The organism is Pseudomonas acericola (SeqCode) (assembly GCF_053456465.1).
Genome location: NZ_JBRFJB010000003.1, coordinates 1 through 57,671, shown reverse-complemented (window position 1 = coordinate 57,671; position 57,671 = coordinate 1). Strand labels below are relative to the sequence as shown.

At 61.2% G+C, this 57,671-nt stretch carries 48 protein-coding genes (1 of these 48 running past the window's edge); 27 read left to right on the top strand and 21 right to left on the bottom strand.

Features of this window, described 5'->3' with window-relative positions:
• Both ACU688_RS12260 and ACU688_RS12255 read right to left on the bottom strand, forming a co-directional pair.
• A protein-coding gene (locus ACU688_RS12260) for an ATP-binding protein (protein ID WP_448184908.1) crosses the window boundary here: on the bottom strand, nt 1-1,195 show its 5' portion. It extends 107 nt beyond the left edge of the window; 1,195 of the gene's 1,302 nt are visible here — the first part of the coding sequence; it begins with the start codon at nt 1,193-1,195; its stop codon lies off the left edge, out of view.
• A gap of 3 nt (nt 1,196-1,198) precedes the next feature.
• Nucleotides 1,199-1,900, bottom strand: coding sequence for a response regulator (locus ACU688_RS12255; protein ID WP_448184907.1), 702 nt, complete (start codon nt 1,898-1,900; stop codon nt 1,199-1,201).
• Nucleotides 1,901-2,193: 293 nt separating this feature from the next.
• On the opposite strand from ACU688_RS12255, the gene ACU688_RS12250 reads away from it, so the two are divergent.
• The 8 genes from ACU688_RS12250 to ACU688_RS12215 all read left to right on the top strand — a co-directional run bounded on the left by ACU688_RS12250 (nt 2,194) and on the right by ACU688_RS12215 (nt 12,536).
• Nucleotides 2,194-3,348: an efflux RND transporter periplasmic adaptor subunit gene (locus ACU688_RS12250; protein ID WP_448184906.1), complete on the top strand. Its 1,155-nt coding sequence runs from the start codon at nt 2,194-2,196 to the stop codon at nt 3,346-3,348.
• A 6-nt stretch (nt 3,349-3,354) separates the two neighbouring features.
• Nucleotides 3,355-6,447 (top strand): multidrug efflux RND transporter permease subunit, encoded by a 3,093-nt coding sequence (locus ACU688_RS12245; RefSeq protein ID WP_448184905.1) that lies wholly within the window; start codon nt 3,355-3,357, stop codon nt 6,445-6,447.
• A gap of 151 nt (nt 6,448-6,598) precedes the next feature.
• Nucleotides 6,599-7,240 carry a DUF1345 domain-containing protein gene (locus ACU688_RS12240; protein ID WP_448184904.1) on the top strand — a complete coding sequence of 214 codons (642 nt, stop codon included), beginning with the start codon at nt 6,599-6,601 and terminating at the stop codon, nt 7,238-7,240.
• A gap of 120 nt (nt 7,241-7,360) precedes the next feature.
• A complete protein-coding gene (locus tag ACU688_RS12235; RefSeq protein WP_448184903.1) occupies nt 7,361-8,419 on the top strand; it encodes a LacI family DNA-binding transcriptional regulator in 1,059 nt (352 codons plus the stop codon).
• A gap of 88 nt (nt 8,420-8,507) precedes the next feature.
• Nucleotides 8,508-9,290: a sugar phosphate isomerase/epimerase family protein gene (locus ACU688_RS12230; protein WP_448184902.1), complete on the top strand. Its 783-nt coding sequence runs from the start codon at nt 8,508-8,510 to the stop codon at nt 9,288-9,290.
• The gene (locus ACU688_RS12225) at nt 9,283-10,224 is read left to right on the top strand and encodes a sugar kinase (RefSeq protein ID WP_448184901.1); all 942 of its coding nucleotides are present in this window, start codon (nt 9,283-9,285) and stop codon (nt 10,222-10,224) included. Before ACU688_RS12230 ends, ACU688_RS12225 begins: the two co-directional genes overlap by 8 nt.
• Before the next feature lie 45 nt (nt 10,225-10,269).
• Nucleotides 10,270-11,562, top strand: a complete 1,293-nt coding sequence (locus tag ACU688_RS12220; RefSeq protein ID WP_448184900.1) for an MFS transporter — start codon at nt 10,270-10,272, stop codon at nt 11,560-11,562.
• A complete protein-coding gene (locus tag ACU688_RS12215; protein ID WP_448184899.1) occupies nt 11,559-12,536 on the top strand; it encodes a 2-hydroxyacid dehydrogenase in 978 nt (325 codons plus the stop codon). Before ACU688_RS12220 ends, ACU688_RS12215 begins: the two co-directional genes overlap by 4 nt.
• A 69-nt stretch (nt 12,537-12,605) precedes the next feature.
• Here the strand turns inward: ACU688_RS12215 and ACU688_RS12210 are convergent, their stop codons facing one another.
• Nucleotides 12,606-14,231 (bottom strand): methyl-accepting chemotaxis protein, encoded by a 1,626-nt coding sequence (locus ACU688_RS12210; RefSeq protein WP_448184898.1) that lies wholly within the window; start codon nt 14,229-14,231, stop codon nt 12,606-12,608.
• Between the two features lie 235 nt (nt 14,232-14,466).
• Between ACU688_RS12210 and ACU688_RS12205 the strand changes: the two genes are divergently transcribed.
• From ACU688_RS12205 to ACU688_RS12195, 3 genes are read left to right on the top strand one after another with little or no spacing between them, the layout of a single operon-like run.
• The gene (locus ACU688_RS12205; protein WP_448184897.1) at nt 14,467-15,894 is read left to right on the top strand and encodes a nucleobase:cation symporter-2 family protein; all 1,428 of its coding nucleotides are present in this window, start codon (nt 14,467-14,469) and stop codon (nt 15,892-15,894) included.
• 12 nt (nt 15,895-15,906) lie between these two features.
• Nucleotides 15,907-16,368, top strand: a complete 462-nt coding sequence (locus ACU688_RS12200) for an LEA/WHy family protein (protein ID WP_448184896.1) — start codon at nt 15,907-15,909, stop codon at nt 16,366-16,368.
• Nucleotides 16,369-16,373: 5 nt separating this feature from the next.
• A complete protein-coding gene (locus ACU688_RS12195) occupies nt 16,374-16,925 on the top strand; it encodes a GNAT family N-acetyltransferase (RefSeq protein WP_448184895.1) in 552 nt (183 codons plus the stop codon).
• 112 nt (nt 16,926-17,037) lie between these two features.
• Here the strand turns inward: ACU688_RS12195 and ACU688_RS12190 are convergent, their stop codons facing one another.
• On the bottom strand, nt 17,038-17,964 hold the full coding sequence (locus ACU688_RS12190; RefSeq protein ID WP_448184894.1) for a carbon-nitrogen hydrolase family protein: 927 nt from the start codon (nt 17,962-17,964) through the stop codon (nt 17,038-17,040).
• Nucleotides 17,965-18,046: 82 nt separating this feature from the next.
• On the opposite strand from ACU688_RS12190, the gene ACU688_RS12185 reads away from it, so the two are divergent.
• Entirely contained in the window at nt 18,047-18,961 is a 915-nt protein-coding gene (locus ACU688_RS12185; RefSeq protein WP_448184893.1) for a LysR family transcriptional regulator, read from the top strand.
• Here the strand turns inward: ACU688_RS12185 and ACU688_RS12180 are convergent.
• The gene (locus ACU688_RS12180) at nt 18,933-19,187 is read right to left on the bottom strand and encodes a hypothetical protein (RefSeq protein ID WP_003190904.1); all 255 of its coding nucleotides are present in this window, start codon (nt 19,185-19,187) and stop codon (nt 18,933-18,935) included. The two genes, ACU688_RS12185 and ACU688_RS12180, sit on opposite strands and share 29 nt — an antisense overlap.
• A 163-nt stretch (nt 19,188-19,350) precedes the next feature.
• Between ACU688_RS12180 and ACU688_RS12175 the strand changes: the two genes are divergently transcribed.
• Entirely contained in the window at nt 19,351-19,671 is a 321-nt protein-coding gene (locus ACU688_RS12175) for an ElaB/YgaM/YqjD family protein (RefSeq protein WP_017738628.1), read from the top strand.
• A gap of 32 nt (nt 19,672-19,703) precedes the next feature.
• Here ACU688_RS12175 and ACU688_RS12170 read toward each other — a convergent pair whose 3' ends face one another.
• A complete protein-coding gene (locus ACU688_RS12170) occupies nt 19,704-20,744 on the bottom strand; it encodes an Ldh family oxidoreductase (RefSeq protein WP_448184892.1) in 1,041 nt (346 codons plus the stop codon).
• 190 nt (nt 20,745-20,934) lie between these two features.
• Here ACU688_RS12170 and ACU688_RS12165 point away from each other — a divergent pair, with 190 nt between their 5' ends.
• Complete coding sequence (locus tag ACU688_RS12165; RefSeq protein ID WP_448184891.1) at nt 20,935-26,088, top strand: dermonecrotic toxin domain-containing protein; 5,154 nt, start codon at nt 20,935-20,937, stop codon at nt 26,086-26,088.
• Nucleotides 26,089-26,107: 19 nt separating this feature from the next.
• On the opposite strand, the gene ACU688_RS12160 is transcribed toward ACU688_RS12165, so the two are convergent.
• On the bottom strand, nt 26,108-26,377 hold the full coding sequence (locus ACU688_RS12160; RefSeq protein ID WP_448184890.1) for a PepSY domain-containing protein: 270 nt from the start codon (nt 26,375-26,377) through the stop codon (nt 26,108-26,110).
• Nucleotides 26,378-26,518: 141 nt separating this feature from the next.
• On the opposite strand from ACU688_RS12160, the gene ACU688_RS12155 reads away from it, so the two are divergent.
• From ACU688_RS12155 to fapF, 7 genes are all read left to right on the top strand, one after another.
• Nucleotides 26,519-27,514 carry a FecR family protein gene (locus ACU688_RS12155; RefSeq protein ID WP_448184889.1) on the top strand — a complete coding sequence of 332 codons (996 nt, stop codon included), beginning with the start codon at nt 26,519-26,521 and terminating at the stop codon, nt 27,512-27,514.
• 329 nt (nt 27,515-27,843) lie between these two features.
• Nucleotides 27,844-28,305, top strand: coding sequence for a fibril amyloid chaperone protein FapA (gene fapA, locus ACU688_RS12150; RefSeq protein WP_448184888.1), 462 nt, complete (start codon nt 27,844-27,846; stop codon nt 28,303-28,305).
• Nucleotides 28,302-28,853 (top strand): fibril amyloid subunit FapB, encoded by a 552-nt coding sequence (fapB, locus tag ACU688_RS12145; protein ID WP_448184887.1) that lies wholly within the window; start codon nt 28,302-28,304, stop codon nt 28,851-28,853. Before fapA ends, fapB begins: the two co-directional genes overlap by 4 nt.
• Before the next feature lie 67 nt (nt 28,854-28,920).
• The gene (gene fapC, locus ACU688_RS12140) at nt 28,921-29,661 is read left to right on the top strand and encodes an amyloid-like fimbrin subunit FapC (RefSeq protein WP_448184886.1); all 741 of its coding nucleotides are present in this window, start codon (nt 28,921-28,923) and stop codon (nt 29,659-29,661) included.
• Nucleotides 29,662-29,723: 62 nt separating this feature from the next.
• The gene (fapD, locus tag ACU688_RS12135) at nt 29,724-30,404 is read left to right on the top strand and encodes a fibril amyloid maturation endopeptidase FapD (RefSeq protein ID WP_448184885.1); all 681 of its coding nucleotides are present in this window, start codon (nt 29,724-29,726) and stop codon (nt 30,402-30,404) included.
• Between the two features lie 38 nt (nt 30,405-30,442).
• Nucleotides 30,443-31,189 (top strand): fibril amyloid subunit FapE, encoded by a 747-nt coding sequence (fapE, locus tag ACU688_RS12130; RefSeq protein ID WP_448184884.1) that lies wholly within the window; start codon nt 30,443-30,445, stop codon nt 31,187-31,189.
• A gap of 49 nt (nt 31,190-31,238) precedes the next feature.
• Entirely contained in the window at nt 31,239-32,546 is a 1,308-nt protein-coding gene (gene fapF / locus ACU688_RS12125; protein WP_448184883.1) for a fibril amyloid transporter FapF, read from the top strand.
• A 64-nt stretch (nt 32,547-32,610) separates the two neighbouring features.
• Here the strand turns inward: fapF and ACU688_RS12120 are convergent, their stop codons facing one another.
• Nucleotides 32,611-33,936 carry a sigma-54 dependent transcriptional regulator gene (locus ACU688_RS12120; RefSeq protein WP_448184882.1) on the bottom strand — a complete coding sequence of 442 codons (1,326 nt, stop codon included), beginning with the start codon at nt 33,934-33,936 and terminating at the stop codon, nt 32,611-32,613.
• 344 nt (nt 33,937-34,280) lie between these two features.
• Between ACU688_RS12120 and ACU688_RS12115 the strand changes: the two genes are divergently transcribed.
• Entirely contained in the window at nt 34,281-34,541 is a 261-nt protein-coding gene (locus tag ACU688_RS12115) for a hypothetical protein (protein WP_448184881.1), read from the top strand.
• Between the two features lies 1 nt (nt 34,542).
• Here the strand turns inward: ACU688_RS12115 and ACU688_RS12110 are convergent, their stop codons facing one another.
• The 4 genes from ACU688_RS12110 to gnd form a co-directional block, all read right to left on the bottom strand.
• The gene (locus ACU688_RS12110; protein ID WP_448184880.1) at nt 34,543-39,252 is read right to left on the bottom strand and encodes a dermonecrotic toxin domain-containing protein; all 4,710 of its coding nucleotides are present in this window, start codon (nt 39,250-39,252) and stop codon (nt 34,543-34,545) included.
• A gap of 96 nt (nt 39,253-39,348) precedes the next feature.
• Nucleotides 39,349-40,179, bottom strand: a complete 831-nt coding sequence (locus tag ACU688_RS12105) for an HAD family hydrolase (protein WP_448184879.1) — start codon at nt 40,177-40,179, stop codon at nt 39,349-39,351.
• Complete coding sequence (gene zwf / locus ACU688_RS12100) at nt 40,176-41,699, bottom strand: glucose-6-phosphate dehydrogenase (RefSeq protein ID WP_448184878.1); 1,524 nt, start codon at nt 41,697-41,699, stop codon at nt 40,176-40,178. Before zwf ends, ACU688_RS12105 begins: the two co-directional genes overlap by 4 nt.
• Complete coding sequence (gene gnd / locus ACU688_RS12095; protein WP_448184877.1) at nt 41,696-42,679, bottom strand: phosphogluconate dehydrogenase (NAD(+)-dependent, decarboxylating); 984 nt, start codon at nt 42,677-42,679, stop codon at nt 41,696-41,698. Before gnd ends, zwf begins: the two co-directional genes overlap by 4 nt.
• A 269-nt stretch (nt 42,680-42,948) precedes the next feature.
• Between gnd and ACU688_RS12090 the strand changes: the two genes are divergently transcribed.
• The 4 genes from ACU688_RS12090 (at nt 42,949) to ACU688_RS12075 (ending at nt 47,748) form a co-directional block, all read left to right on the top strand.
• A complete protein-coding gene (locus tag ACU688_RS12090) occupies nt 42,949-43,125 on the top strand; it encodes a DUF6026 family protein (protein WP_448184876.1) in 177 nt (58 codons plus the stop codon).
• Nucleotides 43,126-43,264: 139 nt separating this feature from the next.
• A complete protein-coding gene (locus tag ACU688_RS12085) occupies nt 43,265-45,007 on the top strand; it encodes a phosphoethanolamine transferase CptA (protein WP_448185579.1) in 1,743 nt (580 codons plus the stop codon).
• A 128-nt stretch (nt 45,008-45,135) separates the two neighbouring features.
• Complete coding sequence (locus ACU688_RS12080; protein ID WP_448184875.1) at nt 45,136-47,373, top strand: TonB-dependent siderophore receptor; 2,238 nt, start codon at nt 45,136-45,138, stop codon at nt 47,371-47,373.
• Nucleotides 47,374-47,526: 153 nt separating this feature from the next.
• Nucleotides 47,527-47,748 (top strand): hypothetical protein, encoded by a 222-nt coding sequence (locus tag ACU688_RS12075; protein ID WP_448184874.1) that lies wholly within the window; start codon nt 47,527-47,529, stop codon nt 47,746-47,748.
• A 95-nt stretch (nt 47,749-47,843) separates the two neighbouring features.
• Here the strand turns inward: ACU688_RS12075 and ACU688_RS12070 are convergent, their stop codons facing one another.
• The 8 genes from ACU688_RS12070 to ACU688_RS12035 form a co-directional block, all read right to left on the bottom strand.
• Entirely contained in the window at nt 47,844-48,335 is a 492-nt protein-coding gene (locus ACU688_RS12070; protein ID WP_448184873.1) for a GNAT family N-acetyltransferase, read from the bottom strand.
• A 165-nt stretch (nt 48,336-48,500) separates the two neighbouring features.
• On the bottom strand, nt 48,501-49,607 hold the full coding sequence (gene zapE / locus ACU688_RS12065; RefSeq protein ID WP_448184872.1) for a cell division protein ZapE: 1,107 nt from the start codon (nt 49,605-49,607) through the stop codon (nt 48,501-48,503).
• A 5-nt stretch (nt 49,608-49,612) separates the two neighbouring features.
• Nucleotides 49,613-52,270, bottom strand: coding sequence for an aminopeptidase N (gene pepN, locus ACU688_RS12060; RefSeq protein WP_448184871.1), 2,658 nt, complete (start codon nt 52,268-52,270; stop codon nt 49,613-49,615).
• 13 nt (nt 52,271-52,283) lie between these two features.
• The gene (locus ACU688_RS12055) at nt 52,284-53,114 is read right to left on the bottom strand and encodes a DUF2797 domain-containing protein (RefSeq protein ID WP_124529685.1); all 831 of its coding nucleotides are present in this window, start codon (nt 53,112-53,114) and stop codon (nt 52,284-52,286) included.
• Nucleotides 53,111-53,371, bottom strand: a complete 261-nt coding sequence (locus ACU688_RS12050) for a YeaC family protein (protein ID WP_124529683.1) — start codon at nt 53,369-53,371, stop codon at nt 53,111-53,113. The genes ACU688_RS12055 and ACU688_RS12050 overlap by 4 nt, the downstream gene beginning before the upstream one ends.
• Nucleotides 53,372-53,384: 13 nt before the next feature.
• A complete protein-coding gene (locus tag ACU688_RS12045) occupies nt 53,385-54,260 on the bottom strand; it encodes a rhomboid family intramembrane serine protease (protein ID WP_448184870.1) in 876 nt (291 codons plus the stop codon).
• Nucleotides 54,257-55,228, bottom strand: coding sequence for a metallophosphoesterase (locus ACU688_RS12040; RefSeq protein ID WP_448184869.1), 972 nt, complete (start codon nt 55,226-55,228; stop codon nt 54,257-54,259). Before ACU688_RS12040 ends, ACU688_RS12045 begins: the two co-directional genes overlap by 4 nt.
• Nucleotides 55,228-56,118 (bottom strand): NAD(+) kinase, encoded by an 891-nt coding sequence (locus ACU688_RS12035; protein ID WP_003217892.1) that lies wholly within the window; start codon nt 56,116-56,118, stop codon nt 55,228-55,230. The genes ACU688_RS12040 and ACU688_RS12035 overlap by 1 nt, the downstream gene beginning before the upstream one ends.
• Before the next feature lie 145 nt (nt 56,119-56,263).
• Here ACU688_RS12035 and ACU688_RS12030 point away from each other — a divergent pair, with 145 nt between their 5' ends.
• Nucleotides 56,264-57,211, top strand: coding sequence for a DUF1853 family protein (locus ACU688_RS12030; protein WP_448184868.1), 948 nt, complete (start codon nt 56,264-56,266; stop codon nt 57,209-57,211).
• Between the two features lie 8 nt (nt 57,212-57,219).
• Here the strand turns inward: ACU688_RS12030 and ACU688_RS12025 are convergent.
• The coding region (locus tag ACU688_RS12025) for a T6SS phospholipase effector Tle1-like catalytic domain-containing protein (protein WP_448184867.1) at nt 57,220-57,671 on the bottom strand (452 nt) is incomplete at its 5' end.

Genomic DNA, 57,671 nt, shown 5'->3' with positions numbered 1-57,671 from the left:
ACCCCAGGCCGAAACCGCCGGTGGCGCGGTCGCGGCTGCGGTCGAGGCGGTAGAACGGTTCGAAGATGCGCTCGCGCTGGTCCAGCGGGATGCCGATGCCATCGTCGTCCACCCAGATTTCGCAGCCGTCCGGACCAACCCTGACGCCGACCTGAATGCGTTTATCGCAGTAGCGCGTGGCGTTGCGCAGCAGGTTTTGCAACACGCGGGCGGTGAGACGCGGGTCGAGGTTGAAGCGCTCGACGGCGCAGTCCAGCGCCACATCGATGACGATCTCGGGGTTTTCCAGCTCGTCATCGACGCTGCCCAGCACGCTGTCGATAAACTCATCAAGCACCACTTCGACCCGCTCCGGCGACTGCGCCGGGTTTTGCAGGCGGCTGTAGGACAGCAGTTCCAGCACCAGCTCGTCCAGCTCGCGGATATGCGCCACCAGGCCTTGCAGGCGTTCGCGGCTGGCCTGGGGCAAGTCGTCGGACAGCGCCAGCGCCAGGCCGAAATCCAGGCGTGTGAGGGGCGTGCGCAGTTCATGGGACACGGCGTTGAGCAGGTCACGCTGCTGGTTGAGCAACTGTTCGACGTCATCGGCCATGGTGTCGAACACCGCCGCCAGGCTACCGATGTTGGAGCTGGGGGGAATGCGTGTGCGTTCCGCCAGATTGCCCCGGCCCAATTGCGCGGCGGTGCTTTTCAGGCGTTCGAGGTCGCGCCAATGGGGGCGCAACCACACCAGAAGGCACGCCAGCAACGCGGCGCCGATCAGCACGTTCATCGACCAGTACAGCAGGTTCATGTCCAGCGGGTCCGGGGGAATGGTCAGCTTGACCACGAACTGCTCGTTGATCGGCGAACTGATGTCTTCCATCCAGCCCCACTCGCCCAGGCGGATCACCGGCTTGCCCTGGGCCAGCAACTGTTCTTCGGCCGGTGTGTAGCTGGCGTCCTGGCGCAGCAACAGCTGCACCTTGAGCGGTGCGAAGTCGGCGCTCAGCTGTTCGGTCAATTGCGACCAACGCTCCACCGGTGCGCGCAGGTACTGCTTGACGATCAGCTTCTGCATGCCCCGCGACTGCTCGACGTTGTAGTCCATGTAACGGTGTTCGAAGAGTTGGATCACCAGCTTGGGAATCAGGAAGATCGCCGCGCTGTAGGTGACGATGGTGATCAGGTACAGCCGCAGGAGTACGCGAAACATCGGTCAGCATTCCCACTCGGAACGGCTGAACAGGTAGCCCTTGCCCCACACGGTCTTGATCTTGCGCGCTTCGCCGGCGTGGTCGTCGAACTTGCGCCGCAGCTTGGAGATGGCCACGTCCACCGAGCGGTCGGTGCCGTTGAACTCGATGCCGCGCAGGCGTTGCAGGATCTGGTCGCGGCTGAGCACTTCGCCCGCGTGCCGGGCCAGCACCACCAGCAGGTTGTATTCGCCGCTGGACAGCTCCACCACCTGCTGGCGCCAGGTCACAGTGCGTTCCGACAGGTCGATGCACAGGTTGCCCATGAGGATCTGATCGTTGGCCACCTGCGGTTCGGACAGGCTGCTGCGGCGCAACAGTGTGCGGACACGAGCGAGTAGCACGCGAGGCTCGCAGGGTTTGGTCACGTAGTCGTCGGCGCCCATTTCCAGGCCCAGCACCTGGTCGTGGCTGTCATCGCGGGCGGTGAGCATGAGGATCGGCAGGCCGGCCGAGTCGGCGCGCAGCAGGCGGCACACTTGCAGGCCGTCGAGGCCGGGCAGCATCAGGTCGAGGATCACCAGGTCCGGCGGGTTGAGGCGCGCGCGTTCACGTACGTGGTCGCCACGGCTGAGCACGCTGACGTGGTAGCCATTGCGTTCCAGGTAGCTGGCAATCAGCTCGGAGAGTGCGGCGTCGTCTTCCACCAGGAGGATGTTGGGCATGGTGTTTCCAAAAAGATACAAAAGAGAGTCGTACACGATTTCAATGCATGAGCAGGCTTGTGTGGGAGCTGGCTTGCCTGCGATAGCCTCGACTCGGTGTGCCTGATGTACCCGGTTGCCCGCATCGCAGGCAAGCCAGCTCCCACATCAGCCCGCGTTTGTATCGGCTAGGATATACGCCCGCAGCCCAGCGTGGGCCTTGCCTTACATTTCTTCACACACGACCTACACAGCTTCACAGCGCCCAGGCCCCGTGGGCCTTAGGATGCACCGGTCATTATTGGGATAAGAGCATGTCGAAGAATCTGTTTGCGCCGTTTTGCCTGCTGGCCCTGACCCTTGCCCTGAGCGCGTGTGACAAATCCGCCGCCGAGGCGCCGCAGATGCCCCTGGCCAAAGTGCGTATCGAAACCCTTCAAGCCAAGCCCCTGTCCATCAGCAGCGAGCTGAGCGGGCGTATCGCCGCGCCGCGCATTGCCGAAGTGCGCGCACGGGTGGCGGGCGTGGTGATGCAACGGGTATTCAAGGAAGGCCATGACGTCAAACAGGGCGACGTGCTCTTTCGCATCGACCCGGCCCCGTTCAAGGCCGACCTCGACAGCGCCCAGGCCAACCTGAGCAAGGCCGAGGCCAACGCGTTCCAGGCGCGCTTGCAAGAGCAGCGCTACAGCCAACTGGTGGCCGACAAGGCTATCAGCGGCCAGGACTACGACAACGCCCGCGCGGCGCTGCGCCAGACCAACGCCGAAGTCGCCGCCAACAAGGCCGCCGTGGAGCGCGCCAAGCTGAACCTGGGCTACGCCACCGTGACCGCGCCGATCTCCGGGCGTATCGGCCGGGCCTTGGTGACCGAAGGGGCGCTGGTGGGCCAGAACGAGGCCACGCCGCTGGCGATCATCCAGCAACTGGACCCGATCCACGCCGACCTGACCCAGTCCACCCGCGAGCTGAACGACCTGCGCCGCGCCTTTCGCGCCGGCAGCTTGAAGCAGGTTGGCCAGGACCAGGCCAAGGCCACGCTGATCCAGGACGACGGCAGCCTCTACCCGTTGCCGGGCAAGTTGCTGTTCGCCGAGATCAGCGTCGACCCGGGCACCGGGCAGATCATCTTGCGCAGCGAATTCCCCAACCCGGAGCTCGACCTGCTGCCCGGCAGCTTTGTACGGGTGCGCCTGGAACAGGCCGTCGACAAGCAAGGCATCAGCGTGCCGCAACGCGCCATTACCCGCGACAGCGCCGGCATCCCGATGGTGCTGTTGTTGGACGCCGAGCAAGTCGTCAGCCAGCAACCGGTGGAGTTGGGTGCGGTGATCGACGACCGCTGGGTGGTCAGCCATGGCCTCAAGCCCGGCGATCGCATCGTCGTCGAAGGCCTGCAACACGCCCGCCCCGGTGAAAAAGTTGAGGTGGACAACAGCCCCACCTCCGGCCAGCTCGTTAAGGAATAATCCGCCATGCCGCAGTTCTTTATTGACCGCCCGATCTTCGCCTGGGTGGTCGCCCTGTTTATCCTGCTGGCGGGCTTGCTGGCCATCCCGCAGTTGCCGGTGGCGCAGTACCCCAACGTCGCGCCGCCGAAAGTCGAAATCTATGCGGTGTACCCTGGCGCGTCGGCGCAGACCCTGGATGAGAGCGTGGTCAGCCTGATCGAGCAGGAGCTCAATGGCGCCGATCACCTGCTGTATTTCGAGTCCCAGAGCAGCCTCGGCTCGGCCACCATCACCGCGACCTTCCAGCCGGGCACCGACCCGGAGATGGCCCAGGTGGACGTGCAAAACCGGCTCAAGGCCGTGGAGCCGCGCCTGCCGCAGGCGGTGACTCAGCAAGGCTTGCAGGTGGAGAAAGTCTCCGCCGGCTTCCTGTTGCTGGTCACCCTCACCTCCAGCGACGGCAAGCTCGATGACGTGGCGCTCAGCGATTACCTGGCGCGCAACGTGATGAACGAGCTCAAGCGCCTGGACGGCGTGGGCAAGGCGCAGTTGTACGGCGCCGAGCGTGCGATGCGCATCTGGATCGACCCGCAGAAGCTGATCGGCTTCAACCTCACGCCCGCCGATGTGAACGCAGCGATCAGCGCGCAGAACGCCCAGGTCTCGGCCGGCAGCATCGGTGATTTGCCGGGCACGAAAACCCAGGAAATCACTGCGGCGATCCTGGTCAAAGGCCAGCTGTCGACACCGGCGGAATTCGCCGACATCGTGCTCAAGGCCAACCCCGACGGCTCCACCGTGCGCGTCGGCGACGTGGCGCGGGTGGAAATCGGCAGCCAGGAATACCAGTTCTCCACACGCCTGAACGGCAAGCCATCCACCGCCGTCAGCGTGCAATTGGCGCCCGGCGCCAACGCGCTGAACACCGCGACCCTGGTGCGGGCGAAGATGGACGAGCTGTCGCGCTACTTCCCGGCGAACGTGGAGTACAAGATTCCGTACGACACCTCGCCGTTCGTCAAAGTCTCGATCACCAAGGTGGTCTACACCTTGCTGGAGGCCATGGCGCTGGTGTTTGCGGTGATGTTCCTGTTCCTGCAGAACGTGCGCTACACGCTGATCCCGACGCTGGTGGTGCCGATTGCGCTGATGGGCACCTTTGCCACCATGCTGTTGCTGGGTTTCTCGATCAACGTGCTAACCATGTTTGGCATGGTGCTGGCCATCGGCATCCTGGTGGACGATGCGATTGTGGTGGTGGAGAACGTCGAGCGGATCATGGTCACCGAGGGTTTGTCGCCCAAGGAAGCCACGCGCAAGGCCATGGGCCAGATCACTGGCGCCATTGTCGGCATCACCCTGGTGCTGGTGGCGGTGTTCCTGCCGATGGCGTTCATGGCCGGTTCGGTGGGGGTGATCTATCAGCAGTTCTCGCTGTCGATGGCCACCTCAATCCTGTTCTCGGCGTTCCTCGCCCTGACCTTGACCCCGGCCCTGTGCGCCACCTTGCTCAAGCCGATTGCCAAGGGCGAGCACCATGCCAAGGGCGGTTTCTTCGGCTGGTTCAACCGGCGCTTCGAACAGCTCACCGACCGTTATGAAGGCTGGGTGGCCTACGCCCTCAAGCGCAGCGGGCGTTACCTGCTGATTTACCTGGTGCTGCTGGTGGGCCTGGGCTGGATGTTCACACGCCTGCCCTCCTCGTTCCTGCCGGTGGAAGACCAGGGTTACACCATCACCGACATCCAGCTGCCGCCCGGCGCGAGCAAGAACCGCACGGTGCAGGTGGCCGAGCAGATCGAAGCGCATAACGCCGGCGAGCCGGGGGTGGGCGATACCACCATGATCATGGGCTTCAGCTTCTCCGGTTCGGGGCAGAACGCCGCGTTGGCGTTTACCACGCTCAAGGATTGGTCGGCGCGCGGCAGCGCGGATTCGGCGATGGCGATTGCCGACCGCGCCAACGCCGCGTTCAGCGAACTCAAGGATGCGATTGCCTACGCCATCCTGCCGCCGCCGGTAGACGGCCTGGGCACTTCCAGCGGCTTTGAGTTCCGCTTGCAGGACCGCGGTGGTGTCGGCCATGCCGCACTGATGGCGGCACGTACCGAGTTGCTCGCGGCCGCCGAGAAGAGCCCGATCCTCGCCAACGTGCGCGAAAGCGCCCTGGCCGAAGCGCCGCAAGTGCAGCTGGAAGTGGACCGCAAGCAGGCCAACGCACTGGGCGTGTCGTTTGCCGATGTGGGCAATGTGCTGTCCTCGGCGATTGGTTCGGCCTATATCAACGACTTCCCCAACCAGGGCCGCATGCAGCGCGTGGTGGTGCAGGCCGAAGGCGACCAGCGCAGCCAGGTGGCGGACTTGATGAGGATCAACGTGCGCAACAAGGAAGGGAAGATGGTGCCGCTGTCGGCGTTTGTCGAAGCCAAATGGACCCAGGGCCCGGCACAGTTGACGCGCTATAACGGCTACCCGGCCATCGCCATCAGCGGCGAAGCGGCACCGGGGCACAGTACCGGCGAGGCGATGGATGAAATCCAGCGGCTGGTCAACCAACTGCCAGCGGGTTTGGGCCAGGAATGGACCGGGCTGTCGTTGCAGGAACGCTTGTCCGGTGCCCAGGCGCCGCTGTTGTTGGGCTTGTCGCTGCTGATCGTGTTCCTGTGCCTGGCAGCGTTGTATGAAAGCTGGTCGATTCCGACCTCGGTGCTGCTGGTGGTGCCGCTGGGCGTGCTCGGCGCGGTGTTGGCGGTGAGCTTGCGCGGCATGCCCAACGATGTGTTCTTCAAGGTGGGCTTGATCACCATCATTGGCCTGTCGGCGAAGAACGCGATCCTGATCATCGAGTTTGCCAAGGACCTGTATGACCAGGGCGAAGACCTGATCAGCGCGACGCTGAAAGCGGCACGCCTGCGCTTGCGGCCGATCATCATGACGTCGCTGGCGTTCATTCTTGGCGTAGTGCCGTTGGCGATTGCCACCGGGGCCAGCTCGGCGAGCCAGCAGGCGATTGGTACGGGGGTGATTGGCGGGATGATCACGGCGACATTGGCGGTGGTGTTTGTGCCAGTGTTCTTTGTGGTGGTCATGAAACTGGTGAAGAAAAAACCTCGATAGCACAGCCACCCCTTTCCTCTGTGGGAGCTGGCTTGCCTGCGATGGCATCGACTCGGTATTTCGGGCATACCGAGTTGGTGCCATCGCAGGCAAGCCAGCTCCGACAAGGATCGGGTACAGTCAGCTCACACACGGTTATTTGTGAGCCCTCATGCCCTTCCTCGCCCGCACCCACCCTCGCCTCTCCGCCGCCGCCGTGCTGGGCCTTGCCGTCGGCATCCTGGTTCCCGCCGACAGCCTCACCAGCAAAATCCTCATCGGCTGGAACGCCGGCGTCTGGACCTATCTGGCGCTGATGCTGTGGCTGACCATCCGCGCCAAGGCCCCCGACGTCAAACGCATCGCCGAAGTTGAAGATGAAAACGCCGGGCTGGTGCTGTTCATGGTGTGCATCGCGGCCATCGCCAGCCTGGCGACCATCACCTTCGAACTGGTCGGCAGCAAAGACCTGCCCACCACCGCGCGCCTGCTGCACTACGGGTTTACCGGGCTGACGGTGATCGGTTCGTGGTTGCTGATCGGGGTGATTTTCAGCGTGCATTACGCGCGGTTGTATTACACCTGGGACGGCAAGGAGCCGGCGCTGCGTTTTGCCGAGGGGCTGACGACGCCCAATTACTGGGACTTCCTGTACTTCTCATTCACCATTGGCGTGGCGGTGCAGACCTCGGACGTAGGCGTAGCAACACGTTCCATGCGCAAGGTGGTGCTGGGGCAATCGCTCATCGGGTTTCTATTCAACACCGCGATCCTCGGTTTCTCGATCAATATCGCGGCGGGGCTGTTCGGCTGAGACCGAGCGGGACGCACCGGCCATCAGTCTTTGCCCTACAACTTCTTGACGACTTTCCTACTTTAGTGGTTTCCTGAAACCGGTTTCAGCCATACCCATAAAATAAGAAGGTCGATGACCGTGAACAATTTCTCAGCCGCCCAGCGCAGCCGCGTGACCATGCTCGACGTGGCCCAACACGCCGGCGTGTCCAAGGCCAGCGTCTCGCGTTTTATCGGCGACGACCGCGCCCTGCTCTCCGATGCCATCGCCCTGCGCATCGAACACGCCATCGAACAACTCGGCTACCGCCCCAACCAAATGGCCCGTGGCCTCAAACGTGGGCGCACGCGCCTGATCGGCATGCTCGTCGCCGATATCCGCAACCCCTATTCCATTGCCGTGATGCACGGCGTCGAAACCGCCTGCCGCCAGCACGGCTACAGCCTGGTGGTGTGCAACACCGACCGCGATGACGAACAGGAACGCCAGCACCTCGCCGCGCTGCGCTCGTACAACATCGAAGGGCTGATCGTGAACACCCTCGGCCATCACCTCGACCAACTGCTGGAACTGCAACGGGAAATGCCCCTGGTGCTGGTGGACCGCAAGGTGGAGACACTGCACAGCGATCTGGTGGGGTTGGATAACCGCGCGGCGGTGCGCATGGCCGTTGAGCATCTGGAACAACAGGGCTACCGCGATGTGCTGCTGGTGAGCGAAGCCACAGATGGCACCAGCTCGCGGTTGGAGCGCTTACACAGCTTCAAGGCCGAGATTGCCGGCCGCCCGCAGCTGACCGGTGCTGTAGTGGAACTGGACGGCGCACTGGAGAAACACCTGCAAACCTTTCTCGCCAAACCCGGTCCCAAAGCGCTGTTCTGTGCCAACGGCGTCGCCGCGCTGGCCTGCACTCGTGCGCTCAAGCAGCTGGGCTGCAATCTGTTCGACGACGTCGGCCTGATCGCTCTGGATGACCTGGACTGGTACCCGCTCGTTGGCAACGGCATCACCGCCCTCGCCCAGCCCACCGAGGCCATCGGCGCCAGCGCGTTCGAGTGCCTGCTCAAGCGCCTGCGCGGCGACACCGAGCCGACACGCACCCTGGATTTCCTGCCCGAACTCATCATCCGAGGCTCAACACAATCCATTGTGGGAGCTGGCTTGCCTGCGATGACGGCATTCCAGCCGACAATTTAACCGCCTGATACACCGTCATCGCAGGCAAGCCAGCTCCCACTTTTTGATTTGCGCTTAAAAATGAAACCGGTTTCAGAGGTAAACAACAATGCATAAATACCCCGTCTCCATCAGCCTTTCCAGCTACGGCGCCGACCTGGTCCGCCAGCAGGGCCAATTGAGTTTTGTCGAATTGCTTGCCGCCGCCGGTGCCCAGCGCATCGAATGGCGCGAAGAGTTGCTGACCGACGAACAGCCCGCCGAACTGGCCCACGCTGCCGCGCAGCATGACTTGCAATCAGTCTTCTCTTCGCCCCTGGAACTGTGGGTCGCCGGCCGCGCCCAGCCCAACGGCGAACTCGCCGCCACCCTCGACCGCGCCCAGGCTTTCGGCGCGCGCTGGCTGAAAGTCTCCCTCGGCTACTTCACCGACACCAACGACCTGGACAGCCTGCACGCCCTGCTCAACCGCCACCCGGTGCAGTTGCTGGTGGAAAATGACCAGACCCTGCACGGCGGGCGCATCGAGCCGATGCAGCGTTTCTTTACCGAGGTCGAACGCCTGGGCCTACCGATCAAGATGACCTTCGACATCGGCAACTGGCAGTGGCAGGACCAATCCGCCCTCACCGCCGCGCGCCTGCTCGGCCGGCATGTGGATTACCTGCACTGCAAGGCCGTGGCCCGCCGCGCGGACGGCAAACTCGTCGCCCTGCCGCCCGGCGCCACCGACCTGCACCTGTGGGAACAATTGCTCAAGCACATGACTCAAGGGATTACCCGGGCGGTGGAATTCCCGCTACAGGGCGATGACTTGATCGCGGTCACCGCGCAGCAGGTCACCAGCCTCGCCCACCTTGGCCAACCCTGCGCGGAGAACGCCCATGTCTGAGATCGATATCCTCTCGTTTGGTGAAACCATGGCGATGTTCGTCGCCGAGCAGACCGGCGATCTGGCCCAGGTCGCGCAGTTCCACAAGCGCATTGCCGGCGCCGACAGCAATGTCGCCATTGGCCTGTCGCGCCTGGGTTTCAACGTGGCGTGGCTGAGCCGCGTGGGCAATGATTCCCTTGGCCGCTTTGTGGTGGACACGTTGCAAAACGAAGGGCTGGATTGCACGCACGTGGCCGTTGATCCCCTGCATCCGACGGGCTTTCAGTTCAAGTCCCGCGAAGAAGCCGGTGCCGATCCCCAGGTGGAGTACTTCCGCAAGGGCTCGGCGGCCAGTCACCTGTCGGTTGCGGCGATCAGTCCGACCTTGCTCAACGCCCGTCACCTGCACGCCACCGGGATTCCGCCCGCGTTATCCGAGGCGACCCGCGAGCTGTCGATGGAGCTGATGACACAGATGCGCAGCGAGGGGCGCAGCGTGTCGTTCGACCCCAACCTGCGCCCCTCGCTGTGGGCCAGCCAGGCGCAGATGATCCACGAGATCAACGCCCTCGCCAGCCTGGCCGACTGGGTCTTGCCGGGCCTGGGCGAAGGCCGCCTGCTCACCGGTTTTGATGACCCGGCGGATATCGCCGCGTTCTACCTCGACCGTGGCGCCGAAGCCGTGGCCATCAAGCTCGGCGCCGACGGTGCTTACTACCGCACGCACTTGGACCAAGGGTTTATCGCCGCCGTGCCCGTGGCCAACGTCGTCGACACCGTTGGCGCCGGCGACGGTTTTGCCGTGGGCATGATCAGCGCCCTCCTGGAAAACCTCAGCTTCCCCGAGGCCGTGCAGCGCGGTAACTGGATCGGCAGCCGCGCCGTGCAAAGTCGCGGCGACATGGAAGGTTTGCCCACCCGTCTGGAGTTACCCGTTCAAGCCGTTGCCTAACCCACTACCTGTTGCCACAACTACAACAAGCTCAGGAGCAACCCCATGGAAACCGTGAAACTCGCCACCCGCCGTTGGTGGTACATCATGCCCATCGTATTTATCACCTACAGCCTGGCCTACCTGGACCGCGCCAACTACGGCTTCGCCGCCGCCTCCGGGATGGCCGAAGACCTGATGATCACCCCCGGCATGTCGTCGTTGCTGGGGGCGCTGTTTTTTCTCGGTTACTTTTTCTTCCAGGTGCCGGGGGCGATCTACGCGCAAAAGCGCAGCGTGAAGAAGCTGATTTTTGTCAGCCTGATCCTCTGGGGCGGCCTGGCCACGCTGACCGGCGTGGTGTCCAACGCCTACATGCTGATCGTCATTCGCTTCATGCTTGGCGTGGTCGAAGCCGCCGTAATGCCGGCGATGCTGGTGTACCTGTGCCACTGGTTCACCCGTGCCGAACGCTCGCGCGCCAACACCTTCCTGATCCTCGGCAACCCAGTGACCATGCTGTGGATGTCGGTGGTGTCGGGCTATCTGGTGCAGCATTTCAGCTGGCGCTGGATGTTTATCATCGAAGGTTTGCCCGCCGTGCTGTGGGCGTTTATCTGGTGGCGCCTGGCCGATGAGCGGCCAAAAGACGCGAAGTGGCTCAGCGACAGCGAAAAGCACAGCCTGGAAACCGCCCTCGCGGCCGAACAGGTGGGCATCAAGGCGGTGAAGAACTATGGCGAAGCGTTCCGTTCGCCGAAGGTGATCATCCTCGCGCTGCAGTTCTTCTGCTGGAGCATCGGCGTGTATGGCTTTGTGCTGTGGCTGCCGTCGATCCTCAAGGCCGGGTTGCAGATGGACATGGTCGAGGCTGGCTGGCTGTCGGCGCTGCCGTACCTGGCGGCGGTGATTGGCATGTTGGTGGTGTCGTGGGGCTCGGACAAGCTGCAAAAACGTAAACGCTTTGTATGGCCGCCGCTGCTGATTGCGTCCGTCGCCTTCTACGGTTCCTACGCCCTGGGTGCCGAACACTTCTGGTGGTCCTACACCCTGCTGGTGATCGCGGGCGCCTGCATGTATGCGCCCTACGGTCCGTTTTTTGCCATCGTCCCGGAGATCCTGCCGGCCAACGTCGCCGGTGGCGCCATGGCGCTGATCAACAGCATGGGCGCCCTCGGCTCGTTCGGCGGTTCATACCTGGTGGGTTACCTCAATAGCAGCACCGGCTCGCCCGGCGCCTCGTACCTGCTGATGAGCGGCGCGCTGCTGCTGTCGGTGGTGTTGACGATTTTCCTCAAGCCCGGCGCCAGCGACCGCGCGCCGACGCCAACCCTCGAATTGAAGGTCAAGACCGCATGAAAAAGTCTGTCGTGTTGTACAAGAAACTCTCCGCGCCCTTGATGGCCCGCCTGCATGAACAGGCCGACGTCACCCTGATCGAAGCGCTGGACGCCACCGGCCTGGCCAAACTGCGCGATGCCCTGCCGGGCGCCCACGGCCTGCTCGGCGCGAGCCTGCGCCTGGATGCCCAATTGCTGGACCTTGCGCCGCAGTTGCAAGCGGTGGCCAGCGTGTCGGTAGGCGTCGACAACTATGACCTCGATTACCTGACCGCGCGCGGCATCCTGCTCAGCAACACCCCCGACGTGCTCACCGAAACCACCGCTGACACCGGCTTTGCGCTGATTCTCGCCACCGCCCGCCGCGTGGTCGAGTTGGCCGACATGGTGCGCGCCGGCCAATGGAACAAAAACATCGGCCCCGCGCACTTTGGCAGCGATGTGCACGGCAAGACACTGGGCATCATCGGCATGGGCCGTATCGGCGAAGCCCTGGCCCAGCGCGGGCGTTTTGGCTTTGGCATGCCGGTGATCTACCACAGCCATTCGCCCAAGCCGTTGGTGGAGCAGCGTTTTGGCGCGCAGTACCGCAGCCTCACGGAGTTGCTGCAACAAGCCGACTTTGTCTGCCTGACGTTGCCGCTGACGGCCGAAACAGAAAAGCTGATCGGCGCCGAAGAATTCGCACTGATGGGCCCGGACACGATCTTTATCAACATCTCGCGGGGCAAGGTGGTCGACGAAGCGGCGCTGGTGGAGGCGTTGCAACAACGCACCATTCGCGCGGCAGGGTTGGATGTGTTCGAGCGTGAGCCGCTGAGTCACGACTCTCCGTTGCTGCGCTTGAACAATGTGGTGGCGACGCCGCATATCGGCTCGGCCACCCATGAGACGCGGGAGGCGATGGCCAAGTGTGCAGTGGATAATCTGCTGCAAGCGTTGGCCGGGGAAAGGCCGAAGAACCTGGTGAACCCAGCGGCTTGGCCTCAGTAACCCTGACACACCGCTGAAAAAACTGTGGGAGCTGGCTTGCCTGCTCCCACAAGGGTTATGCGGTGGCTATCAGATCACAAAACGCGCCACCATCCCATTCAGATCCACCGCCAAACGCGACAGCTCATGGCTGGCCGCGCTGGTCTGGTTGGCACCCGCTGCCGACTGGGTCGCCAGGTCGCGGATGTTCACCAGGTTGCGGTCCACTTCGCGGGACACCTGGGCCTGTTCTTCCGACGCGCTGGCGATCACCAGGTTGCGTTCGTTGATCAGGCTGATGGACTGGGTGATCTGCTCCAGTGCCACACCGGCAGCGCGGGCCATTTCCAGGGTGTTTTGCGTGCGTTGATTGCTTTGCTGCATCGATTGCACGGCTTCACCGGTGCCGTTCTGGATGCCGGCGACCATCTTTTCAATCTCCTGGGTGGACTGCGCCGTGCGATGGGCCAGGGCCCGCACTTCGTCGGCCACCACCGCAAAACCGCGCCCGGCTTCACCGGCGCGCGCCGCTTCGATGGCGGCGTTGAGTGCCAGCAGGTTGGTCTGCTCGGCAATCGCGCGGATCACGTCCAGCACCTTACCGATATCACGGCCTTGGGTGGCCAGGCCTTCGATCAACACGGACGTGTTTTGCACGTCCTGGGTCATGGTCTGGATCGCGCCGACGGTCTCCACTACACGGTCGCGGCCTTCACGCGCCGCCTGGTTGGACTGGCTGGACGCTTCGGAGGTGGACACCGCATTGCGCGCCACTTCTTCCACCGCCGCCGTCATTTCGTTGACCGCCGTGGCGGCCTGGTCGATTTCGTTGTTTTGTTGTTGCAGGCCCTTGGACGCCTCTTCGGTGACCGCGCTCAGCTCTTCTGCCGCCGAAGCCAGCTGGGTGGCCGAGCCGGCGATGTGCTGGATGGTCTGGCGCAGGTTGGCCTGCATCGCCGCCAGCGCGCCCAACAGGCGAGCCGGTTCGTCCTTGCCATCGTCTTCGATGGTTTTGCTGAGGTTACCAGCGGCGATAGTCTCGGCCACTTCCACCGCTTTGCGCAAAGGGGCGACGATGCTGCGCGTCAGCAACCAGGCCAGCAACACCGTGAGCAGTGCGGCCGCGACCGACACCACAATCACGCCCGTGATAGCGCCCTGGTAGCTTTGCCCGGCCTCAGCGTCGGCATCCTTGGCATCGGCCGCATTGATGGCGATCAGCTTGTTCAGTTGCTCGCCCATCTGGTCGGTGCCGTCCTTGATCCGGGTATTGATCAGGGTACGCATGTCCTCGACCTTGCCTTGCTTGGACAGGGTCAGCATCTCGGCCTGGGCCTTGAAGTAGTTGTCGAGGGTGGCGACAAACGTCTTGTACAACGCGGCCTCCTCCGTACCGGCAGGCAGCGCCGCGTAACCGACTTGAGCCGCTTTCACCTTGTCGGCCAGAGCGCCCATGCGTGTTTCAGCTTCTTGCAGGCCCGCCGGTTCACGGTTGACCAGCACGCGGAACGACAGGATACGCAGGCGCAGCACGTTCTCTGTAATAGAGCCCAGATACGTCACGCTGGGCACCTGGTTCGCGCTCATGTCCACCGACGATTGGCGTATCTGCGTCATGCGGTTGACCGCAAACACCCCCAATAAAACCACTAACAACGCAATAAAAGCGAAACCGAGAAACGCGCGTGGGGCGATATTCAGCTGACGAAGTGACATAGGGGGTGCTCTCAGAAGTAGTGTTTGCGAGCGTCCCTGCTGCGAAACGATCAGCCGGCGTCAACGCGCCATCCTGACCTTTGGTCACCACTGTTGTCATTGGAATGTGGGCCTATACGAGGTATCGGCAGGCTCTGTCGATTTATGCAGGGGGTTTATAAATATTTTTTTACACTTCTGACGCTAGGCAGTTTCTGGCATCCTGCGCCTCCATTTTCTGACCCGAGCCCGCATTTTGTCTGACGCTCAACCCCCCCGCCCCCGTTATAAATCCGACCTGATCTACGGCCTGGAAGACCGCCCGCACTTCACCGCGGCGATTTTTGCCGCGTTGCAGCACGTGCTGGCCAGTTTTGTCGGCATCATCACGCCCACGCTGATCGTCGGCGGCGTGCTGGGCCTGGAAAGCGAAGTGCCGTACCTGGTGAGCATGGCGCTGTTTGTGTCGGGGCTGGGCACGTTTGTGCAGGCACGCAAGTTCGGGCCGATTGGTTCGGGGCTTTTGTGCCTGCAAGGCACCAGTTTTTCGTTTATCAGCGTGATCCTCAGCGCCGGGTTTATGGTCAAGGCCCGGGGCGGCGGCACCGAGGAGATTCTCTCGACGATCTTCGGCATCTGCTTTTTTGCCGCGTTTATCGAAGTGGTGCTGAGCCAGTTCATCGGCAAACTGCGCATGCTGATCACCCCGGTGGTCACCGGCACCATCATCACCTTGATGGGCTTGTCGCTGATCAAGGTCGCGGTCACCGACATGGCCGGCGGCTATGGCGCCCAGGACCTCGGCGCGGCCGCCAACATGGGCCTGGCGGCATTGGTGCTGATGACCATCGTGGTCCTCAACCGATTCAGCAACCCGTTCCTGCGTCTGGGCTCGATCGTCATCGGCCTGACCCTGGGCTTTGTAGTGGCCTGGATGATGGGCCGCGTGGACATGGCGGCGTTGCCGCAGGTGCCGTTGATCAGCGTGCCGGTGCCGTTCAAGTACGGCTTTTCGTTCGACTGGGTGGCGTTTATCCCGGTGGCGGTGATCTTCCTGATTTCGCCGTTGGAAGCCGCCGGTGACCTGACCGCCAACTCGATGATTTCCCAGCAGCCGGTCAAGGGCCCGCTGTACATCAAGCGCATCAAGTCGGGCCTGTTGGCCGACGGCCTGAACTCGGCGATGGCTGCCACCTTCAACAGCCTGCCGATGGTCACCTTCGCGCAGAACAATGGCGTGATCCAGTTGACCGGCGTGGCCAGCCGCTACGTCGCCTACTTTATCGCCGGCCTGCTGGTGCTGCTGGGGCTGTTCCCGATGATTGGCGCGGTGCTGCAACTGATGCCCAAGCCGGTACTCGGTGGCGCCACCCTGATCATGTTTGGCACCGTGGCGGTGGCCGGGATCAAGATCCTCGCCGAAGCCGGCCTGCACCGCCGCAACGTGCTGATCGTGGCGATCTCCCTGGGCATGGGCCTGGGCGTCGCCGCCGTGCCGGAAGTGCTGCGCGACCTGCCCAAGGCGCTGCACAACATCTTCGAATCGCCGATCACCGTGGGCGCATTCTGTGCAATCCTGCTGAACATTTTCCTGCCGGAAGAGTTCATAGAGCTGGAAGAAGATGAATTTGATCCGGAGTCCTCTACCCTCAAAGTGATGCAGGACCCGGACGTCACGAAATAAGGGACACTTTTTATGCGCAAGCTCATGGTTCTATCGTTACTGCTACTGACCCTGAGCGCCTGCGCGCTGTTCCCCAACCGTGACCCGGTGAATATCAATGTGGTGGGCATCGAGCCCCTGCAAAGCCAGGACCTGGAGGTGCGCTTCGCCGTGAAGCTGCGGGTGCAAAACCCCAATGAAACGGCAATCGACTACAACGGCGTGGCCCTGGACCTGGAGGTCAATGGCCGGCCGTTGGCGTCGGGGGTGAGTGATCAGGCTGGCACCATCCCACGTTTCTCCGAGACCGTTCTGATGGTGCCGGTGAGTGTTTCGGCGTTTTCCGTGTTGCGTCAAACCCTGGGCCTGAGCCAGACGCAAAACCTGAACAACCTGCCCTACGTGCTGCGGGGCAAGCTGGCGGGCGGGCTGTTTGGCACGATGCGCTTTGTGGACCGTGGCACCCTGGACCTGCCGAACACCGCCACCTGGTAACAGCCATGCAACCCACCTTGTTCACCGAACGCCTGATCCTGCGCCCACTGACCCTGGATGACGCCGAGGGCGTCCAGCAGCAGTTCCCCCATTGGGATGTGGTGCGTTACCTCAACGCCCTGGTGCCCTGGCCCTACCCGGCCGAAGGCGCCCTCGACTATCTGCAACACGTCGCGCTACCGGCCATGGCCCGTGGCGAGGAATGGCACTGGTCGATCCGTCTGAAAAGCGCGCCGGAGCAGCTGATCGGCAATGTCAGCTTGATGGATGAGGTGGATAACAACCGGGGGTTCTGGCTTGGGCCGCAGTGGCAGGGGCAAGGCTTGATGGGCGAAGCCAGCGCAGCGGTGACTGACTATTGGTTTGGCGTGCTGGAGCGGCCGGTGTTGCGGGTGCCGAAGGCGGCGCCCAACCTGGGGTCGCGGCGGATCTCCGAGCGTGAGGGGATGCGGCTGATCAGGACGGATGAAGGCGAGTTTGTTGAAGGCACCTTCCCACGGGACATTTGGGAGATGACCCGCGCGGAATGGCTAAAATCCAAATCCCCCAGCCAATAGAGAACTAATGTGGGAGCTGGCTTGCCTGCGATAGCGGTGTGTCAGCTTGCACATCTTTAGCTGATGTACCGCTATCGCAGGCAAGCCAGCTCCCACATGTTTAATCCCTGTTTCAGTCAGTGATATAGCGCACGCCCGGTTTGGCGCGTTCATCCACGACCAACTCAAACACATCCGGCCGGGCATAGTGCCCCACCACGTCATAGTCATACCGCGCCCGCACCAGTTCATCGGTGTCGATCTGCGCCGTCAGCAACCCCGTCTCGCCCACCAGCGGCCCCGCCAAAATATCGCCCATCGGCCCGACAATCACACTGCCGCCCGCAATCAACGGGCGCTGCGACGGCCAGTTGGCTACCTCCACACCCAACGCTTCGGGCGAGGCCTGCACCTGGCACGCGCTCACCACAAAACAGCGCCCTTCATGAGCCACATGGCGCATGCTCACCTGCCACATCTCGCGCTCGTCCACGGTGGGTGCACACCACACCTCGACACCCTTGGCGTACATCGCGGTGCGCAGCAGCGGCATCATGTTTTCCCAGCACACCGCCCCACCGATACGCCCGACTGCGGTGTCGATCACCGGCAAGGTCGAACCGTCGCCCTTGCCCCAGATCAGCCGTTCGGTACCGGTGGGCATCAACTTGCGGTGCTTGGCCACCAGGCCGCCTGTGGGTTCGAAGTACAACACGGTGCAATACAGCGTGCTGCCACTGCGCTCGATCACGCCGATCACCAGGCTGGCACCGGTGCGCGCCGCCAGGCCGGCCAATGCGTCTGTCTCGGCGCCTGGCACATCGATGGCGTTGGCAAAATACCGCGCAAAGGCTTCACGACCTTCCGGCAGGCGATAACCCAGTTGGGTGCCAAACCCTTCGCCTTTGGGATAGCCACCGAGCAACGCCTCGGGCATCACCACCAATTGCGCGCCGCTGCGCAGGATCTCGTCCTCATAGCCAAGGATTTGCGCCAGGGTTTCAGCCTTGCCGCTGGGCAAGGCGCCGATTTGCAGGGCCGCTACTGTGGAAACAGGCATCTTGATCACTCCGGATAGTGGGGGTTGCCCATTCTCCCGCTCGCCGCGATCATGAATAAAGCCCCCTTCAGTGCTGAATGATATGAGCCAAATGAATATCGACAAGATCGATCTCAACCTGCTGAAAACCTTCGAAGCCCTGCACGATGAGTCCAGCGCCAGCCGCGCGGCGTTGCGCCTGGGGGTGACGCAATCGGCCATCAGCGCAGGGCTGCGGCGTTTGCGCGAGGTGTATGGCGATCAGTTGTTTGTGCGCACCGGGCGCGGTTTGGCGCCCACTGTGCGGGCCAATCAGTTGAAACCGGTGATCAGTGAAGCGTTGGACCGTTGCCGGCAAAGCCTGGCCATGGTCAACCCGGATAACCAGCAGTATCAAGGGCGCTCGGTGGTGCTGGGCTTGTCCGATGATTTCGAGATTGCCTACGGGCGCCGGTTGATGGCGGCCATCGCACAGCGTGCGCCGAAGCTGCGGGTGATCTTCCGCCAGACCCACAGCCAGATTGTCGCCGCCGCCCTGCTCGACCGCAGCCTGGACCTGGCGATTACGGCGGGCGGTTTTGCCCAGGGCCGCTTGAGCCGCCAGGTCCTGGGAGAAGGCGACTACCGTTGCCTGCTGGACTCGGACCAGGCAAGCATCGACCTGGACGAATTCGTCACGCGCGAGCATGTGTTGGTGTCGTCCGGCGGGTTTATCGGGATTACCGATGAGGGGCTGGCAGCGCAAGGGTTGAGCCGCCAGGTGTGCGCCTCCACCAGCCATTTCGCCGCGCTGCCGTTTCTGCTCAAGGGCAGTCATGCCGTGGCGACCATTCCCGGGCATGCGGCCCAGGCCATCGCCGAGATGAGCGGCTTGCGGGTACTGCCCTGCCCGCTGGCACTGCCGCGTTACCCGGTGGAGCTGGGCTGGCGCACGCAGGCGCAGTTGGACCCGCTGTTGCTCAAGGTGCGTGAAGCGATTGTGGCGAGCTTTACTTGGCCGCAGCCATCAACTTGTTGACTTCACTGCGCACCATGTTGGAGAACTCTGGCGGCGACATGCCGTCGAGTTCCGCGCGTACCCATTCAGCCCACTTGCCCTTGCGCTTGGCGCGTTCGCCGAACAACCGCGCCGCTTCGCCCTTGGCCTTGCCCAGGTTGGTTTGCCACAGGTCGTAGAGGCGCGACTTTTCATCTTCCAGCTCAGCGCGTTCGGCGAGGGTCTTGTTGGCCAGATTGAAGCTCATGTTGAATTACCTGCTGCACAAATAGGCGACATCTTACACTGTAGGTCGAATTTTCTTGATTGGGATTTGGCGCAAAAACGCCGGCCGGCAAAAAAACTGCAACTTTTGCCGACACCCGACACTCCATTGTTCACTGTCACATTCACTTGCAAGGAGTCGCCCAATGGCCCGCAAAACTGCCGCCCAAGCTGTCGAGGAACAAATCAAGGATCAAGCCTTCAGTGAGCTGACGGCGTTGATCGAAGAGTCGGACAAACTGCTCAAAAGCAGCGCTGCCCTGGTGGGTGAAGAAGGTGAAACCCTGCGCGAACAGGTCGCCATCAAGCTCAAGCAAGCCCTGGACTCGGTGTCCAGCGTGCGCGAGCGCAGCAAGCCGGTGGTGGATGCCACCGAAACCTACATCGGTGGCCACCCTTGGCAGACCGTGGCGATTTCCGCAGGTTTTGGCCTGGTGGTCGGCCTGCTGCTGGGCCGTCGCAACTAAGTACAACCGGCTGCGCCCTGGGCGCAGCCGTTTTATCCGGCGTTTGCCAGCGCCCGCAGGTTTCGCAACTCCTCGGCATCCACCACGATCCCTTCCTGCTCGGACTTCGCCCGCGCACGGTGCCGACGATCCCCAGGTAACCGGCGCAACCCCGCCGCATGCATCTGCCGCACCAGTTCCTGGCTGCGCTCAGCGAACGCCTGGCCGCTGGTTTTGCTTGGGTCGATGAGGATCAGCAGTTGCCCGGTCCAGGGCGTACGGGCGCCGGGATGGTCCGACCAATCGAATTCAAACGAGAAATTGCCGCCGGTCAACGCCGCCGCAAGCAACTCCACCATCATCGACAAGGCCGAGCCCTTGTGCCCGCCAAAGGGCAGCAACGCGCCGCCTTCAAGAATCGCCTTGGGGTCTTGCGTCGGCTGGCCCAGGCCATCGACGCCCATACCCGGCGGCAGGCGCTCGCCCTTGCGTGCGGCGATCTGCACGTCACCATGGGCGATGGCGCTGGTGGCCAGGTCAAAGACAATCGGCAAGCCATCGGCACGCGGTGCGGCGAAGGCGATGGGGTTGGTGCCGAACAGCGGGCGGTCGGCACCGTGGGGCACCACGCAGGTCATGCTGTTGACCACGCTCAACGCCACCAACCCTTGCTCGGCGAAGGGTTCGACATCCGGCCACAAGGCCGCGAAGTGATGGGAATTGTGGATCGCCAGCAAGGCAATCCCGGCGCTGCGGGTTTTCTCCACCAGCAGCGCCCTGGCGGCTTCCAGTGCCGGCTGGGCAAAGCCGTTGCCGGCGTCCACCCGCACGAACCCCGAGGCCACATCCGTGACCTGCGGCACCGCACGACCATTCACCCAGCCACTGGCCAGGGTACTGATATACCCGGGGATACGGAAAATGCCATGACTGTGGGCGCCATCGCGTTCGGCGCTGGCGCAGTTGTTGGCGAGGATCGCAGCCACCTCGGGCGAGGTGCCATGGCGCTCGAAAACCTGTTGCAGCAGCGTCACCAGCGCGCCGAACGCGATAGCGACATTAGAACCCTCAACGACCTTGGACGGGGTAGACATCTGAAGCTCCGAATTATGATTGGAAGGGGCAACAAGACGGGTAACTCAAGCCTGCGATTAAACAACGCGCCCCGCGCCTGCTGTCAATCGGCGTTTGCCAAGCGAGTCGTTTTTGCACCAGTTATCTACCTCCTCCAGCGCCCCCACGACGCTTACCCTGAGCACACAATGGCCGGCAGGAGAGCAATGGATGGCAAGCGTAACCCCCCCGTACTTTTTCGAAGAATTTCACCGCTTGATCCGCAGAAAAACACCCACCGAGCGTGAACGTTCCCTTGGCTTGACCCTCAAGGACCTGGACTGGCTCAACACGCTCTACTACGCCACCGATTCCGCCCGCCAGGATGAGACCTTGCGCGACCACCCGATGCTGGTGGAGAAGTTCATTCTGCGGCTCACGCCCAAGCTGTCCATGCCCCTGGCCGGGGCTTTCCTGATGAGCCCCAGCCCGGACGCAGACAAGGCGTTGCTCTACACCCCCTACGGCGGAATCGAGGTATTCGACAGCCGAGAAGCGGCGATCGACGAGTTAATACTTCGCCTTATAAATAGCCAGCAACGAATTGATCTACTTCATTTTTTGTCCATTAAACAACGTTTGAGCTTCACCCTTGAAACGCCGTTCTCCCTCAGAACGGCGATCATTGCGGGCGCCGTCTTCGAAGACCAGAAAACCACCATTGAGGCGGGTCAGGCGCTCAATATGCAGAGCATGCTGGAGGAGTTGCGCAGGACGCCCACCTTGACCTGGATGCTCGACACGCTGCTGTCGATCATGGCGCGCTCCTACTTTCCTGGCCTAGACCAGCGGGATACCCGGGTCAACACGTTCATCGACGCCGACACCGACGCCCCCAACGAGATGCCCCGCTGGATCGGCTCGACGCCCCTGCGTGAAGCGCTGTTGCAGTTCTATCTCAAGCAGGATTGGCCCGCCGGGCACACCCGCAGCTTTACCAACCCACGGCATATCACCCGTGACTTCACTGAGCCCGAACGCGCGGCCGACCTGCGGTATTGGGAAAGCCTGGTGGAACAGACGGCCGGTATCCTCTCCAGGTTGCTCAGCAGCCTGTTGCAGACTTGGTGGAACGAAGACATTGGCAATGACCAATCACGCCTTAGCCTGTTTGCCCAGGCCATGAGTGACAAGTTTCGCGCCGACCTGTTGTTCAAGCACCAAGGCGGCATCTTGTCGGCTGAGGAAAGCCACCGCCTGCTCGCCACCTTCCTCCCCGACCAGGCGGCCCGCAGCGCCTGGCACCTGCCGCTGCGTATCGACAAAGTGAGCATCCACGCGCCCTATCAACACTACGTGGAATTGGCCGCGACGTTGTTGATCAGTGACGAGCACGCGTACCTCTACACCCAATCGCGCGGGCTACAGGTGCTCAAGGACCTGGATGACCTCAATGTGACCTTACTGAGTATGCTCAAGGCCGCCGGGCATGAAGATGAACTGCTGAATTTTCTGTCCCTGGAAGAACGCAGCCGCTACATCGCCATGGAGTCGGTGCAGGTCAGCGGCCTGCCCGTGGTGGGCAACGTGTTTGGCGGGCTGGTGGAGGATATTGCAGCCAAACAACTGAGCAATATGGAGCACGCCCTCGGCCAGTTTCGCCGCAGCGACGGGGCGATAGACCTGGCTGCATTGCTCGATTGTGCGCTGGACCTGCGCCATATGCTCGACAGTCGCCTGCTGGGCCTCGATGCCAAAGGACGCTGGAGCCTGCATCCGATCAACACCGGCAACGGTCGCCCCTCCACGGTGCAGGCCGAGCGCGCCAAGCTGCAATTGCAGACGCTTTCCGCCGCACGCGCGGCGCTGGCCGTGCAGCGCAGCAACCATCCCACCTTGCGCCGGCTGGCCTTGCACGCCCTGAATGCCGAACTGCAAAAGCGCTTGCTGGACATCGACGCCAGCGATGTCTTTGCCAACACCTACGCGACCCAAGCCATGCAACGGGAAGAACGCCTACCGGTACAGTCGGTCAGCCTGCTCGAACACTTTATCGAGCGTCTGGCAAAGGTCGGCGGCCCGATGGGCGATACGCCAAACCGAGGCTTCTACAGCAGCCGACGGGCAGGCGCCGCCACACGCTGGAACACCCTGACCAGCAATAGTTTCAACAGCCTGGTAGAGGCGGCCCTGGTGCCGTTTGCCCACCACGATATCCGCGTATTCCCGCGCCAATTCCTGGAGAACTACCGCGCGCAATTGGGCGGCGCGTTATTGCAAGGCTTGCGCAGCGAGGCCGACCTGCGGCTGCTCAACAAAACCCTGCCGCCACGCCATCAAGCCATCCTCGACACGGTATTGCGCCCCGATAGCATGACCCGCATGCAACGCCATGGGTTGTTGGGCTTTTTGCCGGATGCGTATCGCTTGACGGTGACCCTCGGCGACGATCCCAAGCAACTGGACCTGGCCAATTGCTTTGTGCTGACGGAGCGCGGCGGCATCGACTCAAGCCATTCTGGCCAGGTGGTGCTCTGGACGCCGCAGACCGGTCATGAGCCTTTTGCCACGGTGCATGCCCTGCAAGAATCGGTGGCCCAGCGCCTGACGCAGGCCGACAAACGTCTGCCACTCCTGCAAAATTTACCCATCAGCCGCCGTCAGCCGCACCAGACCTACAAGCTCGGCCCGTTGCAACGCATCGACGAGCATTTTCTCGACGACCGCCAAGACAGCTACCTGGACAATTTGATCGACGACATCGACCACTGGCTCGCCGCCCCTCTCAGCCCCGGGCAGCTACAGGACTGCCTGGACCGCGAAATGCTCCGCGCCCCGCCGTCCAACCTCGACCGCGCCGAAGCCATCGCGCAGGCAATGATTCACCAGCAAGCGCTGCCGGTGTGGCTGGGCATGGCGGCGCCCCAGGAACAGCAGGTGCACGCCGAGCTCGTGGAGCAATACCGCCTCAGCACGCTGGACGAACGGGATTACCTGCACGGCCTGCCGGCATTGCGTGAGCATGTCGCCAGCAGCCTGCGCGGACTGCTCGAAGCACGGTTTCCGGGGCAGAACCTGGACCCTGACGATGTGCTCATCCCCGCGCGCCTGGTGCTCAACGGGCATATCCAGAGCCTGACGGACTTTGCCCTGCGCCACTTGCCCGACCTGCAAGCCGACAAGATCCGCCCCTACGCACGCGGCCTGACGCCGCTGCCGACCACACTTGACGGCTCGGCCGTGGTGCAATTGATACGCCAGCTGGACATCGCCAGCACCTACCGTACCTTGCTCACCACGCACCTCACCGCCGAATCCGAGGATACCCGCGAGCGCCGCGCGCTGTTTTGCCGGCAACTGCCCTGGCAACTGTTGCGCCACGCCCACGAAGAGAAACTCGAAGAGCGCCTGAGTGCCACCGCGTGGGGGTTTATCCAGCAAGTCATTGATATGCCGGATGCCGTGGCGCGCGAACAGGTCAGCGGCGCCACGGCAATGATCCGCCCCCTGGCGTTAGTCGCGACGCCCGGCGCCCAGGCGGCCGAGGTGCTTGGCCTGTACCTGATCGGCCCGCAAGCCGGGGCTTCCGGCCCGCTGGTGCTCTACGCACCCTACAGCCCTTTGCGCGTGTTCCAGGAATACGCGCGCGAAGAGGACCTGGTGGACGAAATCAACCGCCCCGGGGCGTTGCAAGACTGGGTCATCCGCCAGTTGGATGCGCGCCATCAGGCCACCTACAACAACCTGCTGCGCCCGCCCCGCCGCCAAGGGGCGACGGATATCGGCCTGGCTGCCAACCCGGTCAGGGGCAATATCCTGCCGCGCCTGTTCCGCGACAATACTGCGCAACTGCTCAAAATGCTCGGCTGCCAATTCGACAAAGACGGTCAGGACGAGTGGGACGGCATCACCAGCCTGCTGCACAAAGGCGTGCCGATCGCCTTGCACTTTATCGCGGGCAAGCTCAAATACCCGTTGGTGGTGTGGCGCAGCTTCAAGCTGTTTCAGGCCTCGGCCGAGGCGCAGCAGCAGCAACGCTTCGGCGAAGGGTTGCAATTGTTCATCCGGGGCGTGGCGACGCTGGCCTCGTTGCGCAAGGAACTCGATGGCTTGCTTGAGCCTGGCCCGGCCGCCACCGCAAGCACCACGACCGATGTGCCGGGGCCAGCCACCACCATCGCGACCCTGGATGTGACCGACCCCCTGCGCACCCGGATGCGCCGCTTTGAAGACTTGACGGTTGCCCTCGTGGACCTGCAGGCAAGCCCGTTGACCCATGTCTACGGCGACGTCCCGCGTAATCGCAACTATGTGCCGGTGGCCGGCCGGGTGTATCCGGTCGAGCGAGCAGGCGAATACTGGCGTGTGAGCCTTGGCACAGAGTTGGGGCCTTACGTCGCACGCAACGCACAAGGCCAATGGGTATTGGACCTGTCTGAACGTGAACCGCGCTTCGGCCCGGCGCTCTCCCGTTACAAGGGCCGGTCCATCACCCGCCGGACCGAGCGCAGCTCGATCAATATTGAAGCCCAGGGGATGCCCGCCATTCGTGCATTGAACCCGGACAACGCGCTGTGCATCGACCGGGCGCTCAACGTCGCGCTTTATTACACCTTTATATGCTCACGCAACCTGACGTTGTTTGCACAGCAACGTGATCTCAACTCGAAAACCGGCCGGTTCCTGAGCGAAATGTTCGGCGTGCTTAACTTCAATCCCGAGCAGGTCGAAAAACTGAAAGGCCGGGTCAAGGAAATCCTCGATGGCCTGACCCAGCAAAACCTGCTCCGGCTAGACTCGGACCGCTTTGTCACCGGTACCGCACGCTGGTATGCCGAGCAAACGTTCGCGTTTGTCATCCCTGAAGACCGAGCACAAAAAATCTATTTGCTGGACCTCTTCTTCAATACACACATGGGCACCTACCAGGGGCATCTCAACGCGCCGTTCGATATCGATGACCATGCACGCGCGGCAACGCTCATCCATGAAATGAGTCACTTGGTGTCGAACACCGAAGACATCGCCTACATGGACGCCATGCGGCCCTTTCTGGACCTGATCAATCGCGGCACCGTGGAAGGCCTGCGCAAGTACACCGCCCTGTCCAACCTGCAAAGCACCGCATTGTCGGTGCTGACCCCGGCGACCATGTTGTTCAAGACGTGGGATGACTTGTCACAGCGCTGGGAGGACATCGGCCTGACCGGGTCGTCCAAAGTGCGTGCCCGGGTGTTGCACCTCACCGGCGCAAGGACACTGGACGATGCCCGCCAGATTTTCATGAGCGATGCGGACCGGCGGATGGACATCATCTTGGCCAACGCCGATTCGGTGACCTATCTGATCACGCATATGGGCAGGGAATTGGACCCGGGGGCCTGAAGCGGCCCCCGAGGGTGTATCAGTCTTTCTGGTCACGCAGGATGTTGCCCGAGGCGCCGTCGATGCGCGCCTCATATACCGTGCCATCGGCCTTGCGGCCTTTGACTTCCCAATACCCGTTGTCATCGGCCTCGGCGGCGTACACCTCGATGTAGCCGGCCTTGGTCTTGGCCACTTCAATAGCCTTTTCAATGGTAATCCAGCCTGCGCCCGGCTTATCGGCCAAGGCAGTGCCAGCCCCCAACAGCGCGGAGGTTGCAAACAGGGCGACTAAGGTTTTCTTCAGCATTTTCGTACTCCATTGTGGGAACGTCCTAAAGGCTTAGGTGCGCGCAAACGAGAATAAGTTCCAATTGGCGTGCAATCACCATGATGGCAGTTCTCGGCACCTACCTCGGGAGGTTAGAATGCGGGAAATCAGGACGTTTAAATGACAGAAAAGTCTCTTTCAGAAGCCGAATATGACGCCATCACCGACGCCGCCGCGCATTGGTGCATGCGTCTGCACGCGCACGACTGCACGCCCGCCGAGCGCCAGGCTTTTGAACAGTGGCACGACGCCCACCCGCTGCACGCCTTTGAATACGCGGCCATGCTGGAGATCTGGGATGTCGCCGACCACCTGCCACGCAACGAACCCGCGTCGGTAGTCGTACCCTTCAAACCCCGCCACCGCCTGCGCAAACTCGCCGTGGCGGCAGCCGTCTGCCTGGCGGCGCTGCCGTTGGCGGCATTCACCGGCTGGGAAGCGGGCCTGTTGCCCAATGCCTATGAACGATTCGACGCATCCAGTGGTTTGCGCCAGATCACGCTGGGCGATGGCAGCCAGGTGGAACTGAACCTGGGCACCGAGTTGGTCTACAGCAACTACAAGGACCAGCGGCGCGTGACGCTGAAAAAAGGCGAGGCATTTTTCAAGGTCAGCCATGACAGCACCCATCCGTTTATCGTGCATGCCGGCGACGGCCAGGTACGGGTGACGGGCACGCAGTTCAACGTCTGGAAGTACGAAGACCAGGTCCGCGTGATGCTGCTCGAAGGCTCGGTACAGATCGCCAGCGACCAGGTGCACGGCAGCGTGCCGCTGACGCCGGGGATGCAGGCCAGTTACCGCCTGGGGGATGCAACTCCCCAAGTCAACGCGTTCAACCCCAACGACACGGCCCTGGCCTGGCGCCAGGGCAAGCTGGTACTCGACAACCTGGCGTTGGCCGACGCGCTGCCTTTGATCAACCGCTACCTGAAAAAAGCGGTGATGCTGGCCGATGCCAATACCGGCACGATCCGCATCGGTGGTATCTACAACATCAATGAGGTCAACAACCTCGTCCCCTCGCTGCCCAAGGTTTTGCCGGTGTACCTGACGCAAAACCAGGATGGCAATCCTGTGCTCAATTCGATCCCGCGTAAAACGCCGAAAGGCTGATCCCCGGCTGGCAGGCCCGAGCATTCTCGCGCCTGCGCTGTCCATTTTTTTAACACGCCTCTGCTCTGAATCGCCCGAACGGTACGGATTCATCGTTTTGTCATGGGCGGTGTTTCAGCGGTGATACAGCTGGGTGAAGCGTTTGCGCTATGGCCGGGTATGCGCAGGTGAATGGGGTGTTGTCTCGCCAGCGTTACAACGCCCTCACCATCCCACCATGAACAAACGTCAACTGGTTGAATAACAACAATAATTAAAAAGCGGCACGGCTTCTGCTCTATCCCTTACAGCGCTGTTTAGGGTCAGCGCGAAGAATAAGGAATGCCGCCGTGATCACACTCACTCAAGGTTCGATGAACGTACTGCTGATCAGCTGTGTACTCAGCGTTGGCATCAGTGCTCCGACCCTGGCAGGCGACGGCATTATCGTGACAGGTCGTAATGTGCAAGGGCACATGGCCGGTCGCGCTTCGTTCGGTCCTGACCCATATCCCCAAACCGCCAACGTCAATCCCAGTCGCGAAATCCATGACGCCCTTTCCGGCGAACTGAGCGACCGCGATTTCGGCAACGTCAGCAGCGGCTTGAGCATCACCCGCTCCCTGCAGCCCAACGGCAATCTCTCCGGCTTGAGTGCCACGCAAAACAGTATGTCCACGCTCGGCGCTGGCGCAGCTGCCAGCCGCAGTGGCGCTAGCAGCGGCGGCATGGGGGGGCAGATCAGCGACTCGATCCAGCGTGGCTTGGCGCCGCTGAACAACCTTGGCGGCATGCTGGGGGGCAAACAATGAAACGTTCCCTGCTTCTCCTCGCCCTGCTGGGCAGCGCCTCGGCGATGGCCGACAACACTGCCGTGATGAACAACAGCGGCAAAGCCTACAGCGGCAACGTGATGATCAATCAGTCGGCGGGCAACCAGCAGCAAACCGCCAACAACCGCGCCGTTGCGCTCGGTGGCCAGGCCACCACGCTCAATATCCAGAATATGGACGGCAAGGTCGACCCCTCTCTGAACGCCAAGGCCGCGATCGAGGGCAGCTCCTTTACCAATGGCAACGGCATGTTGGGTATCAACCAGTCAGCCGGGGCCAATAACCAATTAGTCAATGCCGTGCGGATCAGCGTCAACGCTGGCCCGCAAAGCATCGACGACAGCGTCCTGTTGCAACAGAACACGACGACGCTGGCAACCGACTCAGGGCTCACCCCCACCACTGGCAGCCGCCAGGTCGTGACAAGCGACCAGGCCTTCACAGGCAGCCGAGGAGTGATTCAGGTGAACCAGAGTGCAGGGGTGGGGAACCGAGTGGCTAACACCCTGGGCATCACTATCAAGTAACAGCTTGGTAGCACTAGTTAGACCGTACCAACACTTAACCAACTAATTAGAAGCAAGGAGAAACACCATGAAACCTCAAATGGCTCTGAAACCAATGGTTTTCGCTCTCGCCGCACTCATGGCTGCCGCTGCTCAAGCAGGTGGTGGCTGGCACCCTGCGCCTCAACCCACCGGTGTGGTTGCCTCTGTGGTGACCGACGTGCAAAACAGCGGCGGCAACAAATTCGATGACACCAACACCGAAAACAATGCCTCTGCCGACAACTCGGTAAACGGCAACAACGGTAACACCGGGGTTAACGTGCAATCCGGCACTGGCAACCAAGCAGACAACTCTGCCGCCATCTCCAGCGCCAAAGGTGACTTTGCAACTGTGTTCGCCGTGGTCGACGTGAATCAAAACAGCGGCCTGAACAACTTCATCAACAAAGGCACCCAAAACAACGCATCGCTGGATAACTCCCTCAACGGCAACTCCGGCAACCTGGGTTACAACGGTCAGGCCGGTCAAGGCAACCAGGGTAAAAACAACCTGGCAATCACCACCGCTGACGGCAAAAACATCGCAGCGGCCGCCAACACCGAGCAAAACTCGCTTGGCAACAGCTACCTCAGCGCCGCCGCTTCTGGGAATAGCCACTATGGCAAACCTCAGTATGTGTCGAACAACTCCAGCCTCGACAACTCGGTTAACCGCAACTCCGGCAACGTAGGTGTGAACCTGCAATCCGGTGCCGGCAACCAAGGCAGCAACAGCCTGTCTGTAGGCCAAGGTTGCAGCGTTTGCCAAAGCGGCGTTCGCTTCTGATGCAACAAGGGGCCTTGGCAACAAGGCCCTTTTTATTCCAGTGTCCAACAGGTCATTCGATCATGCGCCTCGCGACCCTCACCCTCTTGATGCTGCTCACCGGCCCAACCTGGGCAGGCACCATGGCGATCTCTGCCATGCCTGGCGGTGCAGTCATCTACAAGAAGGTCGAGAGCATCCGTGAACGCAAGTTCGCCAACCTGGTGGAACAGAAAACCGATTTCAGCTGCGGTGCTGCGGCACTCGCCACCATCCTGCGCCAGGGCTATTGGCTCGACGTAGACGAAGAACACGTGATCAAAGGCATGCTGGTCAACGCCGACCAGGACCTGGTGCGTACCCAGGGCTTTTCCATGCTGGACATGAAGCGCTACCTCGAAAGCATCAACATGCGTGCCCGGGGCTACAAGATCGGGCCAGACACTCTGGCGACCTTGAAGATCCCTGTGGTGGTGCTGTTGGAGATTCGTGGCTACAAGCACTTCGTGGTGCTGCAGCGTTCCGACAAGGACTGGGTGTATATCGGCGACCCGGTGCTGGGCCATAAACGCTACTCACACGATGATTTCGTCAAAGGTTGGAATGGCATCGTCTTCGCCGTCTTGGGCGAAGGTTACGACAAGACCAATGCCCTCCTCGACCCGCCCCTGCCGTTGACCGCCAAGAACCAGTTGAATGAGTTCCGGCCCATAGGCGATGCCGAGCTGATGGATTTCGGTTTCATCCAAAGCGACTTCTTCTAAGAAGCGCAATAAGGGGCAGGACGCTCCAGGAGCAAAAGATGAACACTTACCGTTGGCTGACGGTCATGTGCCTGGCAGCCTCAATGCCCGCTTATGCTTCATCGGCGTTCACACCGATTGAACTCAAGGATTCGGAAATGGCCGAGCTACGCGGCCGTTACGTGATGCCAGGACGAATCATCAGTTTTGGCATCGTCATGAGCAGCACCTTCAAAAATGCCGCCGGCGACGTCATCACCGGCACCGCAAACATGCAGATCGACTCCTCCACTGTCACCCCGCAATTTTATGTACACACCTACGGCTCTTCGGGGTCGGGAACCGGCCAAGGCACGGGTGCCGGCACGGTAACCGGGGGCGCTGGCTTGGGCAGTGGCCAGGGCGTGACACAAAGCGTACGCGCCGCCGGCGATGGCAACACGGCTTACAACAATGTCGGTATCAGCGTGACTGAAAACGGCTTCGCGCCCGCCAATGTCGTGCAATCCGGTGAGGTACTCCTGGCGGGCGGCGTGGTCAGGGGCACCAGTGCGGCGGGTGATATCGCCGTTTCGGCGAAAAACGGCGGCCTGCAAATGGCGATTCAAGCCAAGAACAACCAAGGCAACAGCCTCCAACAGATCGGTGGCGGTAACGTAGGCCAAGCCATAGCCCTGACCGGCAACGCCAACTTCGTCAACAACATGACCCAACTCAACGTGGTGATGGGCAATAACGGACTGAACAACCCAGCGTTGAACTGCAATCTGGATCAACTCAAAGGCCTACGCACTCTCGGTTATTGAACTACGCTGACCCTCGACACTTTCGCATTAGAAAAGGACGGCTTATTTCATGCATCGATCGTTATCGCTACGTGCGGTGGTCTGTTTAAGTACGCTCTTGCCCGCATCCATGTTGTATGCCGCGCCAGACGCCGATATCGAGACCCTCAAACAGGAACTTCTGGAACTCAAGCAGCGGTACGAAGTGCAACAAAAGGCCCTGGCTGTGTTGGAGCAGCGGGTTCGCCAGGTTGAGGATCAGCCGGCAACACCCGCGCCGAAACGCCTGGCGAAATCCCCGGCGGACTTTCAAAAGGCCAACGGCACCACCGTTGCGGGTACCGGCGCGGCCGCGGCTTCAGGCGGCGCTGGCGGCGGCGGCAGTTCCTATGGCCAAGCCCTCAAGGACGATTCGGCCCCCGCGCAAAGTGTGAGCAACCTTTATAACGAGGCCAGCGGCTTTTTCGGCAACGGCAACTTCAGTTTTGAAACGGGCATCACCTACGCGCGATATGACGCTCGTCAATTGACCCTCAACGGGTTCCTGGCGCTGGACTCGATCTTCCTCGGCAATATCAACCTGGACCGTATCAAGTCCGACAACTGGACCCTGGACCTGACCGGACGCTACAACGTCGATAACCGTTGGCAGTTCGACGTCAACGTGCCGGTGGTGTACCGCGAATCGACCTATCAATCCGGCGGCGCCAATGGCGGTAGCGGCACCTCGACCTCCGAAGAGTCCGTCAGTCGCGATCCGACCATTGGCGATGTCAACTTTGGCGTGTCCTACAAGTTCCTCGACGAAACCCCTTCCCTGCCGGATGCGGTGGTGTCGGTGCGGGTCAAGGCGCCAACGGGCAAAGAGCCTTTCGGGATCAAGCTGGTCCAGTCAGCGAGCAATACCAACCTCTACGTACCCGAGAACTTGCCTACGGGTAACGGCGTCTGGTCGATTACACCGGGCATCTCGCTGGTGAAGACCTTCGACCCCGCCGTGCTGTTCGGTTCGCTGTCATACACCCACAACTTTGAAGGGTCGTTTGACGACATCAGCAGTGACGTCAACCAGAAAGTCGGCGGCAAGGTTGCCCTTGGCGACAGCTTCCAACTTGGCGTCGGTGTTGCCTTCGCGCTGAACGAGAAGATGAGTATGTCGTTCTCGGTCTCCGACCTGATTCAACGCAAGAGCAAGCTCAAGCCGGACGGCGGCGACTGGCAGTCCGTGGTCTCCAGCGATGCCAACGCGGGCTACTTCAACGTGGGCATGACCATCGCGGCCACGCCTAACCTGACCATCGTGCCCAACCTGGCCATCGGCATGACCGACGACGCACCGGACTTCACCTTCAGCCTGAAATTCCCCTACTACTTCTGATCGCCACACAAGGAAAAGCCCCGCAACGATAAGGGTCGTTGCGGGGCTTTTCGGTTTACCCGCCCTAGCGGATCTGGTGTTTGTGCAGCAACCGGTAGAACGTCGGCCGGGACACTCCCAGCACACGGGCGGCAACGCTCAGGTTGTCGCTGTGTCGGTTGAGCACATCGCACAGCGCCTGGCGTTCGGCGCGGTGCTTGTAATCCTCCAGTGTAGCCATCGGTGAAACAATTGCCTGTTCGCTTTGCAATCCCAGATCAACGGCTTCGATCTGCCGCCCTTCGGCCAGTACCAGGCCACGGCGCACGCGGTTGGCAAGTTCACGGACATTGCCTGGCCACGGGTGTTTGCCCATCGCTACGAGCGCGCTTTCGCTGAAACTGCGCGGACGGCGCCCGGTTTCCTGGCTGTAGAAACGCGAGAAGTGGTTGGCCAGCATGGCGACGTCGCCGTGACGCTCGCGCAGGGGTGCGGTGATGACTTGCAGGACATTGAGCCGGTAATACAGGTCTTCGCGAAAGGTGCCCTTCTCAACCGCCGCTTCGAGGTCGACGTGGGTCGCCGCCAACACCCGCACGTCCACGGGAATCGGCTGGCTACCGCCGACGCGCTCGATCTGTTTTTCCTGGAGGAAGCGCAGCAGGTTGGCTTGCAGCTCCATGGGCAGGTCGCCGATTTCATCGAGAAACAGGGTGCCACCATGGGCCGCTTCGATACGTCCGACCTTGCGCTGATGTGCACCCGTGAAGGCGCCCTTTTCATGGCCGAACAATTCCGACTGGATCAGGTGTTCCGGGATCGCCCCGCAGTTGATCGCAACAAACGGCTTGGCATGGCGTTGGGATTGGCGATGCAGGGTCTTGGCCACCAGTTCTTTACCGGTGCCGCTGTCGCCACGAATCAGTACCGGGGATTCCGTCGGGGCCAGCTTGGACAATAGTTTGCGCAGTTCGCGGATGGGCCGGCTGTCCCCCAGCAATTCATGCTCGGGCCCGTCCACCGGGGTATTGGCCTGGCCGCGCAAGCGCGCCATGCCGAACGCGCGGCCCAGGGTGACCTGCACCCGGGACACGTCGAACGGCAAGGTGTGGAAGTCGAAGAACCATTCGCAGACAAAATCACCGACGTTTTGCAGACGCAAGACGTCTTGGCTGAGCACGGCGATCCATTCAGTGCCGCTGCGGCCAATCAGTTCCTTGACGGCCTCGGGGCGCTCCAGGTGATAAGGCTGCAAACGCAACAGGCCAACATCGCACGACCTATCCCCGACGGCTTCCAGCGCACAGCTGTCCACCTCCCAGCCGGCCGTGCGTAGACCCGGCAGCAACCCGTGACAGTCGTCACAGGGGTCAACCACCAGCAAGCGGCGCTGCACAGGTGTAACAACCATGACTATTCCTTGGCGTCAAAATTGTTAAATTTATTTAGAAACAACGGTTTGTGATGCCTGATCGTTACAGTAGCAAGGTATTGACGCGTTTCTTGTACCGTTTCGCTATAAGTGTTGGCAAAAAGCCACTTCCTTGCGTCGCGGATTAAAAAGTTACTGCGCCGGGAAACTTTCATTCAGCTTTCAAAACAGCCGCTTAGATGACGCCAATCAGGAAAGTTTGATTTTTCTTGCTCTAACATGTGACCCGTACCCCGTCATCGTGCATCAGTACAAGTAACTCACCGTACGGCCCGCCCAACCGACGGTACTCACTTGATTGGGCAATTAGAGAGAAGACCCACATGAACGCCCCGCTCCGCATCAACGAAGCTCTTTTGATCGCAGACCGTGCCTTCCAGCCCTTTCAATGCGTGGCCTGGCATGACGGCAATGGCGCCCTCAGCCTGAGCGTCATCGACCGTACAAACACGCGCATCGGCAGCAAACAGTTGCCCTCCAGCGCCTATACCGACCCGGCCCAACTGGAAGACGTGCTATTACAGGCCCGTGCCGAACTCGATAAAGGCGGTTATCAGTTGCAGTCATGGGCAATGCCCAAGTAACTCAGACTGAGACCGGCTCGACGTCTTCGGTAAAAAACACCATTTCCGCAACTTCATGGTCAATGTTCGAACGCAGGACATTGATCAGAAGTTCGGGGCTAGTGGCACGTTGCTTCAACTTCTTATCGCTGATGCCACGCTCAACATAGCGTTTCAGCACCCCCCGGCTGAAGTGAAAACCGATGTCACGCGCCGCCTGCCCTTCGTAGGAAAAATTCGCGACCCAGAACGGGCGCCCTGTCGAACTCTCCCTGATTTCGAAGCGTCGAGCCAGCGGATCGTCCAACGCCACCTCGACTACATCAATCATCCATGACTTGTACAGAATCTGCAGATTCTCGGACGAGGGCGGGCGGTTCATTATCATGCGTTTGCGCGACAGACCCGCCTGCTCCTGGAACCTCACGATTTCGTCATACAACATGATGGGCGTGTTTTTGAAGAACTCCAGCAGATCCTGATGCTTGCTCGACGCCGATGGCACTTTCAATGCGTCGATCAACAGGTCTCGTTGATTGATCATTCGCTGCGCATAACCCACCCACTCACTGCGCACCCGGCGTGGCGACATGCGCGCAATGGCCTCAAGCGCGGTGATCTGGGTGAACTGCCGGCCCGCCATGCGCCAGAGGCGATTGGCTTCGCCGCCGATGTCGGCAAGACGTTCATGGGCCGGCACATCCGGCGCAACCACCGGTTGCGGTCGCGGTACCTCCTGCCACACCGGTTCCTTGTCGCTGCCCAAGCGTTTAAATGACCAAACGCTGCGATGGTCGAATGGCTCCAGCACATCGACATACTCCTGCGTCTCTCCCAGCTCAATAACGCTGCGTCGATTGCCAATCACAAGACCTGCAATGACATCATCGATGATCTGCTTTGAGCCACTGGCCGACGCCGGTGAGACCGGGACAGCTTCATACAGCCGATAGGTCGCTATCAGATCCGTCTCGAGGTCTTCGGTCAGGCTGCGCACGAAGCTGCGGTAGGTGCCCATTGCCCACGCGTTGGTGTAAAGCGGATACGGCCCCAACTGATAAGACAGGCGGCTGTTGGCCAAGACCAACGCGTCGAGCACGTCGTTCAGCACACGCAGCTGCTGGCCCAGGCTGAAACGACCAGAGCTGAAGAGTTCGCGCCGGCTCAGCAGTTTCAGGCTGCACAACGAGGTGACCTCTTGAATCAGATCAAGGGTGGCGTCCCGGTAACAGGTGGCGCTGGCATCGAAGCACGTCAGTGCCAGGGTGCGCAGTTGCAATTCTTGCCACTTCAGTGAAACACGCCGTCCAACCCAGGCGGGCGTCCCCAGCGCGGCGACCGCCGTGTCGGCGAGGCGGCCGTGCTGTTTCATTTCTTCAAAACGCACCTCCGCTTCCTGGCAGGCATCGATGGCCTTTTGCTGCAGCGCCACATAGGCGGGCAACTTGGGGCCCACCTGACGCAACGTCGTGGGGGTCAGTACTACATCAGTAAGATTCGACGCGTCAAAGGACACCACCTGGATTTGGTCGTGCATCATCATCACGTTGCGCTTGCCACCGTACAGCGTCACCTGGACACGCCGCGCCTTGACCGCGCCCGCAGAGAACTTGTTCGACAATGCGCTGAAATTACGTACCAGCAATATTTGCCGGCGACGCACCAAGGCATCGAGCAACGTCGTCGCGCACCAGTGGGACGCGTCAGCCTTGAACAGTTCGTCATCAATCAGCGTCCGATTACCGGGTTCGGCAAAGCGGTGGGTAACGCTTTCCAGGGTTTCATTGTCGGTAAACACCAGGCCGTCGAATTGCTTGGTCAGCCTGTCGTACTCAAGATCCAGTTCGGTGCGACGCTGCTCATCGCTGTTCAGTTGGTCAAGGCGCTGTTGCTCAAGCTTCAGGGCCTGCTTCAGGTCTTCCGGCTGCTTGGGTTCGGGGGCAAAGCCCCAAAGCCCCTGGTCTGTGCTGGTCAGTGCAGGGCCTTCACGCGTCGCCATATCATCGCTGACCACCCGCACAATCCCGTCATGCTCTTCGACCTTGAACCAGTCGCCCGCGATATCGGCAAACAGATTGCCGTTGGCGCGATACAGCCCTCGGAAGTTACCGGTGTGAATACGCTGCGCATAGGGCAGCACCCGCACCCGGTACAGGGCCAACTCCGCCTGGCGAATCACCGAGAGGCGGCTGTAGAGACCGCTCCAGGTCTGTTCCAACCCCATATCGCCACGCACCAGCAAGGACGAACCTTGTTCAGTCGGCAACTGCACCGCAGCAGCTCGGCTGGTATTGCCGCCCTCGGATGGCAGCTCCGGCGCTTCCGACCAGTTCATCTCGATGGAACGCTCCAGATCGGTCCCCTGAGAGATCGCCAACAACGTATCCGCCGCCGCCGGCGCTTCAACCGCGGTAGATAGGCGACCGCGGCTCAACAGGATCAAACCGATATTGAGCAACAAATCGACGATCGTGCCCGCCTTGCCTGCGCTCTCACCGGAAGCAAGCTGCGACACATCCTGCGCAATCGCCCACGCCCCAAGCAACCAGCCTGCCGCCGTGCCCACGGGGCCACCATAGAGGCTGAGTATCAATGCCAGCCCCAAGCCGAAGTAACGTTTGACCCAATCCCAAAGCCCTTCCATCCCCTTCAACGTCTGCCGCTGCGGCAGGTCGGACATGGCTTGCACGGCGCTGACGAACAACGCCTCCAAATAGTCGCCCTGCACCACGTCCTGCGCTTGGGTGACGGGGTCGGTCGTCCACACGCTCGCGTTGAAATCCAGCAACTGAAACATCCCAGGGTCTGGCACCGGCAGGTCCGGCACCAGGTAGCGGCTTCGCGCAGGCTCGGTCATCCAGCCCAATACCTGGTATTGCAGAGGCCCGGGTTGGCGTATCGCGTTGAGAATTGCATCCCAGTTGGAAAACTCGATCAGCTTCACCTGCGCCATCGGCCGGTAAAGCAAGTGGCTGCCCGCGCGAATGTCCAACGGCCCAATCACAAACATGTTGCTTACGCAGTCAGGCCCACCGTCACGGGTCTTGAAGGCCAAGGGGCGCAGGACGATGGGTTGTTCATCGACCTTGCGCTGCGCCTCGTCCGACTTCAACACCGCGACCACTGCGTTGTAGGCCCAGCGAGAAAAGGCTTGCGGGTACTTGAGGTGATACTCCAGCGCCAACATCGGCAGTTGCAGGCGCAGTTGCTCGGCAAACCGCGCCTTGCGCCAATTGGCCTGCGCCTGTTCGTGAAAGGTGTCTGTGATCAATTTTGCAAAGCCACCGCCAATGCTGGCACCTGCCACCAGGCTCATGACGTTTTCGATCGTCAACCAGGCCCCGTCGCCCCCAGGTTCGCTCGGGGCCAGGGACAAACGCTCGGGGGCCAACTCGCCGGTTCCCAGCCAGGCCAACCCCGGCATCGTCCACAGCACATGGGTGAGTAACGGCGGCACATGCCAGAAAGGTTTTACCGTACCCGGCCGATCGGGTTCGTCCAGCTGCATCCGCACCTGCAGTGCGTCAAGGTCCAACGCAGGCTCACCCGGGAAATCCTTGGCGATTTGCGCGGACAAGGCACTCTTGGCAAAGGCGTCAAGGGAGGGAATACCTTCGTCGAAGGGCTTCCAGCCAGGTTGGCGCAAGGAGGCTGCGAGGTCGATGGCGTAGCGGGCCATGTCCATCTGTAACTGCGGCGGCGCCCGCAACAGCCAGCCGGGCAACGCGGCACGCAAACGCGCCATGTGCGGCGACTCGATGGGCGCCGTATCAAAATCAACGGTCACCGCCTGCACGGCGCGCTCCAGCACACGCAATTCGCTGTTATAGGGACGGACCAAGGGCAACAGTGCCCGGATGTCGGAAAGTTGCTTGGCAAGAAACGTCAGGCTGAAACTGTGGAAAATATTGGCGTTGGGCGCGTGCAGGCGCCATTGCATAGCGTGGCCGGGAGCCATATCGCTCAATAGATTGACCAGCCACTTACCCAGGTTTTCCAATGAGTCGAACACCTGGATGCCCCTGGCCAACGTGAACAACAACACCGTGGTGGCAGTCCCCCGCTGGCGGACCAGGACCAGGCCGCGCAGCATTTCCAGGTTGACCGCACCGGACTCCCCCCATTGGTCAACGATGTAGGCGCGTGTGCCATTGGCGTACAGTGGGTCGGCCACCACATCGATGACCATGTCCAACTGTTCATGGGTAATGGCGTCGCGGCCGGCGGCCAGGAGCAAGGCATTCTTGAGCACACCGGCCAACCAGATAAAACGCACCGTACCGTTGGCATCCCGTGCCATCCAGTAGTCCACCAGTGCCTCGCGGTAATCCTCAATCAAGGTGGCGCCACGCTCGTTGATCACTTGCTCCAGATCGCTGTTTTGGACATGCAGCGGGATCGGCGCACCGTTGCCAAGTTTATCGACCAGAAACTGGCCCTGGCTGTAATCGACAAACCTCCCGCTGGCGCAGCGCTCAATCAAGGCGTCGGCCACTGTCAGGTTGCTGTAGCCGTCGAGCTTGAAGGCTTTGCCGTCAAAACTGTACAGCGGCTCCATCAGGACGGGCTGATTCTGGTCGATGGTGAGCCAGCGATAACGATCACCCAGGCTGCGATGCAAGGACTTGACCGCTACATCCTGCAAGCTTGGGCACGAAAGAAAGTAACGCCGCAACATTTGCGCCTGGTACAGCGCAGACGAACTGGGAGACAAGGACACTTCGGTGGTCATGGCACGCTTCCTTTAATACAACAGCGCCCCGAAAATCGGGGCGCCAAGGTCGGCCATCAGTGTTCAGACATTGCTGGGTGAGTAGGCGGTAGCTGGCTATTGCACGCCCGCTGACAGGATAAAATGCTCGAATGCTTGTGCCGCGCCTTCTTCGACATTGCTGCCGGTGACCACATTGGCCTGGCGCTTGACCGCCTCTTCGGCCTGCCCCATGGCAATCGACAACCCGGCTACCTGGAACATTGCCGGGTCATTGCCGCCATCGCCAATCGCGACGGTTTGCTCCAGCGCCACCCCCAGGTGCGCGGCCAGTGTCTTCAGCGCTTCGCCCTTGTTGGCGAGCATCGCCGTCACATCCAGGTAAACCGGTTGCGAACGCGAAACTTGGGCCAAACCTTGAACCTTGGGCTGCAACTGCGCTTCCAACTCGATCAGCCGTTGCGTGTTGAGACTGGCGCCGACGATTTTGTCGATTCGGTCCAGATACGGCTCGAAACTCTCCACCACGACCGGCCCGTAGCCCAGGCCATCAGCCTCGCGCTGCACCATCGGCCCAGGAGGGTCGCGGCGCAACCAGTCGCCGTCGGCAAACACCCAGACCTCCACGTCTGGCTCGGCCGACAACAGCGCCAGGGTGACCAGCGCCGCTTCGGCGGGCAGATGATGGGCGACCAGCACGCTGCCGTCGGGATTGATCAGCGTGCCGCCATTGAAGCCCGCCACCGGGATATCGATGCCAAAGGCCTCGACCAGATGCAGCATGGCCCTGGGCGGACGCCCGCTGGCCAGGCTGAAAAACACCCCGGCGGCGCGCAAGGCCCGCACCGCGTCCAGCGTGCGCTGGCTGAGCCGGTGATCCGGGTGCAGCAGCGTGCCGTCCACATCACTGAGGACAAATCGGATGGGATGAATCGCGGCATCACTCATCCGAGTGTGTGCCAAGTGCGGCCATCACGGGCCAGCAACGCATCTGCCGCTGCCGGGCCATCTTCGCCGGCCTTGTAGGCCTCGATCCCGTCATCCTGCTTCCACGCATCAAGAAACGGCTGCACCGCACGCCAGCCGTTTTCGATGTTGTCCGCACGCTGGAACAAGGTCTGGTCGCCGGTCATGCAGTCGTAGATCAGGGTTTCGTACCCGGTCGATGGCTGCATTTCGAAGAAGTCCTTGTAGGCAAAACCCAGCTGGATGTTGGCCATGTCCAGGGTCGGCCCGGGCTTTTTCGCCAACAGGTCGAACCACATGCCTTCATTGGGCTGGATCTGGATTTTCAAGTAAGTAGGCTTGAGTTCATCCACTTCGGTGTCGCGAAACTGCGCATAGGGCGCCGGTTTGAAGCAGATGACGATTTCGGTGTCGCGCACGCTCATGCGCTTGCCGGTGCGCAGGTAGAACGGCACGCCAACCCAGCGCCAGTTGTCGATCATCACTTTGAGGGCGACGAAGGTTTCGGTGCTGCTGTCGGGCGCCACGTTGGCCTCTTCGCGGTAACCCGGCAGCTGCTTGCCGCCAATCTCACCGGCGGTGTATTGCCCACGTACCGAGTTGGCCCGCGCATCCTCCAGGGACCAGGGACGCACCGCGCCGATCACCTTGGCCTTTTCACCGCGCACGGCGTCGGCACCAAAGGCCGCCGGCGGCTCCATGGCCACCATCGCCAGCAACTGGAACAGGTGGTTGGGCACCATGTCGCGCAAGGTGCCGGTTTTTTCGAAGAAATTGCCCCGGGTTTCCACGCCGACGGTTTCGGCGGCGGTGATTTGCACGTGGTCAATGTAATGATTGTTCCAGAACGCTTCGAACAGCACGTTGGAAAAACGGCTGATGAGGATGTTCTGTACGGTTTCCTTGCCCAGGTAATGGTCGATGCGGTAGATCTGCTTCTCGCTCATCACCTTGAGCAGGCTGGCGTTCAACGCTTCGGCGGTGGCGAGGTCGGAGCCGAAGGGCTTTTCGATCACCACACGGCGGAAACCTTCCTCGGTTTCCGCCAGCAAGCCGGCACTGCCCAGGCGCTGCACCACTTCACTGAAGAAGCGCGGTGCAGTGGCCAGGTAGAACACCGCATTGCCCGTACCGCTGTCAGCGATCTTCTGGCCGATGTCGGCATAGGTGCTGTCGTCGAGGAAGTCGCCCTCGACGTAGCTGATGCCTTTGGCCAGCTGGACCCACAATTGTGGGTCCAGGGCGTTGTCGGCATTGCCCTTGACCTTGCTGGCGGCCTCGGTGCGGATGAAGTCTTCGAGCTTCTTGGCAAAGTCCGCGTCACTGATGGCGTTGTGATCAACGCCAACAATACGCAGGCCATCGCCCAGCAACCCATCGCGACTGAGGTTGTACAGCGCCGGCATCAGCAGGCGCTTGACCAGGTCGCCATGGGCGCCAAACAGAAACAGGGTGGTGGCTGGAGCGGGTTCGGCCTTGGACTTCTTGCCGTTAGCGGTCATTTTTTGGAAGTCTCCACATGGCCACCAAAGCCGAAACGCATGGCGGAAAGCATTTTGTCACCGTAGGTGCTCTGCTGGCGCGAGCGGAAACGGGCGAACAGCGAGGTAGACAGTACTGGCACCGGCACGGCTTGTTCCATGGCGGCTTCGATGGTCCAGCGGCCTTCGCCACTGTCGGCCACGGAGCCGGAGTAACCGTCGAGTTTCGGGTCGGTGGCCAGGGCGTCTGCGGTCAGGTCCAGCAACCAGGACGACACCACGCTGCCACGGCGCCAGACTTCGGCGATGTCGGCGACGTTGAGGTCGAAGCGCTGGTCTTCGGGCAGGTTGTCCGAGTTCTTGGTCTTGAGGATGTCAAACCCTTCGGCAAACGCCTGCATCATCCCGTACTCGATGCCGTTGTGGATCATCTTGACGAAGTGCCCGGAACCCGCAGGGCCGGCGTGGATGTAGCCTTGTTCGGCGCGCGGGTCAGCGCTGTCTTTGCGGTCCTTGGTGCGCGGGATGTTGCCCAGGCCTGGGGCCAGGGTCTTGAAGATCGGGTCGAGGCGCTGCACGGTTGCGGTGTCGCCGCCGATCATCATGCAATAGCCACGCTCCAGGCCCCAGACGCCGCCGGAGGTGCCAACGTCGACGTAGTGCAGGCCTTTTTCCGCCAGCGCCTTGCCACGACGCACGTCATCCTTATAGTTGGTGTTGCCGCCGTCGATGATCACATCGCCGGCATCCAGCAGTTCGCTCAGTTCATTGATCGTGTCTTCGGTGGGCGCGCCGGCTGGCAGCATCACCCACACGGCGCGGGGCGTTTGCAGCCCGGCGACCAGAGCCTTGAGATCGGAAACGCCGGTGGCGCCCTCTTCGCTCAAGGTTTTGACAAATGCTTCGTTACGGTCGAAAACAACGGTGGTATGCCCATTGAGCATCAGGCGCCGTGCAATATTCCCGCCCATGCGGCCTAGTCCGATAATCCCCAGTTGCATGTGCTGATGCTCCTAACTACTAAAAAATGTGTGACATAGTTTATAGCGCAATGAGGCTAATGAGGATGAGAACAGCACAGATCCATTCAGTTTCATGACAAAAAAGTAGCCATCGTTTCACCATCACGGCAGCGAAAGTCACACGACCATCAAAAATAAAAAAGTTCCCTTGCCGCAAAAAAGAATTCAGACTTGCTTCCGACTGATGCCGAGAACCTCGAATCAAGCGTTCTGGCACCGCGATCTACCGGCTATTTGCGAGGCAAGCAATGAGCACAGCACAGATGACCCGCCCTCCACAGACCCTCTACGTCACTGTCCGTCGCGATGAGTTGCGCCAGCTGAAGAATGAGCGTGATCAATTGCAGCAGGAAGTCCTGCGCCTGCGCTCGCACCTGCAAGCCCAGCTCGATCAGGCCTCGACCCCGGCGCTAAGCGCCCTGTAAGGCAATCCTTACAAAAAACTCACGAAGTTTTCACACCCCCTTCTCGATACTCCAGCCCCCAAGGGCCACCCCATGCAAGGGTGGCCTCTGTTGCGTGCATTCCTGCGCACAACTGAAAATCACCGGGTTGGAGCGCTGGATGGCGATGTTCAAACGCAGCACTAAGTCTGCGAAAGGCTTTGATTGGGCCGGCCTTGGCTGGCTGTTCCTGTTTTTCTGGTACTTCTCGGGTATTACCCAACTTCTTATCCTGGCGACCGGCACTTCCGGTTTCGCGGGCTTTCGCCAGGCATTCTTCATGAGTGCACTGTGGCTGGCACCGCTGTTGGTGTTCCCACGCTACACCCGTTTGCTCGCCGCCTTGATCGGCGTGGTGCTGTGGGCCTGTTCCATGGCCAGCCTGGGTTACTTCTTCATCTACCAGCAGGAATTTTCCCAAAGCGTCATCTTCATCATGTTCGAGTCGAACATCTCTGAAGCCGGCGAATATGCCACCCAATACTTCGCCTGGTGGATCGTGCTGGCGTTTATTGCCCACACCGCCCTGGCCGTTTTCCTCTGGTCCCGTGTACGCCCGGTGTATTTGCCGCGCGGCCAAGCGCTGGTGGCGGCCGCTGCGATAGTGATCGCGATTGTCGGCTACCCGCTGGTCAAGCAGATCGCCCGCAGCGACACCATGGAAGATGCCATCGACCGCTTCGAAGCGCGTATCGAGCCGGCTGTGCCGTGGCAGATGATCGTCGCCTACCACCGCTACACCCAACAGCTGGACAACATGCAAGGCATGCTCGACAGCGCCAGCCAGATCCCGCCGCTGCGCAACCTCAAAGACACCATGGCCGGCCAACCCTCGACCCTGGTGCTGGTGATCGGCGAGTCAACCAACCGCCAGCGTATGAGCCTCTACGGTTACCCGCGCAACACCACGCCGGAACTGGACAAGTTGCGCGACCAACTGGCGGTGTTCGACAACGTCATCACCCCGCGCCCCTACACCATTGAAGCGCTGCAACAAGTCCTCACTTTTGCTGACGAAGAGAACCCGGACCTGTACCTCAAGACCCCGTCCATTGTCAGCGTGATGAAACAAGCCGGTTACAAGACCTACTGGATCACCAACCAGCAGACCATGACCAAGCGCAACACCATGCTCACCACATTCTCGGAACAGGCCGACGAACAGGTCTACCTCAACAACAACCGCAACCAGAATGCGCGCCAGTACGACGGTGACGTACTGCCACCGTTCGCCAAGGCCCTGGGCGACCCGGCCGAGCGCAAGTTCATCGTGATCCACTTGCTCGGCACGCACATGAGCTACCAGTACCGCTACCCGCCGACCTTCGACAAATTCACCGACCGCCAGGGCGTGCCGGCCGGGGTCAGCGACGATCAATTGCCGACCTACAACAGTTACGACAATGCGGTGCTGTACAACGATTTCGTGGTGTCGAGCCTGATCAAGGATTACGCCAAGACCGACCCCAACGGCTTCCTGCTGTACTTGTCGGACCACGGTGAAGACGTATTCGACTCTGCCGGCCACGCCACGCTCGGGCGTAACGAAGGCAAGCCGACGGCGCCGATGTATACCATTCCCTTCATGGCCTACGCCTCGCCAAAATGGCGCGAGACCCACAACTGGAACTTCGCCGGCGACTTGCAGCGCCCTTACAGCAGCTCGCAGTTGATCCACACCTGGGCCGACCTCGCCGGGCTGAGCTTCGACGAACTGGACCACAGCAAAAGCCTGGTCAGCGACAGCTTCAAGGCGCGCCCACAGATGATCGGCAACCCGTACCTGCGCCAGCAGAAGCCGTTGATTGATTTCAGCTTGATCAAGCCGAAGAAGACCGAACCCACGGATGTGGTGGCTAAGTAATCGCGGGCTTGTAACAAAAAGATAACAATCATTCTCATCTAGCTCTAAAGTTCCTTCGCTCCTTTCGTCTTTGAGCAATGGCCTTTTCTTACCGAGAAGGCCGCAAAGACGACAAGGAGTCTTCCGCGATGTTCGCGCCTTTCACCCGTTCCATGACCCTCACCCTTGGCCTGTCCAGCGTCGTGCTGAGCCCTGGCCTGCTGGCTGAAACCGACCCCGAACCCGCACCGGCCAAGGCCCTGGAGCTGGGCAGCACCAGCATCACCGCCGAAGGCCTCGGCGCTACCACCGAGCACACCGGCGCCTATACCACGGGCTCGATGAGCACCGCCACGCGCCTGAACCTGTCCATCAAGGAAACCCCGCAATCCATCTCGGTGGTGACGCGCCAGCAGATGGATGATTTCAATCTCAATACGTTGACGGACGTACTGCGCCAGACCACGGGCGTTACCGTCCAGCATCTGGACTCGGATCGCGCGGGCTATTCATCCCGCGGCTACGGGATCGATAACTTCCAGATCGACGGCATGCTGAACACCTTCGGGCGCATGAAGTCAGACGCCGACACCATCATCTACGACCGCATTGAAGTGGTCCGTGGCGCCACCGGCCTGACCACCGGCGCCGGCAACCCTTCGGCCACGGTCAACATGATTCGCAAGCGCCCCACCGCCCAGTGGCAAGCCCAGACCGGCGTCAGCGGCGCCAGCCATGACAATTACTACAGCTACCTGGATGTGGGCGGGCCGCTGGCATTTGACGGCCGGCTGCGCGGGCGTACGGTGCTGGCGTACCGTGACAGCAAGTCCTTTCGCGACAACTACGCACTGCAACGGGAAGTCGGCTACGGCATTCTCGAAGGCGACCTGACGGACGACACCGTGGTTGCCGTAGGCTTTGATTACCAGAACAAGCATGTGCAAGGCAGCTCCTGGGGCACCCTGCCCTATTGGAACAGCGACGGCAGCAAGGCGCGGCTCTCACGCTCGGCCAACCTGGCGGCCGATTGGAGCTCCTGGCCGCTCAAGGACAAGACGACCTTCGCCTCCATCGACCACAAACTGTCTGCGGATTGGCGCCTGAAGGCCGCTTACACTCACCGGCAAAGCGACACGGATGGCAAGGTGTACTACGGCGGCTCGGGTTTTCCCAACCCCGATGGCAGCGGCATGACCGCCTGGACCAACCAGATGGTGGGCACGTCGAAAATGGATGTGGTCGATCTGAATCTCAATGGCACCTATTCATTGCTAGGTCGTGAACATGAGTTGATGGTGGGTTACGGCGAATCCGAGCAGCGCGACTCTTCGCCTTACCAGCGTTTTGAAACACCGGATGGGTACGAGAACATCGCAGACTGGAAGCACATGGGCGGCATCGCCAAGTTCCCCGACCGCACCACCAACCTGCAAGGCGAGCACTCGCGCAAGAAACAAAAAGCCGGCTACCTGGCCACGCGCTTGAGCCTCACCGAAAAACTGCACGCGGTACTGGGCAGCCGTTATGGCAGCTGGGACATCGAAAGCGTCTCGCCGGAATATGACGCCAACTTCCAGTTGACCCGCGCGCCAAAAACCCGCCAGACCCACAACGACATGTGGACCCCCTACGCCGGCCTGCTGTACGACATCACGCCGGAGTACACCGTTTATGCCAGCTACACCGACATCTTCAACCCACAAAGCGTGCGTGACGTCAGCAGGAAATACCTGGAGCCCGTGGTGGGCAGCAATTATGAACTCGGCCTGAAAGGCAGCCTGCTCAACGAGCGCCTGAACCTGGCGGCCGCGTATTTCTGGAGCACCCAGGACAACGTCGCCGAACTGGATAATGCCGCAAAACCCGACCCCATCACCCGCGAACAGTTCTACACATCCGGGGGCAAAGGCAGCAAGGTCCAAGGGTTTGAAGCCGAGGTGTCAGGTGAGGTCATGCAGGACTGGAACCTCACGGCGGGCTACAGCTACACCCACTCGCTGAACGGCGATAAACAACGCAGCAATACCAACGTGCCGTTGAACATGCTGAAAGTCTCGACGTCCTATCGCCTGCCCGGCGAATGGCGTGGGCTGACCGTTGGCGGCGCGGTGAACTGGCAGAGCGACTTCTACCAGTTCGCCGATCGCCCAAGCGGCGGCCGGGACACGGAAGGCTACCTGAACACCGAACGCGCCAAGATCACCCAACAGGCCTACACCGTGGTCAACCTGATGTCGCGCTACCAGTTCGACGAGCACGTGTCGGCATCCGTTAACGTAAATAATCTATTTGATAAAAAATATTACGAACGCGTCGGCTTCTACAATGGCGTGTATTGGGGTGACCCGCGCTCTATTACGCTGGCTCTGGATTGGAAACTTTAAATCCTCTTGCCTGCGCAGCCGCGAAACTTAACGAAGTCGTTAATTTTCGCGGCTGCGCACTTAAGATTCACTTAATAAAGCCTGCACATAATCGGCCCCACGAGTCTGATCAAGCGAACAGACGCCAATCAAACACTTTTGGGAATACCGACGATGAAACTCTCTACTTTGATGCTTGCCGGCCTGATGACCCTGACCTCTGCCGCTGCCTTTGCTGAAGGTGGCGCCGAGCGTTCGCGGGAGTTCTATGCCAATTTCAAACTCATGCAAGACCAGCAAAACAGCAAGACCGAACAAACGGCTGCCACCAATGTGAAAAATTCAAAAGCAGTGCCTGCTGTTCAAGACCGCGACGAGCCACAACCAAAAAGTTGATTACCGCGTAACTCCCTTGTCATTCCGCTCCTTTGACCAGGGCAACTTGGCGCCAGATTCTGGCGCCTTTTTTTAAACTTAAATCAACTAACAACTTACAGTGGTTTGTGCCAAAACAGCATGCGCCCGTGTGCGGGATCAAACTTTGAGTCATCAAAACCAAACTTCTTATACGCCGACTGCGCCACTGCGTTGCCTTCAAGCACCTCCAGGGTGATCTTGCAGCAACCGCGCTGCCGGGCGATTTCTTCGACCTTTTGCAGCATTTTCTGGCTCAACCCCAGGCCGCGAAACTGATTCATCACCACCACATCGTGGACGTTGACCAGCGGGCGACAAGCAAAGGTCGAGAATCCTTCGAAACAATTGACCAGCCCCGCCGGCTCGCCGCCGACAAACGCGAGGACGCTGAACGCATGCGCACGCTTGGCCAACTCGCCAGGCAATTGCTGCAACAGATCGGCGGGCAGGCTGTGACCACCGCCCATCGGGTCTTCGGCGTAATGGTTGAGTACCTGGCTGATCGCCTCGGCGTGTACGGGATTGGTATAGCTGGCTTGCAGCACCAGAATGTCCGGGGTGTCCATTGCCTTCCTCGATAGCGACCACACGGGAGTCATCTCCCTTTGAGGCGGACGATTGTAAGCGCGGTGCAGGCGATAGATGAAGGAGATTAACTACAAATTCCCGACTGAAAATACGTAGCTGCTACGCATGAACACGCGTAAACGGCCTACTGCTGGGGATTTTCCTTACACCCCAAACCGCTGCAATTGCATCTCCTGCAAGCGACTCAGCGTGCGGCGAAACGCAAATTCCAGGTAACCCTCGGTGTAAAGGCACTCCAACGGCACCTCGGCCTCGATGAATAACGGCACTTTGCGGTCGTAGCATTCGTCCACCAGGGCAATGAAGCGCCGCACACTGTCATCGTGCACCGATAACTCGGGCAACTCCCGATCACCCGCCTCGACACGCTGGACACCATCTTCGGTGCCGCGCGCAATGCGCCCAGGGCGTTTTTGCGCGCTGAGGTTGGGCACCTCCCCGAGCAGGATGGCGTTAAAACGATCGCACAACTGCATGAAGTCCATCGCCGCCAGAGGTTGTTCACACAGATCGGCGTAGCGGCACCAGAGCACGCTATCACTGGACTGCACGGCAGCAATCGAGCGGTAGCCGACACTGACCGGCCCACTGCGCACGGCCTGCCCCGCAGTCAATTGCTTGAACACTTCGGCCAGCGCATCGGGCCGTTTCACCCAGTAACGCTGTACGCCCTGGCCTGGGTGCAAACGATGATCCTCAGCACCGTCCACCGCCACCACCTGCATATGCTGCTGGATGGCCGCGATACCCGGCAGGAAACGCTCGCGATTAAAGCCGCCCGCGTACAACTGATCGGGCGGCTGGTTGGACGTGCACACCATCACCACGCCTTCCTCGAACATCACCTGGAACAAACGTCCGAGGATGATTGCGTCACCGATATCATTGACGAACAACTCATCAAAGCACAGTACGCGTACCTCCTGCGCCAATTCGCGGGCCAGCGCCTGCAAGGGGTCCTGGATGCCAGTCAGCTGAAACGAACGCTGATGCACCCACCCCATGAAGTGATGAAAGTGCTGGCGCCGCGCAGGCACCCGCAGGCTTTGGTAAAACTGGTCCATCAACCAGGTTTTGCCACGGCCCACCGGCCCCCACAGGTAAACCCCGGTGATCAGTGAACGGCCTTGGTGCAGGGCTTCATGGCAGGCTTGCAGCGCATCCACCGCCCGACGCTGGGCTTCGTCGGCGACGAATCCCTGCTGGGCGATGGCGTGCTGATAGGCCGCGCGGGGTGAGTCAAACGCCATGGGTTTTACGCAAGGCTCTTGCTGACCACCTCGAACACATCGCTCGACAGTTCACCGGAGGCACGAATGCGCTCCAGCTCGGCCTTCATCAGCGCCTGGCGCGCGCTGTCGTATTTGCGCCAGCGGGTCAGCGGCGCCAGTTGGCGCGAGGCGATCTGCGGGTTGAAACCGTTCAACTGGATCACCAGGTCAGCCAGGAAGCGATAACCCGAGCCATCTGCCGCATGGAAGTTGATCAGGTTCTGCCCGGCAAATGCGCCGATCAGTGCGCGCACCTTGTTCGGGTTCTTGAGCGTGAACGCCGGGTGCTCCATCAACGCCTTGACCCGCTCCAGCCCGCCCGGCAACGTGCTGCCGGCCTGGACGCTGAACCACTGGTCCATGACCAATGGGTTGTCCTTGAAGTTCTCGGCAAACACCGCCAGGGCCTGGGCCTTCTCGGCTTCAAACGGCGAATTCACCAGCACCGCCAGCGCCGTCAGGCGCTCGGTCATGTTGTCGCTGGCGTCAAACTGCTCCAGCGCCGCCGCCAACACCTGCGGCTTGCCGCTGAGCATCAAGTAGGACAGTGCAATATTCTGCAAGGCACGACGGGCAAAGTGCTCGGCGGCGGCCACATAAGGGGTTTTCTTCGACAGCTCACGATTGGCCTGGTAACGCTGCCACAAGTCGTCAAACAACTGCTCAGCCAGTTGCTGGCGCGCGAACTCTCGTGCGGTATGGATGGCATCGACGTCCGCCACGTCGCTGATTTCGGTCAGGTAGGCTTCGCCCGGCAACGAGAGCATTTCCGCAACCATCGCCTGATCCAGCGTTGCGTCACGCAGCACGGTACGCAACGCGTCGACAAGACGTTGATCCAGCGCGAGCGGCTGGCCCGCCTGATGCTGGCCGATCAACTCCTGCAACACCTGCACCGCCAGTTGCTGACCCGCATCCCAGCGGTTGAAACCGTCGCTGTCGTGCTGCATCAGGAACATCAGTTGGTCACGGCTATACGGGAAGCTCAGCTTCACTGGCGCCGAGAAACCGCGCAGCAGCGACGGCAATGGCTGCTCAGCGATATCAACGAAGGTGAAGGTTTGCTCGGCTTCGGTCACCGAGATCACGCGGGATGTGTCGCCCGCAGTGGCTTCACCGGCCAGGCGCAAAGGAATACCTGCGCCCTTCCCGTCCAGCAGGCCCAACGCCACAGGGATCACGAACGGCAGTTTTTCAACTTTATCCGGGGTGGCCGGGCAGCTCTGGCGGAAAGTGAGGCTGTAGGTTTTTGCCGCAGCATCGTAGGACTCGCTGACCGCCAAGCGTGGCGTGCCAGCCTGGCTGTACCAGCGCTTGAACTGAGTCAGGTCGGCGCCATTCGCATCTTCCATGGCCTTGATAAAGTCGTCGCAGGTCACGGCCTGGCCGTCATGGCGTTCGAAGTACAGGTCGCTGCCTTTGCGGAAACCTTCGGCGCCGAGCAAGGTGTGAATCATGCCGACCACTTCCGAACCCTTTTCGTACACGGTCAGGGTGTAGAAGTTGGAGATCTCGATAAAGCTGTCCGGGCGCACCGCGTGGGCCATCGGGCCGGCATCTTCAGCGAACTGGTGGGTGCGCAGGTACGCCACGTCCTGGATGCGCTTGACCGTGGCCGAGTTCATGTCGGCCGAGAATTGCGAGTCACGGTAGACGGTGAAGCCTTCCTTGAGCGACAGCTGGAACCAATCGCGGCAAGTCACGCGGTTGCCCGACCAGTTGTGGAAGTACTCGTGGGCGACGATGGCCTCGACGCGCTGGTGCGCAGCGTCGGTGGCGGTCTCGGCGCGGGCCAGCACGGCGCTGGAGTTGAAGATATTGAGGCCCTTGTTTTCCATGGCGCCCATGTTGAAGTCGCTCACGGCAACGATCATGAAGATGTCGAGATCGTACTCACGGCCGTAGGTTTCTTCGTCCCAGCGCATGGATTTTTTCAGGCTGGTCATGGCGTGCTGGCACTTGTCGATGTTTTCCGGCTCGACGTAGATGCGCAGCGCGACTTCGCGGTTGGTCATGGTGGTGAAGCTATCTTCCACGCACCACAAGTCACCGGCCACCAGCGCGAACAGGTACGCCGGTTTCTTGAACGGGTCTTCCCAGGTCGCCCAGTGGCGGCCGTCTTCGCCAGGCCCGCTGGCAATCGGGTTGCCGTTGGACAGGAGCACCGGGTAGCTGTGCTGCTCGGCGATCACCGTGGTGGTGAAGGTGCTCATCACGTCCGGGCGGTCGAGGTAGTAGGTGATCTTGCGGAAACCTTCGGCTTCGCACTGGGTGCAGAACATGCCGCTGGATTTGTACAGGCCTTCCAGGGCGGTGTTGGTTTCCGGGTGGATCTTGACCGTGGTGTCGAGGGTGAACGTTGCACTTTTCGGCTGCACGGTCAGGTGGCTGTCGCTCAACTGGTAATCAGCGGCCGTCAGTTCCTGGTCCGCCAGGTTCACGCTCAACAGCTCAAGTTGCTGGCCATCCAGCACCAACGGCGGCAAACCAGCGCCGCGCTCAGGGTTGCGGCGCATCACCAGCTGCGCGTGGACCAGGCTGTGGTCCTCGAACAACTCGAAGGTCAGGTGGGTCTCGTCGATCAGGTAGTCCGGCGCCTGATAGTCCTTGAGGTAAATCATCTTCGGTTGTTCGGTGCGCATGCTTGCAATCCTTCTACTGATGCACGGCGAGCTGGTAGGCCGTGTATTTGCGGATATTGATAACGCCGGTGTCGAAGATCAGGTATTGGCCCTTGATCCCCAGCAGCGTGCCTTCGGCAATCGGGTTCTTGTCCAGATTGAAGCTGACAATCTTGGCGGGATATTGCTCCACCGGGTAGCGGATTTCTATCGGCTCGATGTCGGTCACTGGTTGGATGGCTTGTAGGCCGAAGCGGTCCTGCAACGCGCTGATACCTTCGGCGCAGGACGCGAACAGTTCATCGCGCACGTGCTTGAGGTCCACCGCCGCAGCATCGCCCTTGAGCAGCGCGCGCCAGTTGGTCTTGTCGGCCACTTGGCTGCGAAACACATCTTCGACGAAGCCGGACTGCTGGCGCGTGGCCACGCGCATGATCGGCAGCGCCTGGCTGGCGCCCTGGTCCAGCCAGCGGGTCGGCAGCTGGGTGGCGCGGGTGATGCCGACCTTGATCCCCGACGAATTGGCCAGGTAGACCACGTGGTCGGTCATGCAGAACTTTTCGCCCCAACCCGGCTCACGGCAGGTGCCGGCGTCGTAATGGCAACGCTCGGGGCTCATGATGCACAGGTCACACTGGGCCAGCTTGGTCATGCAGGGATAGCAATACCCCTGGCTGAAGCTGGTCTTGGTCTTGCGGCCGCAATGGCTGCAATGGATGGCGCCGAGGTATTCCAGGCGGATATGGCTGCCGATCAACGGGTTGACCGGCACCTCGACATCGCCCAGGCGAAACGCGTACTGAACGGTCGGCTCACCGAGTTGCGCCGACATTTTGCTGACTGCACCGCGACCAATTTCAATCAATGGATCGCATCCGACTTGAACAGGATGTTCGCCACCGGCTCGGACTTGGACGCACACTCCTGCGGGCCCATGTAGCCAGTACGCTGGTCTTCCGGCAGATTCTGGATTTCCCAGGCAATCATCGCCTGCAACGACAGTTCACGCTGCTCGGCGCTGAGCTTGCGGCCATCGGACCATTTGCCGATTTCCACGGCGAGCTTGAGGCTCTCGTAGATGTCCGGGGTGATGTTTTCGATCATTTCAGCAAAAGAGGACATAAGCTCTTCCTTATCAAATAGAAGCTTTGCGACGGTTGTACAAACCGCCCAGCAAACCTGTGAGGCAACCGATAGCCAGGCCACCGACATGGGCCGCGTTGGCGATTTCGCCGAAGCCGATCATCGAGACCAGGCCCGACAGGCACAGCACCAACCACACCAGCATCATCACCAGCACCCCACGGGGCAGGCGGTAGGCCGGGTTTGGCGAGAGCAATTGAAAGATCCAGCAATGCCCGAGCAAGCCATACAACACGCCGGACAAACCGCCGAACAGGCCAGGGCCGCCATAAGCGTACTGAGCGTAGTTGGAGACCAGGCTGAACAACAGGGTCAGGCCCAGCAGGTTGATGCTGCCCTGGCGCACTTCGATGCGCCGGCCCAGCTCCCAGTACCACATGCCGTTCATGGCCAGGTGCAGGATGCCGAAGTGGATCAGCATCGGCGTGACCAACCGCCACCATTGGCCCGATGCCAGGGTGTCGGCCAGCGGCGTGAACTGGATGTACTCGCCCATGATGCGAAACGGCAGGAAGGTCAGCCAGGCCATGGCTTGCAGGTTGTCACCGAGCAAGGTCACGGCGCCGACGATGATGCTCGCCAGCAACACCAGCGCCGTCACCGGGCTGTGGCGTACCTGCTGCACAAAACTTGGGCGAGTCACCGGCGCTTGCGGCTGCTCGGGAATGTCCAACTGCTGGTCCGGGTCACCGGCGGGAAAGCGCTGATACAGCACGCGCACGTCGTCGCTGATGGTCTCGGGCACCCACAGCACTTGCTCACCCGCTTCCTCGCTGACGCGATGGGGCACTTGCATGCGCTGCAACAGTTGGACGAAACCGCCCAAATCGACGCTCAGGGGCAAGCGCAATACAGCCACGGTACTCATTGGATAACCTCAGGGCGCTCAACGTCGACCCATACAAATTTGTTCGGGTCCAGGCGGGTTTCCTGGTCCAGGCGATAAGCCACCAGCTTGCCGTACAGCACAGCGCTGTAGTCCAGGCAGGCCAGGTTCTCGCGGATGGGTGCCGGTTTACCGCTGCGCCAGTAATGGCCGACGAACAACAGCGGTTCATCGACGCCGTAGCGCAACAAGGAATTTTTTTCGGTGGATGACAACGGCGTACGCGCCACCGGGTCAGGCAGCGCGTCGGGCTGGAACACGATGTCGCCGTAGGTTTTCGGGTCGTCTTCCCAGAACTTGGTGCGGAAGAACGAGCGCGTCAGCCCGTCGCCGCCGGTCAGCGTCAAACCATCCGGCAGGCGCATATCGGTGCCGCGCAGCAAGCGGTCAAAGGCGTTGCAGGCAAAACTGCCAGGCACGGCGGCGGCCTGCAGGAAGTGCGGGTCAATGCAGCCGTCCGGGAATGTCGCACGTAGCGGCGCGATAAAGCCGTCATCCCAGCACGCATGCACCACGCGAAAACGCCCGGCATCAACAAACAACGGCATGTCGTAGAACCAGCCGAGGAAGTCGTGCCAGTCGGCCGGGTGGTGCTCGAACTGGGTCAGGGTTTCGTGGATCAACCGCGCATGCCGTGGGTTGTGCTCACGCACAAACTGTTTGCCACTGCCCGGTGGCGCGAGCGTGGTCCAACCGAGGGCGTTGAACTCGTGGTTACCCATGATGCACAGCGCCTGCCCGGCCTCGGCCATGTCGTGGACGATATGCAGCGCCTCACGAATGCGCGGGCCACGGTCGATGATATCGCCGAGGAACACCGCCATCCGCGACTTATGCCGCCAGACACCGCCGATCTTCTGGTAACCCATTTGGTCGAGCAAGTGCTCAAGGGTATGAGCGCAACCGTGCACGTCACCAATCAGGTCGTAGCTACGCGCGGGATCGAGCATCAGTCGCCTCCACCCCCCAAGCGGCTGCCCCAGCCCAGCTTGGTGCGGCACACTTCGTAGTAGTTGTGGTCCAGCGGGTGGATCAGCCGCAGCTTCTGCGCCTTTTTGCTCACGGTGATGGTGTCACCGGGGGCGCAGGTGAAATGGTTCTGCCCGTCACAGGACACCTGCGGGTAGATCTGCATGTCTTTGGACACCACGATTTTCAGCTCACTGTTGCCATCGACCACGATGGGCCGGCTGGACAACATATGGGGGTACATCGGCACGATCACAATGGCATCCAGCTTGGGATGCATGATCGGCCCACCGGCCGACAGCGCGTAGGCGGTGGAGCCGGTCGGCGTGGCGACGATCAGGCCGTCAGCCTTCTGGCTGCAGACGAACTGACCGTCGATATACAGCTCGAACTCGATCATCCGCGTGGACTTGCCAGGGTGCAGCACCACGTCATTGAGGGCGTCGCCCTGGCCGATGGCTTCACCGTGGCGGCGCACTTCGGCCTGCAGCAGGAAGCGGTTTTCCACCAGGTAATGGCCGTCGAGCACCTTGGCCACTTCGACTTCCAGCTCGTCCGGGCGAATATCGGTGAGAAACCCCAGGCTGCCACGGTTGATCCCCAGCACCGGTACGTTGTGCCGCGCCAACGCACGGGCGGCACCGAGCAGGCTACCGTCGCCGCCGACCACGATGACCATGTCGCAGACTTCGCCGAGCATCTTGCGCGACGAGGTTTGCAGGCCATGGCCCGGGAGGATTTCGGCGATGGTGTCTTCGAGGATCACGTGCAGGTGGCGTTCCAGCAGGAATTTTTTCAGCCGGCGGACGGTGTCCAACACCTGGGTACTGCCCAGGCGACCGATAATGCCGATATTGCGAAATTGCTCCATGGGGCTCCTGCGGGATGTGCGGTGTGGCGGAAAACCGCGATTATGGGCGAAAGGCCGCCCCAGGCAAAACCCTTTGTCGCCGCGAAGCCTTGATGACAATGGTTCTCATCCATCTGTAAGACACTTAAGCGGCTATGCTCGGACCATGACTGTGTTCCCGGATCTGCACAACCTGCCCCGCCAGTTGCGCCACCCTGAGGTGCGCGACCTCGCGTGGGTGATGCTCGCCCCGCCGATGCTCGCGCAGACACCGTGGCCGCAACGCCATCCGTTGGCGGGCAGCGATTGGGTACAGGCGCCCGATTTGCTTGAGCGTTGGCTACGTAACCTCGATCAAGACAGCCGCGCCTTGCAACACTGGCTGAGCCTGTCCCGCACCCGGCGCCTGGGCCTGTATTACGAGCGGTTGTGGCAATTCGCCGTACAGCATGCGCCGGGCGTGGAACTGCTGGCCGCCAACCTGCCCATCCGCCGTGGCGGGCATACCCTCGGTGAGCTGGATATGCTCCTGCGCGACCGTGACGGCGTGCATCACCTGGAGCTGGCGATCAAACTCTACCTCGGGCCGCAGGACGGCAACGGCCAGGACAGCGCGTTGTGGCTGGGGCCTGGGTGCCATGACCGGCTGGACCGCAAGCTCGCGCATCTGGCCCAGCATCAGTTGCCGATCTCTGCACGCCCGGAAAGCCGCGAAGCACTGGCCGCGCTGGATATCCAGCAGTTCGAAGCACATTTATGGCTGGGCGGGTATTTGCTCTACCCCTGGCCCGGCCTGGCCCAAGCCCCGGTTGGTGCCCATCCGCAGCACCTGCGTGGCCGCTGGCTGCATCAACGGGATTGGCCAGACTTTGTCAACGCCAACGCGCCAGGCCGCTGGCAACCCCTACCCCGCCATGCTTGGCTGGCGCCGGCGCACTATGGTGCGAGTGATGTGTGGAGTGAAGCGCAGATGCAAGGCTGGCTGGCAGCACTTGAGCCGATGGCGCCGGCGCAGTTGTTGGTGCGGATGGTGCAGGTGGGTGGGGATTGGGAAGAGGCGGAGCGGTTGTTTTTGGTGGCGGATCTGTGGCCGGATGTGCCGGGCAATAGCTAGCCTCATCATCAGGCTACCCCCACTCCAGGTTCGAAAAGACTGCCCGCCGCTCGCAACATGGCGCTGGTCTGCTCAATGCGCTGCCTCAAGTCATCCTGGACAATCTGTTGCTTCAATTCGCCCGCTACCTGGCCGATATGCGTGGTGGGCTGCAGCACCTTCTCGGCATCCGGCAGGAACGGCACCACAACACCCCGCGCCTTGTCGATGACCTGATAACCAATAGTCGCGCCACCGATTCCAGCAGCCAATCCACCCAGCCCACCCACTGCACCTTTGCGCTTGATACCGTACACCGTCGCGCCGGCGATCATCGCGATACCCAACACCCGTCCGGCCACCACCACAGGCGACAGCGCGCGGCTGTTGTCGTTGCCAAAATAGGTCATGCGGTAGAAAAAATAGCCTGCCCACAGCTCGCGCGTATCAAGCGCGTCGTGCATGAACCACGCACGTGAGT

What these genes read in the sequence shown, in the direction of transcription:
- ACU688_RS12215 (WP_448184899.1), top strand. Translation starts at nt 11,559, where the DNA reads ATGAAAAAGTCTGTCGTGTTGTACAAGAAACTCTCCGCGCCCTTGATG.
- ACU688_RS12240 (WP_448184904.1), top strand. Translation starts at nt 6,599, where the DNA reads ATGCCCTTCCTCGCCCGCACCCACCCTCGCCTCTCCGCCGCCGCCGTG.
- pepN (WP_448184871.1), bottom strand. Translation starts at nt 52,270, where the DNA reads ATGCGCACCGAACAACCGAAGATGATTTACCTCAAGGACTATCAGGCG.
- ACU688_RS12165 (WP_448184891.1), top strand. Translation starts at nt 20,935, where the DNA reads ATGGCAAGCGTAACCCCCCCGTACTTTTTCGAAGAATTTCACCGCTTG.
- ACU688_RS12195 (WP_448184895.1), top strand. Translation starts at nt 16,374, where the DNA reads ATGCAACCCACCTTGTTCACCGAACGCCTGATCCTGCGCCCACTGACC.
- zapE (WP_448184872.1), bottom strand. Translation starts at nt 49,607, where the DNA reads ATGGCGTTTGACTCACCCCGCGCGGCCTATCAGCACGCCATCGCCCAG.
- gnd (WP_448184877.1), bottom strand. Translation starts at nt 42,679, where the DNA reads ATGCAACTGGGGATTATCGGACTAGGCCGCATGGGCGGGAATATTGCA.
- ACU688_RS12085 (WP_448185579.1), top strand. Translation starts at nt 43,265, where the DNA reads ATGGCGATGTTCAAACGCAGCACTAAGTCTGCGAAAGGCTTTGATTGG.
- ACU688_RS12115 (WP_448184881.1), top strand. Translation starts at nt 34,281, where the DNA reads ATGAACGCCCCGCTCCGCATCAACGAAGCTCTTTTGATCGCAGACCGT.
- ACU688_RS12045 (WP_448184870.1), bottom strand. Translation starts at nt 54,260, where the DNA reads ATGAGTACCGTGGCTGTATTGCGCTTGCCCCTGAGCGTCGATTTGGGC.
- ACU688_RS12180 (WP_003190904.1), bottom strand. Translation starts at nt 19,187, where the DNA reads ATGAGCTTCAATCTGGCCAACAAGACCCTCGCCGAACGCGCTGAGCTG.
- ACU688_RS12175 (WP_017738628.1), top strand. Translation starts at nt 19,351, where the DNA reads ATGGCCCGCAAAACTGCCGCCCAAGCTGTCGAGGAACAAATCAAGGAT.
- fapB (WP_448184887.1), top strand. Translation starts at nt 28,302, where the DNA reads ATGAAACGTTCCCTGCTTCTCCTCGCCCTGCTGGGCAGCGCCTCGGCG.
- fapE (WP_448184884.1), top strand. Translation starts at nt 30,443, where the DNA reads ATGAACACTTACCGTTGGCTGACGGTCATGTGCCTGGCAGCCTCAATG.
- ACU688_RS12120 (WP_448184882.1), bottom strand. Translation starts at nt 33,936, where the DNA reads ATGGTTGTTACACCTGTGCAGCGCCGCTTGCTGGTGGTTGACCCCTGT.
- ACU688_RS12220 (WP_448184900.1), top strand. Translation starts at nt 10,270, where the DNA reads ATGGAAACCGTGAAACTCGCCACCCGCCGTTGGTGGTACATCATGCCC.
- ACU688_RS12210 (WP_448184898.1), bottom strand. Translation starts at nt 14,231, where the DNA reads ATGTCACTTCGTCAGCTGAATATCGCCCCACGCGCGTTTCTCGGTTTC.
- ACU688_RS12170 (WP_448184892.1), bottom strand. Translation starts at nt 20,744, where the DNA reads ATGTCTACCCCGTCCAAGGTCGTTGAGGGTTCTAATGTCGCTATCGCG.
- ACU688_RS12245 (WP_448184905.1), top strand. Translation starts at nt 3,355, where the DNA reads ATGCCGCAGTTCTTTATTGACCGCCCGATCTTCGCCTGGGTGGTCGCC.
- fapC (WP_448184886.1), top strand. Translation starts at nt 28,921, where the DNA reads ATGAAACCTCAAATGGCTCTGAAACCAATGGTTTTCGCTCTCGCCGCA.
- ACU688_RS12090 (WP_448184876.1), top strand. Translation starts at nt 42,949, where the DNA reads ATGAGCACAGCACAGATGACCCGCCCTCCACAGACCCTCTACGTCACT.
- ACU688_RS12035 (WP_003217892.1), bottom strand. Translation starts at nt 56,118, where the DNA reads ATGGAGCAATTTCGCAATATCGGCATTATCGGTCGCCTGGGCAGTACC.
- ACU688_RS12030 (WP_448184868.1), top strand. Translation starts at nt 56,264, where the DNA reads ATGACTGTGTTCCCGGATCTGCACAACCTGCCCCGCCAGTTGCGCCAC.
- ACU688_RS12105 (WP_448184879.1), bottom strand. Translation starts at nt 40,179, where the DNA reads ATGAGTGATGCCGCGATTCATCCCATCCGATTTGTCCTCAGTGATGTG.
- ACU688_RS12250 (WP_448184906.1), top strand. Translation starts at nt 2,194, where the DNA reads ATGTCGAAGAATCTGTTTGCGCCGTTTTGCCTGCTGGCCCTGACCCTT.
- ACU688_RS12070 (WP_448184873.1), bottom strand. Translation starts at nt 48,335, where the DNA reads ATGGACACCCCGGACATTCTGGTGCTGCAAGCCAGCTATACCAATCCC.
- ACU688_RS12255 (WP_448184907.1), bottom strand. Translation starts at nt 1,900, where the DNA reads ATGCCCAACATCCTCCTGGTGGAAGACGACGCCGCACTCTCCGAGCTG.
- ACU688_RS12225 (WP_448184901.1), top strand. Translation starts at nt 9,283, where the DNA reads ATGTCTGAGATCGATATCCTCTCGTTTGGTGAAACCATGGCGATGTTC.
- ACU688_RS12230 (WP_448184902.1), top strand. Translation starts at nt 8,508, where the DNA reads ATGCATAAATACCCCGTCTCCATCAGCCTTTCCAGCTACGGCGCCGAC.
- fapD (WP_448184885.1), top strand. Translation starts at nt 29,724, where the DNA reads ATGCGCCTCGCGACCCTCACCCTCTTGATGCTGCTCACCGGCCCAACC.
- ACU688_RS12110 (WP_448184880.1), bottom strand. Translation starts at nt 39,252, where the DNA reads ATGACCACCGAAGTGTCCTTGTCTCCCAGTTCGTCTGCGCTGTACCAG.
- ACU688_RS12075 (WP_448184874.1), top strand. Translation starts at nt 47,527, where the DNA reads ATGAAACTCTCTACTTTGATGCTTGCCGGCCTGATGACCCTGACCTCT.
- ACU688_RS12050 (WP_124529683.1), bottom strand. Translation starts at nt 53,371, where the DNA reads ATGTCCTCTTTTGCTGAAATGATCGAAAACATCACCCCGGACATCTAC.
- ACU688_RS12185 (WP_448184893.1), top strand. Translation starts at nt 18,047, where the DNA reads ATGAGCCAAATGAATATCGACAAGATCGATCTCAACCTGCTGAAAACC.
- ACU688_RS12040 (WP_448184869.1), bottom strand. Translation starts at nt 55,228, where the DNA reads ATGCTCGATCCCGCGCGTAGCTACGACCTGATTGGTGACGTGCACGGT.
- fapF (WP_448184883.1), top strand. Translation starts at nt 31,239, where the DNA reads ATGCATCGATCGTTATCGCTACGTGCGGTGGTCTGTTTAAGTACGCTC.
- ACU688_RS12160 (WP_448184890.1), bottom strand. Translation starts at nt 26,377, where the DNA reads ATGCTGAAGAAAACCTTAGTCGCCCTGTTTGCAACCTCCGCGCTGTTG.
- zwf (WP_448184878.1), bottom strand. Translation starts at nt 41,699, where the DNA reads ATGACCGCTAACGGCAAGAAGTCCAAGGCCGAACCCGCTCCAGCCACC.
- ACU688_RS12200 (WP_448184896.1), top strand. Translation starts at nt 15,907, where the DNA reads ATGCGCAAGCTCATGGTTCTATCGTTACTGCTACTGACCCTGAGCGCC.
- ACU688_RS12080 (WP_448184875.1), top strand. Translation starts at nt 45,136, where the DNA reads ATGTTCGCGCCTTTCACCCGTTCCATGACCCTCACCCTTGGCCTGTCC.
- ACU688_RS12190 (WP_448184894.1), bottom strand. Translation starts at nt 17,964, where the DNA reads ATGCCTGTTTCCACAGTAGCGGCCCTGCAAATCGGCGCCTTGCCCAGC.
- ACU688_RS12155 (WP_448184889.1), top strand. Translation starts at nt 26,519, where the DNA reads ATGACAGAAAAGTCTCTTTCAGAAGCCGAATATGACGCCATCACCGAC.